At 44.6% G+C, this 57,671-nt stretch carries 54 protein-coding genes, 12 tRNA genes and 1 riboswitch (1 of these 67 running past the window's edge); of the genes, 14 read left to right on the top strand and 52 right to left on the bottom strand.

Annotated elements, in window-relative coordinates:
- Positions 1 to 602, bottom strand: partial view of a YtxH domain-containing protein gene (locus tag BA724_RS11045; RefSeq protein ID WP_069938729.1) — the 5' portion only. 109 nt of this gene lie to the left of the window's left edge; only the first 602 of its 711 coding nucleotides appear in the window; its start codon is at positions 600 to 602; the stop codon falls past the left edge of the window.
- 32 nt (positions 603 to 634) lie between these two features.
- Positions 635 to 1,117 carry a DUF948 domain-containing protein gene (locus BA724_RS11040; protein ID WP_069938728.1) on the bottom strand — a complete coding sequence of 161 codons (483 nt, stop codon included), beginning with the start codon at positions 1,115 to 1,117 and terminating at the stop codon, positions 635 to 637.
- Positions 1,118 to 1,276: 159 nt separating this feature from the next.
- Between BA724_RS11040 and BA724_RS11035 the strand changes: the two genes are divergently transcribed.
- Entirely contained in the window at positions 1,277 to 2,392 is a 1,116-nt protein-coding gene (locus BA724_RS11035) for an aminopeptidase (protein WP_069938727.1), read from the top strand.
- Between the two features lie 61 nt (positions 2,393 to 2,453).
- Here the strand turns inward: BA724_RS11035 and murC are convergent, their stop codons facing one another.
- From murC to BA724_RS11015, 4 genes are all read right to left on the bottom strand, one after another.
- Complete coding sequence (gene murC / locus BA724_RS11030; RefSeq protein WP_069938726.1) at positions 2,454 to 3,749, bottom strand: UDP-N-acetylmuramate--L-alanine ligase; 1,296 nt, start codon at positions 3,747 to 3,749, stop codon at positions 2,454 to 2,456.
- 157 nt (positions 3,750 to 3,906) lie between these two features.
- Positions 3,907 to 6,129, bottom strand: coding sequence for a DNA translocase FtsK (locus tag BA724_RS11025; protein ID WP_069938725.1), 2,223 nt, complete (start codon positions 6,127 to 6,129; stop codon positions 3,907 to 3,909).
- A 120-nt stretch (positions 6,130 to 6,249) separates the two neighbouring features.
- The gene (locus tag BA724_RS11020) at positions 6,250 to 7,050 is read right to left on the bottom strand and encodes a DUF1444 domain-containing protein (protein ID WP_069938724.1); all 801 of its coding nucleotides are present in this window, start codon (positions 7,048 to 7,050) and stop codon (positions 6,250 to 6,252) included.
- Positions 7,051 to 7,068: 18 nt separating this feature from the next.
- Positions 7,069 to 8,139, bottom strand: a complete 1,071-nt coding sequence (locus BA724_RS11015) for a M42 family metallopeptidase (RefSeq protein WP_069938723.1) — start codon at positions 8,137 to 8,139, stop codon at positions 7,069 to 7,071.
- Between the two features lie 144 nt (positions 8,140 to 8,283).
- Between BA724_RS11015 and BA724_RS11010 the strand changes: the two genes are divergently transcribed.
- Positions 8,284 to 8,604: a PepSY domain-containing protein gene (locus BA724_RS11010; RefSeq protein ID WP_069938722.1), complete on the top strand. Its 321-nt coding sequence runs from the start codon at positions 8,284 to 8,286 to the stop codon at positions 8,602 to 8,604.
- Positions 8,605 to 8,646: 42 nt separating this feature from the next.
- Here the strand turns inward: BA724_RS11010 and trmB are convergent, their stop codons facing one another.
- The 5 genes from trmB to thpR all read right to left on the bottom strand — a co-directional run bounded on the left by trmB (position 8,647) and on the right by thpR (position 13,902).
- Complete coding sequence (gene trmB, locus BA724_RS11005) at positions 8,647 to 9,294, bottom strand: tRNA (guanosine(46)-N7)-methyltransferase TrmB (protein ID WP_069938721.1); 648 nt, start codon at positions 9,292 to 9,294, stop codon at positions 8,647 to 8,649.
- Entirely contained in the window at positions 9,278 to 10,105 is an 828-nt protein-coding gene (locus BA724_RS11000) for a phosphotransferase family protein (RefSeq protein ID WP_069938720.1), read from the bottom strand. Before BA724_RS11000 ends, trmB begins: the two co-directional genes overlap by 17 nt.
- Before the next feature lie 145 nt (positions 10,106 to 10,250).
- On the bottom strand, positions 10,251 to 12,386 hold the full coding sequence (pulA, locus tag BA724_RS10995) for a type I pullulanase (RefSeq protein ID WP_069938719.1): 2,136 nt from the start codon (positions 12,384 to 12,386) through the stop codon (positions 10,251 to 10,253).
- Positions 12,387 to 13,349, bottom strand: coding sequence for a nuclease-related domain-containing protein (locus tag BA724_RS10990; RefSeq protein WP_069938718.1), 963 nt, complete (start codon positions 13,347 to 13,349; stop codon positions 12,387 to 12,389).
- Positions 13,333 to 13,902 (bottom strand): RNA 2',3'-cyclic phosphodiesterase, encoded by a 570-nt coding sequence (gene thpR / locus BA724_RS10985; protein ID WP_069939228.1) that lies wholly within the window; start codon positions 13,900 to 13,902, stop codon positions 13,333 to 13,335. Before thpR ends, BA724_RS10990 begins: the two co-directional genes overlap by 17 nt.
- Positions 13,903 to 14,047: 145 nt before the next feature.
- Here thpR and cysK point away from each other — a divergent pair, with 145 nt between their 5' ends.
- Positions 14,048 to 14,980 carry a cysteine synthase A gene (cysK, locus tag BA724_RS10975; RefSeq protein WP_069938716.1) on the top strand — a complete coding sequence of 311 codons (933 nt, stop codon included), beginning with the start codon at positions 14,048 to 14,050 and terminating at the stop codon, positions 14,978 to 14,980.
- Positions 14,981 to 15,055: 75 nt separating this feature from the next.
- Here the strand turns inward: cysK and pepV are convergent, their stop codons facing one another.
- Complete coding sequence (gene pepV / locus BA724_RS10970; protein ID WP_069938715.1) at positions 15,056 to 16,468, bottom strand: dipeptidase PepV; 1,413 nt, start codon at positions 16,466 to 16,468, stop codon at positions 15,056 to 15,058.
- A 327-nt stretch (positions 16,469 to 16,795) separates the two neighbouring features.
- Between pepV and BA724_RS10965 the strand changes: the two genes are divergently transcribed.
- Positions 16,796 to 17,017, top strand: a complete 222-nt coding sequence (locus tag BA724_RS10965; protein WP_045851690.1) for a DeoR family transcriptional regulator — start codon at positions 16,796 to 16,798, stop codon at positions 17,015 to 17,017.
- Positions 17,018 to 17,063: 46 nt separating this feature from the next.
- Here BA724_RS10965 and BA724_RS10960 read toward each other — a convergent pair whose 3' ends face one another.
- Positions 17,064 to 17,774 carry a pseudouridine synthase gene (locus BA724_RS10960; RefSeq protein ID WP_069938714.1) on the bottom strand — a complete coding sequence of 237 codons (711 nt, stop codon included), beginning with the start codon at positions 17,772 to 17,774 and terminating at the stop codon, positions 17,064 to 17,066.
- Positions 17,775 to 17,786: 12 nt separating this feature from the next.
- On the bottom strand, positions 17,787 to 19,409 hold the full coding sequence (locus BA724_RS10955; RefSeq protein WP_069938713.1) for a putative polysaccharide biosynthesis protein: 1,623 nt from the start codon (positions 19,407 to 19,409) through the stop codon (positions 17,787 to 17,789).
- A gap of 119 nt (positions 19,410 to 19,528) precedes the next feature.
- Here BA724_RS10955 and BA724_RS10950 point away from each other — a divergent pair, with 119 nt between their 5' ends.
- Positions 19,529 to 20,782, top strand: a complete 1,254-nt coding sequence (locus BA724_RS10950) for a BaiN/RdsA family NAD(P)/FAD-dependent oxidoreductase (RefSeq protein WP_069938712.1) — start codon at positions 19,529 to 19,531, stop codon at positions 20,780 to 20,782.
- A gap of 50 nt (positions 20,783 to 20,832) precedes the next feature.
- Here BA724_RS10950 and BA724_RS10945 read toward each other — a convergent pair whose 3' ends face one another.
- Both BA724_RS10945 and leuS read right to left on the bottom strand, forming a co-directional pair.
- On the bottom strand, positions 20,833 to 21,141 hold the full coding sequence (locus BA724_RS10945) for a rhodanese-like domain-containing protein (RefSeq protein ID WP_069938711.1): 309 nt from the start codon (positions 21,139 to 21,141) through the stop codon (positions 20,833 to 20,835).
- 20 nt (positions 21,142 to 21,161) lie between these two features.
- On the bottom strand, positions 21,162 to 23,573 hold the full coding sequence (gene leuS / locus BA724_RS10940; RefSeq protein ID WP_069938710.1) for a leucine--tRNA ligase: 2,412 nt from the start codon (positions 23,571 to 23,573) through the stop codon (positions 21,162 to 21,164).
- Between the two features lie 250 nt (positions 23,574 to 23,823).
- On the opposite strand from leuS, the gene mnmL reads away from it, so the two are divergent.
- A complete protein-coding gene (gene mnmL / locus BA724_RS10935) occupies positions 23,824 to 24,780 on the top strand; it encodes a tRNA modification radical SAM protein MnmL/YtqA (RefSeq protein WP_069938709.1) in 957 nt (318 codons plus the stop codon).
- On the top strand, positions 24,777 to 25,349 hold the full coding sequence (mnmM, locus tag BA724_RS10930) for a tRNA 5-(aminomethyl)-2-thiouridylate-methyltransferase MnmM (protein ID WP_069938708.1): 573 nt from the start codon (positions 24,777 to 24,779) through the stop codon (positions 25,347 to 25,349). Before mnmL ends, mnmM begins: the two co-directional genes overlap by 4 nt.
- Positions 25,350 to 25,405: 56 nt before the next feature.
- On the opposite strand, the gene BA724_RS10925 is transcribed toward mnmM, so the two are convergent.
- The 6 genes from BA724_RS10925 to BA724_RS10900 form a co-directional block, all read right to left on the bottom strand.
- Positions 25,406 to 26,410: a FecCD family ABC transporter permease gene (locus BA724_RS10925; protein WP_069938707.1), complete on the bottom strand. Its 1,005-nt coding sequence runs from the start codon at positions 26,408 to 26,410 to the stop codon at positions 25,406 to 25,408.
- Entirely contained in the window at positions 26,407 to 27,435 is a 1,029-nt protein-coding gene (locus tag BA724_RS10920) for a FecCD family ABC transporter permease (protein ID WP_069938706.1), read from the bottom strand. The genes BA724_RS10925 and BA724_RS10920 overlap by 4 nt, the downstream gene beginning before the upstream one ends.
- Before the next feature lie 11 nt (positions 27,436 to 27,446).
- A complete protein-coding gene (locus tag BA724_RS10915) occupies positions 27,447 to 28,400 on the bottom strand; it encodes an iron-hydroxamate ABC transporter substrate-binding protein (RefSeq protein ID WP_069938705.1) in 954 nt (317 codons plus the stop codon).
- 120 nt (positions 28,401 to 28,520) lie between these two features.
- Positions 28,521 to 29,516: an LLM class flavin-dependent oxidoreductase gene (locus BA724_RS10910; protein ID WP_069938704.1), complete on the bottom strand. Its 996-nt coding sequence runs from the start codon at positions 29,514 to 29,516 to the stop codon at positions 28,521 to 28,523.
- An 18-nt stretch (positions 29,517 to 29,534) separates the two neighbouring features.
- Positions 29,535 to 30,614 carry a tetraprenyl-beta-curcumene synthase family protein gene (locus BA724_RS10905; protein WP_069938703.1) on the bottom strand — a complete coding sequence of 360 codons (1,080 nt, stop codon included), beginning with the start codon at positions 30,612 to 30,614 and terminating at the stop codon, positions 29,535 to 29,537.
- Positions 30,615 to 30,623: 9 nt separating this feature from the next.
- Entirely contained in the window at positions 30,624 to 31,433 is an 810-nt protein-coding gene (locus BA724_RS10900) for an alpha/beta hydrolase (RefSeq protein WP_069938702.1), read from the bottom strand.
- 105 nt (positions 31,434 to 31,538) lie between these two features.
- Here BA724_RS10900 and BA724_RS10895 point away from each other — a divergent pair, with 105 nt between their 5' ends.
- Positions 31,539 to 32,051, top strand: a complete 513-nt coding sequence (locus BA724_RS10895; protein ID WP_069938701.1) for a gamma carbonic anhydrase — start codon at positions 31,539 to 31,541, stop codon at positions 32,049 to 32,051.
- A 39-nt stretch (positions 32,052 to 32,090) separates the two neighbouring features.
- On the opposite strand, the gene metK is transcribed toward BA724_RS10895, so the two are convergent.
- A complete protein-coding gene (metK, locus tag BA724_RS10890; RefSeq protein WP_069938700.1) occupies positions 32,091 to 33,290 on the bottom strand; it encodes a methionine adenosyltransferase in 1,200 nt (399 codons plus the stop codon).
- 119 nt (positions 33,291 to 33,409) lie between these two features.
- A riboswitch (SAM riboswitch) is annotated at positions 33,410 to 33,518 on the bottom strand.
- 269 nt (positions 33,519 to 33,787) lie between these two features.
- Here metK and pckA point away from each other — a divergent pair.
- Positions 33,788 to 35,374, top strand: a complete 1,587-nt coding sequence (gene pckA, locus BA724_RS10885) for a phosphoenolpyruvate carboxykinase (ATP) (protein WP_069938699.1) — start codon at positions 33,788 to 33,790, stop codon at positions 35,372 to 35,374.
- A gap of 47 nt (positions 35,375 to 35,421) precedes the next feature.
- Here the strand turns inward: pckA and BA724_RS10880 are convergent, their stop codons facing one another.
- From BA724_RS10880 to BA724_RS10865, 4 genes are read right to left on the bottom strand one after another with little or no spacing between them, the layout of a single operon-like run.
- Complete coding sequence (locus tag BA724_RS10880; RefSeq protein WP_069938698.1) at positions 35,422 to 35,664, bottom strand: DUF2584 domain-containing protein; 243 nt, start codon at positions 35,662 to 35,664, stop codon at positions 35,422 to 35,424.
- 3 nt (positions 35,665 to 35,667) lie between these two features.
- Positions 35,668 to 36,417 (bottom strand): alpha/beta hydrolase family protein, encoded by a 750-nt coding sequence (locus BA724_RS10875; RefSeq protein ID WP_069938697.1) that lies wholly within the window; start codon positions 36,415 to 36,417, stop codon positions 35,668 to 35,670.
- Positions 36,414 to 36,890 carry an RNA deprotection pyrophosphohydrolase gene (gene ytkD, locus BA724_RS10870; RefSeq protein ID WP_083256201.1) on the bottom strand — a complete coding sequence of 159 codons (477 nt, stop codon included), beginning with the start codon at positions 36,888 to 36,890 and terminating at the stop codon, positions 36,414 to 36,416. Before ytkD ends, BA724_RS10875 begins: the two co-directional genes overlap by 4 nt.
- 34 nt (positions 36,891 to 36,924) lie before the next feature.
- Positions 36,925 to 37,233 carry a hydrolase gene (locus tag BA724_RS10865; RefSeq protein WP_069938696.1) on the bottom strand — a complete coding sequence of 103 codons (309 nt, stop codon included), beginning with the start codon at positions 37,231 to 37,233 and terminating at the stop codon, positions 36,925 to 36,927.
- Positions 37,234 to 37,356: 123 nt separating this feature from the next.
- Here BA724_RS10865 and BA724_RS10860 point away from each other — a divergent pair, with 123 nt between their 5' ends.
- Positions 37,357 to 37,599 carry a DUF6154 family protein gene (locus tag BA724_RS10860; RefSeq protein WP_069938695.1) on the top strand — a complete coding sequence of 81 codons (243 nt, stop codon included), beginning with the start codon at positions 37,357 to 37,359 and terminating at the stop codon, positions 37,597 to 37,599.
- 64 nt (positions 37,600 to 37,663) lie between these two features.
- Here BA724_RS10860 and BA724_RS10855 read toward each other — a convergent pair whose 3' ends face one another.
- On the bottom strand, positions 37,664 to 38,104 hold the full coding sequence (locus BA724_RS10855) for a Dps family protein (protein ID WP_069938694.1): 441 nt from the start codon (positions 38,102 to 38,104) through the stop codon (positions 37,664 to 37,666).
- Positions 38,105 to 38,223: 119 nt separating this feature from the next.
- On the opposite strand from BA724_RS10855, the gene ytzI reads away from it, so the two are divergent.
- Together ytzI and yidD are read left to right on the top strand one after the other, a co-directional pair.
- A complete protein-coding gene (gene ytzI / locus BA724_RS18025; protein ID WP_083256239.1) occupies positions 38,224 to 38,370 on the top strand; it encodes a YtzI protein in 147 nt (48 codons plus the stop codon).
- Positions 38,367 to 38,609 (top strand): membrane protein insertion efficiency factor YidD, encoded by a 243-nt coding sequence (yidD, locus tag BA724_RS10850; RefSeq protein ID WP_069938693.1) that lies wholly within the window; start codon positions 38,367 to 38,369, stop codon positions 38,607 to 38,609. Before ytzI ends, yidD begins: the two co-directional genes overlap by 4 nt.
- Here the strand turns inward: yidD and BA724_RS10845 are convergent.
- The 7 genes from BA724_RS10845 to BA724_RS10815 all read right to left on the bottom strand — a co-directional run bounded on the left by BA724_RS10845 (position 38,595) and on the right by BA724_RS10815 (position 46,486).
- Positions 38,595 to 39,134 (bottom strand): LemA family protein, encoded by a 540-nt coding sequence (locus BA724_RS10845; RefSeq protein ID WP_069938692.1) that lies wholly within the window; start codon positions 39,132 to 39,134, stop codon positions 38,595 to 38,597. The two genes, yidD and BA724_RS10845, sit on opposite strands and share 15 nt — an antisense overlap.
- A 74-nt stretch (positions 39,135 to 39,208) precedes the next feature.
- The gene (gene menC / locus BA724_RS10840; protein WP_069938691.1) at positions 39,209 to 40,309 is read right to left on the bottom strand and encodes an o-succinylbenzoate synthase; all 1,101 of its coding nucleotides are present in this window, start codon (positions 40,307 to 40,309) and stop codon (positions 39,209 to 39,211) included.
- Positions 40,299 to 41,744 carry an o-succinylbenzoate--CoA ligase gene (locus tag BA724_RS10835; protein WP_069938690.1) on the bottom strand — a complete coding sequence of 482 codons (1,446 nt, stop codon included), beginning with the start codon at positions 41,742 to 41,744 and terminating at the stop codon, positions 40,299 to 40,301. The genes menC and BA724_RS10835 overlap by 11 nt, the downstream gene beginning before the upstream one ends.
- Positions 41,745 to 41,802: 58 nt before the next feature.
- A complete protein-coding gene (menB, locus tag BA724_RS10830; protein ID WP_069938689.1) occupies positions 41,803 to 42,621 on the bottom strand; it encodes a 1,4-dihydroxy-2-naphthoyl-CoA synthase in 819 nt (272 codons plus the stop codon).
- Positions 42,611 to 43,405, bottom strand: coding sequence for a 2-succinyl-6-hydroxy-2,4-cyclohexadiene-1-carboxylate synthase (gene menH / locus BA724_RS10825; RefSeq protein ID WP_069938688.1), 795 nt, complete (start codon positions 43,403 to 43,405; stop codon positions 42,611 to 42,613). The genes menB and menH overlap by 11 nt, the downstream gene beginning before the upstream one ends.
- Complete coding sequence (menD, locus tag BA724_RS10820) at positions 43,402 to 45,105, bottom strand: 2-succinyl-5-enolpyruvyl-6-hydroxy-3-cyclohexene-1-carboxylic-acid synthase (RefSeq protein WP_069938687.1); 1,704 nt, start codon at positions 45,103 to 45,105, stop codon at positions 43,402 to 43,404. The genes menH and menD overlap by 4 nt, the downstream gene beginning before the upstream one ends.
- Positions 45,098 to 46,486: an isochorismate synthase gene (locus tag BA724_RS10815; protein WP_083256238.1), complete on the bottom strand. Its 1,389-nt coding sequence runs from the start codon at positions 46,484 to 46,486 to the stop codon at positions 45,098 to 45,100. The genes menD and BA724_RS10815 overlap by 8 nt, the downstream gene beginning before the upstream one ends.
- 290 nt (positions 46,487 to 46,776) lie before the next feature.
- On the opposite strand from BA724_RS10815, the gene BA724_RS10810 reads away from it, so the two are divergent.
- A complete protein-coding gene (locus BA724_RS10810; protein WP_083256200.1) occupies positions 46,777 to 47,688 on the top strand; it encodes a 1,4-dihydroxy-2-naphthoate polyprenyltransferase in 912 nt (303 codons plus the stop codon).
- A gap of 75 nt (positions 47,689 to 47,763) precedes the next feature.
- Entirely contained in the window at positions 47,764 to 48,285 is a 522-nt protein-coding gene (locus BA724_RS10805) for a TraR/DksA C4-type zinc finger protein (protein WP_069938685.1), read from the top strand.
- A 17-nt stretch (positions 48,286 to 48,302) separates the two neighbouring features.
- Here BA724_RS10805 and BA724_RS10800 read toward each other — a convergent pair whose 3' ends face one another.
- The 17 genes from BA724_RS10800 to BA724_RS10720 form a co-directional block, all read right to left on the bottom strand.
- Positions 48,303 to 50,684 carry a glycogen/starch/alpha-glucan phosphorylase gene (locus tag BA724_RS10800; RefSeq protein WP_069938684.1) on the bottom strand — a complete coding sequence of 794 codons (2,382 nt, stop codon included), beginning with the start codon at positions 50,682 to 50,684 and terminating at the stop codon, positions 48,303 to 48,305.
- The gene (gene glgA, locus BA724_RS10795; protein ID WP_069938683.1) at positions 50,674 to 52,125 is read right to left on the bottom strand and encodes a glycogen synthase GlgA; all 1,452 of its coding nucleotides are present in this window, start codon (positions 52,123 to 52,125) and stop codon (positions 50,674 to 50,676) included. Before glgA ends, BA724_RS10800 begins: the two co-directional genes overlap by 11 nt.
- The gene (locus BA724_RS10790; RefSeq protein ID WP_069938682.1) at positions 52,122 to 53,132 is read right to left on the bottom strand and encodes a GlgC family sugar phosphate nucleotidyltransferase; all 1,011 of its coding nucleotides are present in this window, start codon (positions 53,130 to 53,132) and stop codon (positions 52,122 to 52,124) included. The genes glgA and BA724_RS10790 overlap by 4 nt, the downstream gene beginning before the upstream one ends.
- Complete coding sequence (locus BA724_RS10785; protein WP_069938681.1) at positions 53,132 to 54,295, bottom strand: glucose-1-phosphate adenylyltransferase; 1,164 nt, start codon at positions 54,293 to 54,295, stop codon at positions 53,132 to 53,134. Before BA724_RS10785 ends, BA724_RS10790 begins: the two co-directional genes overlap by 1 nt.
- Position 54,296: 1 nt before the next feature.
- On the bottom strand, positions 54,297 to 56,171 hold the full coding sequence (glgB, locus tag BA724_RS10780; RefSeq protein WP_069938680.1) for a 1,4-alpha-glucan branching protein GlgB: 1,875 nt from the start codon (positions 56,169 to 56,171) through the stop codon (positions 54,297 to 54,299).
- 247 nt (positions 56,172 to 56,418) lie between these two features.
- A tRNA-Glu gene (locus BA724_RS10775) sits at positions 56,419 to 56,490 on the bottom strand.
- Between the two features lie 3 nt (positions 56,491 to 56,493).
- Positions 56,494 to 56,584, bottom strand: a tRNA-Ser gene (locus BA724_RS10770).
- A 4-nt stretch (positions 56,585 to 56,588) separates the two neighbouring features.
- Positions 56,589 to 56,663 (bottom strand) — tRNA-Asn (locus BA724_RS10765).
- Between the two features lie 13 nt (positions 56,664 to 56,676).
- Positions 56,677 to 56,750, bottom strand: a tRNA-Ile gene (locus BA724_RS10760).
- Between the two features lie 19 nt (positions 56,751 to 56,769).
- Positions 56,770 to 56,843: transfer RNA gene (locus BA724_RS10755), tRNA-Gly, on the bottom strand.
- Positions 56,844 to 56,861: 18 nt separating this feature from the next.
- Positions 56,862 to 56,937: transfer RNA gene (locus tag BA724_RS10750), tRNA-His, on the bottom strand.
- Positions 56,938 to 56,948: 11 nt separating this feature from the next.
- Positions 56,949 to 57,024 (bottom strand) — tRNA-Phe (locus tag BA724_RS10745).
- Between the two features lie 139 nt (positions 57,025 to 57,163).
- Positions 57,164 to 57,240 (bottom strand) — tRNA-Asp (locus BA724_RS10740).
- A gap of 6 nt (positions 57,241 to 57,246) precedes the next feature.
- Positions 57,247 to 57,320 (bottom strand) — tRNA-Met (locus BA724_RS10735).
- A 17-nt stretch (positions 57,321 to 57,337) separates the two neighbouring features.
- Positions 57,338 to 57,430: transfer RNA gene (locus BA724_RS10730), tRNA-Ser, on the bottom strand.
- An 18-nt stretch (positions 57,431 to 57,448) separates the two neighbouring features.
- Positions 57,449 to 57,525, bottom strand: a tRNA-Ile gene (locus BA724_RS10725).
- A 68-nt stretch (positions 57,526 to 57,593) separates the two neighbouring features.
- Positions 57,594 to 57,670 (bottom strand) — tRNA-Met (locus BA724_RS10720).
- Position 57,671 lies beyond the last annotated feature (1 nt).

Genomic DNA, 57,671 nt, shown 5'->3' with positions numbered 1-57,671 from the left:
GTTTCATTAATTCCTTTGTCAGCGGGATCAGACCATCCTTCTGATTTTGATGAAGAACCGCCTTTTGCTTTTTCCGCTTCATCAAATGCCTTTTTCGTTTCATCAAGCTTTGTTTTTGCTGTGTCAGCCGTTGTATCTACTTTATCCTTTACAGCTTCCGCTACGTTATCTACTACAGACTTTGCTTCTTCTTTTTTGTCTTCTGCTTTTTCTGAAACACTTGAACTAGAGCCATCAGATGATTTTATCGATTTTACTTTATCCACAATAGCCGTCGATTTTTCCTGTACGGCACTTGTCAGCGTGGACGTTTTGTCTTTTGCTGTATCTGTCAATCCGCTCGCACGCTCTTTTAACGAGCTGGCTTGTGAATTTAAGTCGCTGCGAAACTCAGTTCCTGATTTAGGCGCCATCATAAGCGCAGCTGCTGCCCCGACGAACGCTCCGAATAATGCCCCGATGATGAAATCTTTTGTGTTGATTGTATCTTCATACGGATAACGATCCGCATTTAAATCAAAACTGTCGTATTGTGGCTGCTGCGGTGAATTAACTTCGTTTTTCTTGATGTTAAATTGGTCATATGTGTTTTTGTTTCTCATAAGTAAAACGCTCCTCTTTTATTTATTCTTTTTTATTGATTGTTTTTATAAGCTGGTACAGGAAGAGCTTCCGCACGAACAGCCGGTGGCTGCGCATCGGTTTTTTGTTTATCTTCCTTGAACTTTTCAACCATTTGTTTCACTACATTCCCCCACTGAACAGCCTGGGAAATCTTATATTGATTTTTTTCCATTTGTGAAGCAACAGTCGTTGTCACTTTTTTCAATGAATGATTCAAGTTATGAACAGACGAACCGACATCTTTCACAGCATAGACGACTGTATTCAGCTGTTCGGTTTTGTGCTGTACATCTTCCGCTAATGCATTTGTTTTATGTAGCAGCTCTGCGGTTTCCGCCGTCACATCTTTTAATTGCCCTTCCAGGCGGTCTACTGTACGAGACAGCGTGTCGAGCGTATTGTCGACTGATTTTAATGTTTTAGACAAGTTAATGACTAAAATTAAAAACGCGATCGCCGCAATAGCCGCGCTTAAATAAAGAATAATTTCCACTCCGGGACACCTCCAACGTTTGTTTATGTAATAAAATTACCCAGTGCTTATAATTATAAACACTAATTTATGTATTTCTTTTTTTGCTATAGAATTTCCTTCTTTTTGCACAAATTTTTAGGAAACCTTACAATGGGGAAGACTAGGAGGAGGATTTTGATGAAAGATTCACGTATTCAAACACTTGCAGCCAATTTAATTAACTATTCATGCCAAATTCAGCCGGGTGAAAAAGTGCTGATTGAAAACTTCGGTCTGCAGCGCGAACTTGTAACCGCGCTCGTGGATGAAGCTTACAAAGCGGGCGGCTGGCCATATGTGCTGTTAAAAGACCACCGGGTAGACCGATCCCTTTTAATGGGTGCCCAAGAAGGCCAGTACGATTTAATGGCTGATTTTGAAGCGAATGTTATGCAAGAAATGGACGCTTATATCGGTCTTCGTGCTGGAGACAATATAAATGAGCAGGCAGATGTACCGTCAGAGAAAGTGAAAATTCATGGTAATACGATCGGCAAAAAGGTGCATCGTGACATTCGGGTGCCAAAAACGAAATGGGTTGTGCTCCGCTATCCGACTTCATCAATGGCCCAGCTTGCCAAAATGAGCACTGATGCATTTGAAGATTTTTATTTTGATGTATGCAACCTTGATTACAGCAAAATGGACGCAGCGATGGAGCCGCTTGTCTCCTTAATGAACCGGACGGATAAAGTACAGTTGAAAGGGCCGGGAACCGATTTAACGTTTTCCATTAAGGACATTCCCGCCATCAAATGCGCCGGCCGCTTGAATATTCCAGACGGGGAAGTTTATACAGCTCCTGTACGTGATTCCGTCAATGGAGTAATTTCATATAACACGCCTTCTCCCTATAACGGTTTTACGTTTGAAAATGTTAAGCTGCGGTTTGAGAACGGAAAAATCATTGATGCGCATGCAAACGATGTGACGCGAATTAATGAGATTTTCGATACAGATGAAGGCGCACGCTTTGTGGGAGAATTTGCAATTGGTGTTAACCCTCACATTCTACATCCGATGCAGGATATACTTTTTGATGAAAAAATCGACGGCAGCTTTCACTTTACACCAGGTGAATGCTATGAAGAAGCGTATAACGGCAACCATTCTAATATTCATTGGGATATAGTCAACATTCAGCGTCCGGAATACGGCGGCGGTGAAATTTGGTTTGATGACGTGCTGGTTCGTAAAGATGGACGATTTATACTGCCAGAATTAGAAGGTTTGAATCCGGAAAACTTAAAATAAGTAGATTTTTGCCCGCAAAAAAACGCCCTTTGCCGGAGATTGGCAAAAGGCGTTTTTTCCGTTAAGCAAGCTCTTCGTAAGCTGCCTGAAACTTTTGAATGTCACCGGCGCCCATAAAAATAAGGACGCTGTCTTTATGTTCTTTCAATATGGATGTGCCCTCTTCTTTGATCAAACGCGCTCCAGGAATTTTGCTCTGAAGGTCCTCAATTGTCAGCTTGCCGTGATTTTCGCGGGCTGACCCGAAAATGTCGCATAAATAAACCGCATCCGCTTTATTTAAGCTGTCCGCGAATTCATCGAGAAACGTTTGCGTACGCGAAAATGTATGGGGCTGAAACACAGCTATGATTTCACGATTCGGGTATTTTTGACGAGCCGCATTGACAGTCGCGCGAATCTCTGTCGGATGATGAGCGTAGTCATCAATCAGCACCTGGCTGCCTGCTTGTTTCTCGGAAAAACGGCGTTTTACACCTGAAAATGTCAGCAAGCGTTCTTTTACAATGTCTGTATCGATTTCTTCGTAATGGCAAAGCCCAATGACAGAAAGCGCGTTTAAGACATTATGGTCTCCATAGCCAGGAATGCGGAACGTTGCGTAAAATTCATTCCGGACAAATACATCAAATGTCGTTCCATCTTCATCGAATGAAGTGTTGCGTGCCTGAAAATCATTTTCTTCTCCAAATCCGTAAAAAACAACCGGCACATTGGCTTGAATACCCTGTAAATATTCATCATCACCACATGCAAAAATACCTTTTTTTACCTGCATCGCCATTTTCTGGAATGCGGATACTACGTCCTGCACATCGGCAAAATAATCGGGATGATCAAAATCGATATTTGTCATAACCGCATAATCCGGCGAATAGGATAAAAAGTGTCGGCGGTATTCACATGCTTCAAACACAAAATATTCCGCTTCTTTCGCTCCACGCCCCGTTCCGTCCCCAATTAAGTAAGACGTCGGTGCTGCCCCACTTACAACGTGTGCCATTAAGCCGGTTGTCGACGTTTTTCCGTGTGATCCCGTAATCGCCACACTTGTAAAGTTTTGAATAAAATCGCCTAAAAATGTATGGTAACGAATAACCGGTACATCCATTTCTACGGCGCGTTTAATTTCTTCGTGATCATCTCCAAATGCATTTCCCGCAATGACGGTCATGCCCTTTTGAATATTGCTTTCGTTAAATGGCAAAATTAAAATGCCCGCTTCTTCAAGCGCTTTTTGTGTAAAAAATGTTTTTTCTACATCTGATCCCTGTACTGCATATCCTTTATCATGAAGAATATGAGCAAGGGCACTCATTCCAGAGCCTTTTATTCCAACAAAATGATAGGTTGTCATCATTAAACCTCCAGCATTCTCTAGCCTTTTACATGTAGTATATGTAGTGCCGTTCCATTTGAAACGGCTGGCAGTCAATCATTGCATTTGTTCATTATAGCACTTTTTTTAAAACGTGACTATTCCCCGAAAAAACCGGTGCAAAGGCACCGGTTTATCAATTGGATTCCTCTAAATAGGCAAAGAATTCTTCTTCTGAAACAAGAACTTCCCGAGGCCGTCCAGCCCTCTGTCCAGACACAAGCCCTTTCTCTTCCATCATTTCAATAAGACGTGCCGCCCTGTTATAGCCTACCTTTAAATTCCGCTGCAGCATAGAAGTGGAGGCGCCTCCCTGGCGGACAACGAGCTCACACGCTTCTTGGAACAGCTCGTCTTCCTCCTCGTGAATAGCTGCTTTTTGCAGCAGTTCCTCCTGTTTAAATAAATATTCCGGCTTTTGTTGTTCACTAACGAAGCGGACAGCTTCGTCAATTTCTTCATTTGTGACAAATGTTCCCTGCAGGCGGATCGATTCACTCGCGCCGTTATCTAAAAACAGCATATCGCCTTTTCCAAGCAGTTTTTCCGCACCTACTTTGTCCAGAATCGTACGCGAATCAATTTGTGAAGAAACAGAAAAAGCGATTCGTGTCGGGATATTTGCTTTAATTAAGCCGGTAATGACATCAACAGACGGACGCTGCGTAGCGACAATTAAATGAATGCCGCATGCACGTGCTTTTTGTGCAATCCGACAAATCGACTCCTCCACTTCTCCCGGCGCCATCATCATCAAATCCGCTAATTCATCAATGACAATAACGAGGTATGGCAAATGCGGCTCATTAAATTCAGATTGGCTTACTTTTTTGTTGTATGATGCCATGTCACGCACTCCGGCATGAACAAAGAGCTGATACCGTCGTTCCATCTCCTCTACGGCCCATTTAAGTGCAGCGGTAGCGGCTTTTACGTCGGTAATAACCGGGCTCGCTAAATGAGGAATGCCGTTATAAGGTGTAAGCTCGACCATTTTCGGATCAATCAGCAGCAGCTTCAACTCATGCGGAGCTGCCTTATATAAAAGACTGACTAAAATCGAATTAATGCAGACGCTTTTTCCAGATCCAGTTGCACCGGCGATTAATCCATGCGGCATTTTTTGCAAATCAAGCACGACTGGTGTCCCCGCAATATCAAGGCCAAGTGCTGAAGCAAGTGGAGACTTTGCCATTTGAAAACTGCTGTGCCCAATAATTTCACTAATAAAGACTGGCCGGCTCTCTTCATTTGGCAGTTCGATTCCAACGACTTGCGTACCTGGAATTGGAGCTTCAATTCGGATGGTCCGCGCGGCAAGGCTGCGTTTAATATCGTCTGTTAAACTGACAATCTTACTCACTTTTACACCGATTGCCGGTGTTACTTCAAAGCGTGTAATGGATGGTCCCGTTGTTACACCGGTAACATGGGCATTAATATTAAAACTCTTTAATGTTTCATTTAACAGTGCTGATTTTTCCTGTACCCACTTATCATCCGTTGTTTTTTTAGCAGGTGGTGTCAAAAACGACAGTGGCGGACGATCTATTCCGTCTGTTGGAACAGACGGAACGGGCGGAAGCGGTTTTTCTTCTTTCTGAGCGGGTGCCGGCTGCGGTTTTAAGGCCGGCTTGCTCATTTTTTCACGGTCTTTTTTCAGCATCACAACATTAAACGGCGAATGGCGCCGTTCACGCGGTTTTTCATTGCGTACAGCAGGCGGCGGAAGCTTACCGCTCTCATTATGGGCAGGTGCCGGCTTTTCCATCTGTGGGAGCGGCTGTTCAGACGGCATTTGCGCTTGTTCTTTTGGTACCGTTTTCGGCCGTTCAAGCGGTCGCTTTGCCTGCTCCTTCGTAAACAGAAGAAGCGGTTCATTTGTTTTTTCCCGCTCTTCGCTGCGGACGCTGCGCGCATCTTCTTTCACCGGACGAGCCCGGAATCCGTAAATCGGCGATGGAATCTCTGTCGGTTTAAACGGACGCGGCGCGACACGCGACGCGGGTGTATAGACCGGCTGGCGCGGCGGATGCTCACTGACTGACAGATCAGCTGTGGCTTCCTGTTTAGGTTCGGTCCGGTGCGAACGATTCCTGCGGCCTGGTACTTCTTCGTGATCGTTCCGCTTAACCGTCGGATACCGATACGCAACACGTGTTGAAATTTGTTGAACAGATGGAGTTAATGGGACAAACTGCTTTTGTGCCACCGGTTCAGAGAGTGTTAGGTGCTGTTCTTCCAGTTTCTCCGGCTGCGCTTCTTCTTGTTTTCTATCATTCGGTTTCGTTTCTTCATCATCTTCAATGATTTCGATTTCTTCTCTGAAATAGGAGAGAATTTTTTTAAACATGCTCATTCATAACCACTCTTTCTCCTTGAAGTCTTTTTCATTGTACCAACTATACACGATTTGTTAACAGAAAAACGACATTTTGGGAAAATAGATGGGGAAGAAAAAAGACCGCCCGCCAAAGAGTCAGTCTTTGTGCGGACGGTTTTTCGCTAAAATAAAGATCGGTTCAAGATGCCCGTCTTCATAAACAAATGAAAGGGCGGTAATCGGCACACGCCCGGCTGCAAAAAAGCTCATCGCCATTTGTGCTAAGATGTCATAACCTGTTTCGTTGCGAATATCGCCAATAATGAGTACATCGCCATGTGGAACGGATACGGTCATATCACCTTCCATTTTTTCACTCATTTCTTTTAAAAACCGATCATTCAAAATACGCGTGGCATCGTACCCATCATTCGAATTCAAGAAATAGAACACATTTCCAGCCACAGTGTCTTGTTTCATTTCAAGCGGCAGCGAACGAAGATTAAAGCGGGCAATTTCACGAATTTGCTCCGCTGTCCATTTTTCTTTCGCCATGAGTTTTTCATCAATTAATCGATACGTTGAGCCTAGATCAACGGCATAATAAATACGGGTTTCAGCTGTATGCTCATCGAAAAAAAGCGGTACGCCTTCCTCCGCTTCTGCCGGAAACGAAGCCGAGCGAATAACGGGGAAAATCCGCTTTTCTTTTTCTTCTTTTTTACCGGATTCATCAAATGCATTGAGCGCTTCATTCACATAATATATCGTTTCTTCCGCCGCTTTTTGAACATTCCCTTCAAATTTAGCCAAAATGCCGCCAAGTGCAACCGTGACACCTTTTTTTGTATCACTGTTTTCAATGCGCATTTCTTCCTTTTCACGATCAAACGCAATGGACCGGTTCGGTTTTTGAAGCGCTTCTTCAAGCGTTCTTTTTAATTTTATCGTCGACATATAAGTCTCCTCTCTCCTTTAATATTCCTTAATCGTCTCAGCTGTCGTTTTATCCATCTTAGAAACAAGCTTTACAAGCAGTTCTTTTGCCGCATCATAATCGTCTGTGTGAATAATGGATGAATGCGTATGAATGTAGCGTGAACAAATGCCAATTACAGCGCTTGGTACACCGCTTCCTGTCGTATGAACCCGCCCAGCATCTGTGCCGCCCGGTGAAACAAAGTACTGATATGGAATTTTGTTTGATTCAGCCGTGTCAAGCACAAAGTCCCGCATACCGCCATGTGTCACCATTGACCGGTCAAAAATACGGAGCAGCAAGCCTTTGCCCAGCTGCCCAAATTCATTTTTGTCTCCTGATGCATCGTTGGCAGGGCTCGCATCGAGGGCAAAAAAGATATCAGGGTTTATTAAGTGGGCAGCCGTCTGTGCACCGCGAAGGCCGACTTCTTCCTGAACCGTTGCACCTGAGTAGAGCATATTCGGCAGTGACTTCCCGTCCAGCTCTTTTAACAGCTCCACGGCCAGTCCGCAGCCGTATCGGTTATCCCATGCTTTCGCCATGATTTTCTTTGGATTAGCGAGCGGCGTAAAAGGTGACACCGGCAAAATAGACTGACCCGGCTTTATTCCGATTGATGCCGCATCGGCTTTATCGTCCGCGCCAATATCAATTTGCATGTTTTTAATTTGCATTGGCTTATTACGCTGGTCTTCTGTTAATAAATGCGGAGGTGTAGACGAAATAACTCCTTCGACCGGACCGTTTTTCGTATAAATACGGACACGCTGAGCGAGCATTGTCTGGTTCCACCAGCCGCCAAGCGTTTGAAAGCGGATCATGCCGTTTTCGGTAATCGCTGTTACCATAAACGCCACTTCATCCATATGACCGGCCACCATAACACGCGGACCGTTTTCATCTCCATTTTTCACGCCAAACAAGCTGCCCAAATGATCTTGAATAATTGAATCAGCATACGGTTCCATTTCTTTTTTCATAAATGCACGCACCGCATGCTCGTTTCCTGGCGCGCCCGGTAGTTCTGTCAGCGTTTTAAACATATCTTTTGTTTCTTGATTCATTGGTCTAATTCCTCCCGCTCCTGTCTTTTGTTCATTATACCGGAAATAAACACGAAGGTGGAATGAAGCGCATTTTAGTTTTCTTCACTCTGAACTTCTTGTATACTATAAGAGCAGTCTACTAGATAAACAGGGGGGTTCAACATGGTGAAATGGGATCGAACCGCTTTTTTGATCGGCGCAGCCGCAGGAGCAGCCGCAGCCTTTTTGATTCAAAAACAAACGTCCGAATCAATGAATGTTCCGCCTGAAAAAGTATTAAAAAAAGTGAAAGATACATTTAAACAAAACGGTCCAGTCGATGGCTCATGGATTCAAATGAAGCCCGAACAAATTGACAGAAACGGCTTTCCCGCACTTGTTTATAAAGGCGGCATTTCACGTCCTGGCGAAACCGGAAATGAACAATTTGAGTTCTCTGCAGATGCTAAAACCGGCACGCTGCTGCACGTTCAGCCTGTGTAATTAGAAAAATCCCAAACAGATTGAATTCTGTTTGGGATTTTTTTATGTGCGAGGCTGGAATTTTGCTTCTGATCGATAAATACGCTGGCCTTTTGCTGAAAATTTCTCTTCATATTCAGTCATCACATTGCCCTCATACCCGCTATTATGCAAATCCAGGCTGACAAAGTTTAAGAGCATGCCGTATTCTGAAAAACTTTTCAGTGAAAATTCAAATAAGCCTTGGTTATCCGTTTTGAAATGGATTTCACCCTCATCCGGCATAATCGATTCATACAAGCTTAAAAACGTTTTATATGTTAACCGGCGTTTTGCATGGCGCGTTTTCGGCCATGGATCGGAAAAGTTTAAATAAACGCGGCTGACTTCCCCTTTTTCAAAGTAATTGATCAGCTCCGCTCCGTCCACGTCCAAAAGCTTCAAGTTTGGCAAATCCGCTTCAATAAGCCGGTCCAGCGCCGTAATAATAACACTTTCATACATCTCAATGCCAATATAATTAATGTGTGGGTTCTGTTTTGCCATGCCTGTTACAAACTGGCCTTTTCCCGTACCCACTTCAATATGGATTGGATTATCATTGCCAAAAATTTCATTCCAGCGCCCTTTTGCTCCCTCAGGCTGCGGGGTAATATATTGCGGGTACGCATTGATTTTCTCACGCGCCCACGGTTTATTTCTTAAACGCATCTTTCTTGTTCTCTCCATTTCCAAATAAATTGTACTCCGCCTTCATTAATCGATGCAAAGAGGCCAGGCTTCGGTTCATATCATGAAAGCGGGTTTTTTCCCGGTTCCACTCGATCGACAAAAGCAGCTGCGCAGCCGCATACCATTTCATACGATGGAAAAAATCCGGAGTCAACACCAGACCATATTGTGACAGCCAGCCTGTCCAATTTTCTTGTTTCACGTAGCCAAACAACAGCGTTCCAAGATCGATCGCCGGGTCCGCAATCATCGCCCCGTCCCAGTCAATTAAAAACAGCTCATCCTGATCGGACAGCAGCCAGTTATGATGATTCACGTCCGTATGACAAACGACAAATTGATAATCTGGCACATTTGGCAACTGTTCTTCCAAAAAGTGTACTGCATCAGCCACAACAGGATGGGCTGAAATCACATTGGTGCGAGAGTAGATATCGGATAATGTCGCTGCCGGCAAAACTGGCTGTTTTCCAAGCCGTTTCAGCATATTTAAAAGCGGTTTGGATGAATGAATCTTCCCCATCAGCCGGGCAACACGATCGGACTCCATTTCTTCTGGCACAAGTTCACGTCCATTCATCCAATGCTGTGCAGAAATAACATCTCCATTTTCAAGCCGCTTCGTCCAGACGAGCTTCGGGACAATCCCTTCGGCTGAGAGCATGGCAAGGAAAGGAGAAGAATTCCGTTTTAAAAACAGTTCTTTTCCAGCGTGCCGTGCAAAAAATGCTTTTCCTGTTACGCCTCCAGCAGGCGTTATTTCCCAGTCTCCGCCAAGAAAATGTTCCACAAAAACTCACCTTTTTCATAAAAAAAAGACAGCAGCCGCTTCGAAAAACAATCGCTGTCTTTTTTATTACTCGTATCGTTCTTAATATCGTATGAAGTATTGTATCATGAATTTACGCTTTCGACCAGTTCCTTTCTAAAACATTCTATCGGACGAAAACAGCGCAGCTAAATGGTTCTACAACTGCGTCGACCCGGGCCGCACCAATAGAATCTATTCCAGACTGCGTGCCGGAGACAATTTGATTCCATTGTGCTCCATCTGGCAGTCCGAAGCTTGAAACAGTTCCTCCGGCATTGAAACTGATGACTATATCATTCCATTTTCCGTAAGAACCGACATCTTTCAGCCAAACGGTTAAGGTGTCAGAATTGGAGGGCCATTTGATCATATGATGGCAAATGGCTTCTTCTGTTCTCATTCGAAAAGCACCGGATGACTTTCGCAGCTCAATCAGCCCTTTTACATAGTGAACATGATCAATATACTCACTGCGTCGGCGCCAGTCCATCTGATTGATCATATCCGAACTCGTATAACTATTCTCAACCCCATATTTTGTGCGGCAAAATTCCTGTCCTGCATGCAGAAATGGAATGCCCTGTGAAAGAAGGACAAAGGATGTAGCGAGCAAATGCTTCTTCCTGTTCAATTCTGCGTCTCCTGGGAAACAAGCCTCAAGCTTATCCCATAATGTGTAGTTGTCATGGCATTCTACATAATTAACAGACTGTGCCGGTGAATGAAATAACCGGTCGATACCAGCGCAGCCGACGTTTGCTGTCAGCGCCGCAAAAGCGTTATCTAAAAATTGGCTGTTTCCAAACGCAAAGCCCGGTTCAAATAATTGAAACGTGTTTCCTTTTACTGAATCTCGAAACCGGTCATTAAAAAAAGCGATGTCCCTTAGTTCCTGTTCATTTTGAATGGACGCTTTTTTTTCCGATGGCAAAGCGGTATTTAAATCCCATCCTTCTCCTAAAATAACTGCACCCGGCTTATTGCGGCGGATGAGAGCAGCGGCCTGCTGAATCGTTCCTACGTCGATCAATCCCATTAAGTCAAAGCGAAAGCCATCGATATGATAAGCATCTATCCAGTACTGAAGCGAATCAAGAATGAATTTACGCCCCATTTTTCTCTCCGAGGCAAAATCATTTCCACAGCCGGAGCCATTTGATGGCATTCCATCCAGCCCCTGCCGGAAAAAATAGCCTGGGACAAGCCGTTCGAACGACGATGTTTCACGGACGAATACATGATTGTACACGACGTCCATAATGACACGAAGTCCTTTTTTATGAAACGCTTCAATCATTTGTTTCAGTTCAACTGCCCTCGCGTACAAATCAACAGGATCTGTGCTGAAGCTGCCTTCCGGAACATTAAAGAACAGCGGGTTGTATCCCCAATTATAGTTAGCGGAAAAATCAATGTCCGACACGCCAAAATAATCGAAAAACGGCAGCAGTTCTACATGTGTCACACCGAGAGATGCGACATAATCAAGCCCCGTCGGCTGACCGTCCGGACTTTGTGTTCCTTCTTCGGTCAAACCAAGATACAATCCTCTCCGCTTAATCCCGCTTTCCCGCTGGCTTGATAAATCCCGAATAGAGGCTTCATAAATAATCGCATCAAGCGGCGATGAAAATGGCGGAAGCTCGTATTTTGGCACCTTCATTTTTTCATCATCCACAACCCGGGCCCACTCGCTGTGCACGGATACCATTTTCGCGTAGGGATCAACTGCTTCATGCCAAACGTTATTGATTCTTACTTGGTAATGATAAAAATAACCTTCTGCATCTTCAGCCAGTTCCGCTTGAAATGTACCAGACGGGCCTCTTTTCATCGGCACATAGCGGAGTGGGCTGTCGGCTGTTTCTTTAAACTTCACAAATGCCTCGGTTGCCGTCGGGGCCCATACTCGAAAAGAGGTCTGTTCCGGCGAATATATACTTCCAAGCTCTCCTTTATAATAAAACAGATTATCAAATTCTTCCGTTCGGATGACCCCGCCAATTTGCAGGTCTGTGCGCATAAGCCGTTCATCTAAAATCACATGCTGCCGGCCGAATTCCGGTATTTCTTTTACCCGGCATGTGTACTTAACCATCGTGTCAAACTCATTTACATCTAAAATATCCATTTTCGTCACACTGCCGCCATTTTCAATATAAAAAGCAGAAGACTTTCCTGAATAGTAATGATTCGGCAATAAAACAGCCACTTCAGTTAACGTGTCCAAATATGCATCAAACGGACGGGTCGAAATCATTTAAATATCCTCCTCCCATTCCGGCCGGCGCAAACTCACTGTATCTCCATGAGCAAGCAGTGCTTTCGCTGCCTTTAATTGAATCGTTTTCAGCGGTGATGACAACTGCCTCATCTCATCAAACCAATGATGAAATTCGCGCTTGTCAATATAATGTATGTCTGCTGGCGCAGCCGGGTCATCAATGTAGCCATTTCGGGACAACACTGCTTTTCGAACGGGTATATCCACTTGATCATGCTGAAGAAGCTTTTTCACGATTGTTTCCGTTCTTGACAGTGAGACAGCCGGGCTTAATATTTTTGATTCTGTTTCCCCAAAACGCTTCACCCAAAACCGATCCGGCGACCCTGTAAAAACAGCACCGTCCTGTTCTTCTAAAAAAGTTAGACACCAAACATGCAGCGGGGTAATGATAACCACATCAAGTTCAACAACGGCTTTTTGAAAACGAAAAACCGGTTCATATAACACGAGAAATGTATCTGGCAGCCGTTTTAATAAAAATTTCAGCCGCTCATCCACGTAATACTTATGGTCGAGCGGCGACTGATGTAAAAGTGTGGAACTCGCCCATTTAATTTGAAAATTAAACATCTTATCGATAAACGCTTTTTTCGCATCTTCTTTTGTTTTTAAATAGATCGATTCTGTTTCATTGATGGAAAATAAATTTTCTTCCTGCTGCGGCTCGGAATCGACCTCTGCTTCCACCAGTTTTTCTTTTCGTGAAAAAAGCCCTCGAAATAACGAATGTTTTCCTTTCGATTCTTCGAGCAGCCAATCATCCTGCTTATCCTGATCCGGCTCTAAACCCGATGAACCTTCACCTTGCTGCCGCTCCCACAAGGCATGAAATTTCTCCCACTCTTGTTTTTTAAGTCTGACATATCGTGCAGGATAATGAAATACATCATTTTCATATCTGGATATATAATTTTGCAATTTAATTAATTGACCCATGGCTCGTGTCCCCTCTCGGCTTTCCCAATATGCATGACCATTTTTTCATATATTTCGGTACGGTGGATGTGTTCGTTTCGTATAAAGCCACTTCGGTTACAGAAAATGGGGGCCAATCCGGCAGTTCTGCCAGAGAATACGGCTGCTGGCCAATCCATTTCCGTGCCGTCGTAATATGCGGGCGAAATGGTTTTTCGTCTATATTGATTCCTGACTTTCTGCATGCTGATGCTACTTCTTTTTGCACATGAAAAAGAGGGGCTGGTTCGTCCGTTCCAATCCAGAAAATACGGGGAGATTTCTTTTGACCGAATGTGCCGAACGAAGAAAGCTTTATCGAAAAGACCGGAGCGCTGCCAATTTTTTCATTAATCATGTCACAGGCTTCCTTGATGACGGATAATTTTGCCGCCCCGACAAAAGCTAATGTCAGGTGGTAGTCTTCTTCATGCACCATCCGTTTAAACGGATCATTTCTTTTCTTCATTTCATCCGCAATCATTTTTTTCACATGATCAGGGAGAACAATGGCAAAAAAATAATGTGGCTGCATCACACACACTCCTCTTCTCGGTCATCTGCTGTTTTTAGTTTACCAAAAACAGCGAAGAAAAGCCGTCCATTTTCATTCATTGTATTTCGATTGGAATTATTCTAATAATATGGTTTAATAAAACAGAACAGAAAGGGTGACATTTATGAAAGTAGTCAACAATATAGCGGATTTAATTGGTGATACACCGCTTGTCAAGTTGCAGCGTTTGTCACCTGAACACGGAGCAGACGTATATGTAAAATTAGAATTTTATAATCCAAGTAAAAGTGTAAAGGATCGTGCCGCCTATAACATGATAATTGAGGCTGAGAAGTCGGGCCTGCTTAAACCGGGTGCCACGATTATAGAACCAACCAGCGGGAATACAGGCATTGGCATCGCGATGAATGCCGCTGCACGCGGCTATAAAGCAATATTAGTGATGCCTGACACGATGACGAAGGAACGCATCAATATTTTAAAAGCATATGGAGCAGAAGTTGTTCTGACGCCAGGAAGTGAAAAAATGCCCGGCTCAATCAAAAAAGCAATTGAACTGGCGGAATCGACGCCAAACAGCTTCATTCCGATGCAGTTTGACAATCCAGCCAACCCCGACGCCCACCGTGGCACGACTTCTGCAGAAATCGCTGAAGCGGCTGCCGAAATTTGCAAAAACTTTTCTGCATTTATCGCCAGTTCTGGTACAGGCGGCACGATTACCGGTACAGGTGAAGAATTAAAAAAACAATTTCCCGATTTGAAGGTCCATGTTGTGGAACCCGCGGGCTCGCCTGTTTTATCCGGCGGAAAGCCAGGAAAGCATAAGTTAGTCGGCACAAGCCCCGGCTTTATTCCCGATATTTTAAACACAAATGTGTATGATTCCATCTTTAAGATAGAGGATGACGATGCTTATACAATTACCCGCCGCCTTGCTGCAGAAGAAGGCATCCTCATTGGTCCGTCAGGGGGCGCAACATGTTATGCGGCGATTGAAGTCGCTAAAACATTAACTAACAATGATATTGTTATTTGTATAGCACCGGATACGGGTGAACGGTATTTATCCAGCGACGTTTTTCAATATGAATAACTCCCCTTCCTGCTGACTTGAAGCCAGGGGGACATGATAAACAAAATCCCGCCATTATGAATGGCGGGATTTTGTTTATTCTTTTTTTCCAGCAAGCTCGACGATGGTCCGCGCGTATATAGCGGCTGCCCGGAACAGATCATCCAGTATGGCGTATTCATCTTTTTGATGTGCCACATCCTCGCGCCCCGGAAACAACGCGCCAAACGCAACACCCGTTTTTAAAGCGCGGGCGTACGTGCCTCCGCCGATCGAAAGTAATTCGGCTGCTTTTCCCGTTTCTTCTTCATATACACGCTGCAACGTTTCGACAAACGGATCATCCGGCTTTATATAATGCGGTTTGCTATTGTCCAAAATGAGCAATGAAACGTTTTCCAATCTTTTTTTAAGAGCATCCATTTCTTGATCAAATAAAAATGACACCGGATACCGAACATTTAAGCCAATTTGTGCTGCTTTCTCTTTTTCATAATGAAATAGAGCCGCGTTTACCGTCACGTCACCCATTTCAGGATCTGTCGAAGCAATGCCAAGATGCTTTCCGCGTGTATCGCCTTCAAATTGATCCAGAACAAATTGCAAATAGGCCGCCGCCGCCGGATCAATGGCTTCTGTTACTAAAAATGCCGCCAGCAGCAAGGCTGCATTTTGTCCATGATCTGGTTCCATCGCATGAGCAGAAACACCTTTCATTTCAAGAAAAATAACACCGCTGTCAATATAATAAGAACCGTCTAACTCATTATCTTTTATATATTCTGTATAATTTTGTAGAAATAAGGTATGCTGCTTTTCAATCCAAATAGAGGCCACAGCGTGATCTGGCACCATATTGTATCGTCTGCCAGCCTGAAACGATTCTACCACGATGGCAGCTTCTTTTGTGGATGGTGGAACCGTAAGATTTAACTGGAGATCCGCAATTCCTTTTTCTGCGAAAATAATCGGAAAGTCCGCATCCGGAGCAAAGCCGGCTTCTGGCATTTCTTCCGTTTTAAAATAACGATCCACACATTCCCAGTCACTTTCTTCATCTGTCCCAATAATCATCCGGACACGCTTTTGGAGAGGAATGCCTAATTCTTTAATGACTTTCATTGCATAGTAGGCAGCCAGTGTCGGACCTTTATCGTCCATTGCGCCGCGGCCAAAAAGCTTGCCGTTCTCTACTTCTCCGCCGAACGGTTCGTATGACCAGCCGTCCCCTGCCGGTACAACATCAACATGACATAGGATGCCGATTAAGCCGCTCCCTTCACCCATTTCAAGATGACCGGCGACATTCCCAACATTTTTTGAAGTAAAACCATCTTTTTCTCCTAATTGGAGCATAAAGTCAAGTGCCTGCCGAACTTCTTTGCCAAATGGTGCTTCATCTGTATTTTCATTACTTTTAACACTTGGAATTTGAATAAGCTCTTGAAGGTCTTTTATAAATTCCCCTTCAAATTTCTTTATTTCGTCCCGCCAATCAATGCTGCGCATGAACATCCCTCCCTCTTTCATTTTACATGGGAACTGTCATTTTAACCAATTCCTTTACAAAAGATTTAATTTCTAGAAAACATATGAAAAATACGTACATTTTTTCGAGTTTAAAAGCATAATATTATTAAAAAAGGGTAAACCTCTTGTAAATTCAGCGTTTTTTCTAGCAAAATCGATACAAATACAGTACACTATAATTGTCAGACAGTTTAACACCTGTATAAAAATAGGCTGTAAAGGAGATGTCTGAATCAGCTTAATCATATTATCATTTTCTGTCGTCTGTTGTTATGCCTCGGGGAAAAAAGATGAGGGAGTGGTTCTTTGAAGCCTACTACAAATCGAATGCTGACTCGCATAAAATCCATCTATATGTTTATTAAAGAAAATGGGACTGTGACAACGCAAGATATTGTAGATGAATTTGGCATCACCCCGCGAACGATTCAACGCGACTTGAATGTACTCGCTTATAACGAGCTTGTCTTTAGTCCAACACGCGGAAAATGGACAACTACGGAAAAAAAGGTTCGAATGACCTCATGATATTTATTTATATAAAAATGGCTGCCCGCTATGGACAGCCGTTTTTTCAGTTCTCTTTTAATAAATCAAGTTCTTCTTCTGTCAGCTCCCGATATTCGCCCAATTCCAGTTCTTCATCAAGACCGAGCGCGCCCATGGAAAGCCGTTTAAGATACACTACTTCTTTATCCACCGATTGAAACATCCGTTTCACTTGATGGAACTTCCCTTCCGTAATCGTCAATTCAATTTCTGACTCGCTTCCGCTTGATAAAATAACGAGATCGCCGGGCTTTGTTTGATAGCCGTCGTCGAGCGTCACGCCCTCTTTAAATGCGGCAATGTCCGCTTCGGTAACATAGCCCTCGATACGGGCAAAATACGTTTTCGGCACGTGGTGTTTTGGTGACAGCAATTGATGTGACAAATGCCCATCATTCGTTAGCAGCAGCATGCCTTCTGTATCTTTATCAAGCCGGCCGACCGGATGCGGCTCGAAATGCTTATGCGCATCATCAAGCAAATCGATAACCGTTTCATCCCGCTTATCTTCTGTAGCGGAAATAACACCTGCCGGCTTGTTCATCATCAAATAGATAAACTCCCGATATTTAACCGGCTCATCAAAAAGCATCACTTCATCTGTTTCAGGACTAACGTGAACTTTTGCATCCTTTATCATTTTGCCATTAACGGTGACAGCACCGGTTTTTAACAATTTTTTTACTTCTTTCCTCGATCCAATCCCGGAATTGGCCAGCCATTTATCTAAACGCATATCGTGCTCCTTTTATGCTTTTTTCAAGCGTAGTTTTCGTTTGATGCCATCTAATTTTGAGCCGAATACCTCATCCAGCAAGCCCGATTTCTGACTAAGCGCAAAATAAACCACCGCTCCGGCACCCGCGCAAATGAAAATGATCAATAATGCAGGACCATCTGTTTCTGTGGAAAGTACCAGCGATAAAATGCCATAAAGCGCCATTACCACAATCGCCATCACGACATTAAATGCCGTAATCAGCCCAATTTTTTTCGCCAATGGGCGAAGTGAATACGAGGCGTACGTGCGAATAACCACAATATTGATGACAATGGAAGTCAAATAGCCTAAAGCGGTCGCATACACAGCGCCTTCTGTTTCAAACAGTTTAATCAGTGGGATGTTCAGCGACAGCTTTACTAAAATGCCTGTGAGCAGGCTCAATACGGTAAAGCGCTGCTCATTGATGCCTTGCAAAATAGCGGCAGTTACGGAAAACAGCGCAAATAAAATTGCCACTGGCGCATATACCCGGAGCACATCTGTGCCAAGCTCGCTATATTTATAAAAAACAGTGTAAAGCGGCTCTGCCAGCAACGCCATGCCGACAGCCGCCGGAACAGTTAAAAACAGCAGCACCTCAAATGTTTTATTAAGCTGCTGCTTCACTAACGCCATGTCTTTTTTCACAAACGAGCTTGTTACCATCGGCACGAGTGTCATTGCAAAAGCAGTAGCGAGAGAAACCGGTATAATAACCAATTTTTGAGTACTGAAATTTAACACACCGAATGCTGACACAGCTTGGTTCGCGAGTCCAATTTGAGACATAGCTCTTGAAAAAGTAACTTGGTCAATAAGCTGGTATAACGGAATAGCGATTCCGACAAAAATAAATGGGACTGCATAGACGACAATTTCCGAATACATACTAAACAGGGACACATCTGTCTGCCCTTTGTCCTGCTCTAACAGCTTATCCAAATGCTTTTTCCGCTTAAAAAAGTACCAGTAAAGCACAAGCAGGCCGAAAACCGCGCCGATAAATGCAGCAAAGGTGGCGACACTGACTGCCGTAACAACCGACCCATTCATCACGTGAATGACAATGTACGCTCCAGCCAACAGAAAGATAATGCGAGCAATTTGCTCGACAACTTGCGAAACAGCAGATGGCCCCATGGATTGGTGCCCCTGAAAAAAGCCGCGTGTTACACTCATAAATGGGACAAGAATGAGTGCAAAACTGACCGCACGAATGACTGTCGCCACTTCATCAATCGTATAGGTGGTCTGTTCGCCGTTCAATGACAGCTTCGCAAAAAATGGCGCACATGTATACATAACAACGAATGCCGCAAAACCGGTCAACAGCATAATAACAAGACCGGATTTAAACAGCTTCCGGCCGACCGCGTATTCTTCAATCGCATTGTATTTCGCAATATACTTTGATACGGCCAGCGGAATCCCCGCTGTGGCAATACTGATAAAAATCGTATACGGAACGTAGCCGTAGCTATACAGCGCCGCTGCGTCATCTCCCCCGATGATACTGTAAAAAGGGATCACGTAAAACAAGCCAAGAAACTTTGAAATAAACGTGCCCAGCGTGAGGATAAACGTCCCTCGTATTAAATTGGATGACATGAATGAATCCCTCTTTTTCTCATTAAACATCACTTGATAGTGTACCTCTTTCTCACGTGTCTGACAATTTTTTTCACCATCTGCTATAATGAACAAAGTTTAAAGAACGAGGTGACAGTATGTATGATGTTATTGTAGTGGGCGGCGGACCAGCCGGGCTGATGGCAGCCATTGCTTCAGGCCGTGCAGGTGCGCGCACACTGTTAATTGATAAAGGGCGAAAGCCCGGCAACAAGCTGCAAATCTCCGGCGGCGGACGGTGCAACGTGACGAATCGGCTTCCTGTAGAAGAAATTATTCGTCACATTCCGGGAAATGGCCGTTTTTTATACAGCGCTTTTTCCGTTTTCAGCAACGAAGATATTATCCGTTTTTTTGAGAACCTCGGTGTGAAGCTAAAAGAAGAAGATCATGGACGAATGTTTCCTGTCTCTAACCGGGCACAGGATGTCGTTGAGGCATTGCTTAGTGAATTAAAACGGCTTCGGGTTGACATGCGGCTTGAGTCCCCTGTTGAAAAATTGTTAATGGACGACGAATATATGCGCGGCGTGCGGCTGACTTCCGGTGAAGAAATCCGTTCGAATGCGATTGTGCTTGCGACCGGCGGCAAAGCAGTGCCGCAAACCGGATCGACCGGCGACGGCTATCCGTGGGCGCGTCAGGCAGGCCACACGATCACAGAACTTTTCCCAACAGAAGTACCGATTACATCAAAAGAGCCGTTTATTTTAAATCGCTCCATGCAGGGGCTTGCACTTCGTGACGTCGGCTTATCTGTTTTAAATAAAAAAGGAAAGCCGCTTGTTACACACCGGATGGATATGCTGTTTACCCATTTCGGCTTATCAGGTCCCGCCGCACTTCGCTGCAGCCAATATGTGGTAAAGGAATTAAAGAAAAACGGCTCTCCTGTTTACATGTCCATTGACGCGTTTCCGAATGGGAATGAACATGAAGTAGGTGTTTCCATTCGGCAAATTATCAAGGAAGAACCGAAAAAAGCGGTAAAAAACAGCTTAAAAAAATTGCTGCCGGAACGGTATTTGCACTTTTTGCTTGAGCGAACCGGCATCGATTTAGAAACACCCGGCAATCAATTGTCAGATGCCCTTATTCGCGAACTTGCTTCTTCGGTAAAATCATTTAAAATCGCTGTTAATGGGACACTGCCCATTGAAAAAGCATTTGTAACAGGCGGCGGCGTGTCTGTAAAAGAAATTGAACCGAAAACAATGGCATCTAAAAAGAAAGACGGGCTTTTTTTCTGCGGCGAAATTTTAGATATTCACGGCTACACAGGCGGCTACAACATTACCGCCGCACTCATTACCGGCCATATCGCCGGAACAAATGCAGCAGCCGTGAGATAAGGAATTTTCCGAAAAAAAAACCTGTGCGGATTTGCTCCGCACAGTTTTTTTTAGTTTTTCGGCGCTGTTTCGCCTGTATAGTTCAGCATGCCGCCTGTCATATTTGTTGCTTTATAACCGTTTTCGATTAAGAAACGGGACACATTTTCCGAACGGACGCCGGAGCGGCAAATAATAATGTACTCTGTTTCTTTATCGAGACGATCCAACTGTTCAGGAATCGTCCCCATGACGATATGCTCCGCCTGAGGGATCATTCCTTCTGCCACTTCATCGTTTTCCCGAACATCAATTAATGCCAGCTGTTCGCCATTTTCGAGCTTTTCACGTACTTCTTCACCGGTGATTGTTGGAATCATATGTTTTTATTCCTCCTCGATTAGTTTGCGACGATATTGACAAGTTTGCCTGGCACCGCGACTACTTTCCGGATTGTTTTGCCAGCAAGCTCTTCTTGAAGCTTGTCATTTTGCATCGCGATCTCTTCCATTTGTTCCCGTGTTGCATCTTTTGAAACCATTACTTTTGCTTTTACTTTGCCGTTCAGCTGGATGACAATTTCCACTTCTTCATCAATAAGCTTTGACTCGTCAAATGCCGGCCACGCTTCATACGTGACGGTCCCGCTATGACCAAGCTTTTCCCAAAGCTCTTCCGCTAAATGGGGCGCAAGCGGTGACACTAACTTCACAAATCCTTCCGCATATTCAGCAGGGATCGTTTCTGCTTTATTTGCTTCATTGACAAACACCATCATTTGCGAAATGGCTGTATTAAAACGAAGTCCTTCATAGTCTTCTGTCACTTTTTTCACCGTCTGATGGTATACTTTTTCAAGTGATTTATCTTCACCTGTTACTTTAGGTGTTAATGAGCCATTTTCTGTGATAAGCAAGCGCCAAATGCGGTCAAGAAAGCGGCGTGCTCCATCCACACCATTTGTGCTCCATGCAATGGATGCTTCAAGCGGTCCCATAAACATTTCATAAAGACGAAGTGTATCCGCACCGTGGCTCTCCACGATTTCATCCGGATTGACCACATTGCCTTTTGACTTACTCATTTTTTCGTTATTTTCACCGAGAATCATGCCCTGGTTAAACAATTTTTGGAATGGCTCTTTCGTATGAACGACACCAATGTCGTACAATACTTTATGCCAGAAACGCGCATACAACAAATGAAGCACGGCATGCTCAGCGCCGCCAATGTAAATGTCAACCGGCAGCCAGCGCTTCAGTAAGTCTTTATCCGCTAACGATTCTTGATTATCAGGATCGATAAAGCGCAGATAATACCAGCAGCTTCCCGCCCATTGCGGCATCGTATTTGTTTCACGGCGGCCCTTTTTCCCTGTTTCTGGATCAACAACATTTACCCAGTCTTGAATAACGGCAAGCGGGGATTCACCCGTTCCAGATGGACGGATTTCTGTTGTTTTTGGCAATACAAGCGGCAATTCTGATTCCGGAACCGCGGTCGTCGTGCCATCCTCCCAATGAATGATTGGAATCGGCTCACCCCAATAGCGCTGACGGCTGAACAGCCAGTCACGCAGACGGTATGTTACTTTTCTCATGCCGACACTTTCTTTTTCAAGCCATTCAATCATTTTTATAATACCGTCTTCTTTGTTTAAGCCGTCTAGGAATCCGGAATTCACGTGGGCTCCGTCACCCGTGTACGCTTCTTCTTCTACATTTCCGCCAGCGACGACTTCTTGAATCGGCAGGTCAAACTTTTTCGCAAATTCAAAATCGCGCTCATCATGTGCCGGAACTGCCATAATCGCACCCGTTCCGTATGTGATTAGGACATAGTCCGCAATCCAGATCGGCATTTTTTCGCCATTGACAGGATTTACCGCATATGCGCCAGTGAAGACGCCTGTTTTATCTTTGGCAAGGTCTGTCCGCTCCAAGTCGCTTTTTGATTTTACTTGGTCAATGTACGCATTCACAGCTTCCTTCTGCGCATCTGTTGTGATTTTTGCTACAAATGGATGTTCAGGAGCTAAAACCGTATACGTGGCGCCAAATAGCGTATCCGGACGTGTTGTAAAAACAGTAAATGTTTCATCATATCCATCGATGCTAAATGTCACTTCTGCCCCTTCAGACCGTCCGATCCAGTTGCGCTGCATGTCTTTAATGCTTTCCGGCCAGTCAAGCTCATCCAAATCTTCAATTAACCGATCCGCATAAGCGGTAATTTTCAGCATCCATTGGCGCATTGGACGGCGTTCAACCGGATGTCCGCCGCGCTCTGACTTGCCGTCGATGACTTCTTCGTTCGCCAAGACAGTGCCAAGCGCCGGGCACCAGTTCACCGGCACTTCATCTACGTATGCAAGACCTTTTTTATATAATTGAAGAAAAATCCATTGGGTCCATTTGTAATAATCCGGGTTTGTTGTATTAATTTCACGATCCCAGTCATAAGAAAAGCCTAAAGCTTTAATCTGACGGCGAAAATTGTTAATGTTTTGCTCCGTGAACTCAGCCGGATCGTTTCCAGTATCAAGCGCATACTGCTCCGCTGGAAGACCGAATGCATCCCACCCCATCGGATGAAGCACATTGTAGCCCTGCATGCGTTTAAAGCGGCTTAATATGTCCGTCGCCGTATAGCCTTCCGGGTGTCCGACGTGAAGACCGGCGCCGGATGGATACGGAAACATATCGAGCGCGTAAAACTTCGGCTTATCAGAGTCATTGTTCATTTTAAAGGTTTTATTTTGTTCCCAATATTGCTGCCATTTTTGTTCAATCTGCTTATGGTCAAAATTCATTATTGAACCTGCCTTCCATTTATGTAAGCCGTCTTTTTCACTTTTCGGGAGCTCTAATGAAAAAAACCCCTTCCCAGATAATGGGACAGGAGAAATGTGTCTCTACCCAATGTTGAATAAAAACTCAACGGCTTTCTTCCTTAATCTTTACCTTTCATTTTAGAAAAACTTCACTGATTATGCAAGCGCATTTTACCAGTGCTGCTGTTCATGCTACAATTTAAAACGAGTTTTAAAGGAGGAATGAATCATGACAAACCCGTTTCCGTACGCCAGTGACGACAGACGGTATCATACATGGAACTATCATTTACGAGAGCACTTTGGCCACAAAGTGTTTAAAGTTGCACTTGATGGCGGATTTGACTGCCCGAACCGTGACGGCACAGTGGCATTTGGCGGCTGTACATTTTGCAGCGCAGCAGGTTCTGGCGACTTTGCCGGCGACCGGGTCGACCCGCTTGAAAAACAATTCCACGACATTAAAAATAAAATGCATGAAAAGTGGAAACACGGCAAATACATGGCGTATTTTCAAGCATATACCAATACACACGCACCCGTTGACGTGCTCCGTGAAAAATATGAAACTGTGTTAAAGCAGGACGATGTTGTCGGGATTTCCATTGCGACACGTCCGGACTGTCTGCCCGATGATGTTGTCGAGTATTTGGCTGAATTGAATGAGCGTACGTATTTATGGGTGGAGCTTGGACTCCAGACTGTTCACGAAAAAACCGCACGTATTATTAATCGTGCCCATGATTTCCAAACGTATGTAGAAGGTGTGGAAAAACTGCGCAAGCACAACATTCGCATTTGCTCGCATTTAATTAACGGCCTGCCGCTTGAAACACCAGAGATGATGATGGAAACAGCCCAGGCAATCGCGAATTTGGACGTGCAGGGCATAAAAATCCATTTGCTTCACTTGTTAAAAGGCACACCGCTTGTGAAGCAGTACGAAAAAGGGATGCTCGACTTTTTATCAATGGACGAATATGCAAAACTTGTTGTCGACCAGCTTGAAATTTTGCCGCCTGAAATGATTGTGCACCGCATTACCGGTGACGGGCCCATTGAATTGATGGTCGGGCCGATGTGGAGCGTCAACAAGTGGGAAGTGTTAAACGCAATCCATGCGGAAATGCTGCAGCGTGATACATGGCAGGGCAAATTTTATAAAGGAGCCGTTATGCAGTCATGACCCTCGATGGAATATTGCCGTTTGCACGTCTATTAATCCAAAAAACGGCATCAGATAAAAATTATTTCGTCGACGCAACAGCGGGCAACGGACATGATACTTTGTTTTTAGCAAATTTAGCTGGCGGTGATGGACACGTTTTTGCTTTTGACGTTCAGCATCAGGCAATTGAAAATACAACGGCGCGGCTTCAAAATGCCGGAATTGCCGACCGCGCATCTTTATTTCATGCCGGTCATGAGCAGGCCGAGACGCTCATTCCAGAAAGTTATCATGGAAAGCTGAACGCAGCGATTTTCAATCTAGGCTATTTGCCAAAAGGCGACAAGTCCGTTATTACAAAACCGGATACAACGATTGATGCGATTCATCAATTATTTCAAATGATGAAACCGGGCGGCTTGATTGTGCTTGTTATTTATCACGGGCACGATGGCGGTGCCGACGAACGAGACGCGGTTGTTCAATATGCTGCTTCTCTCGATCAGCAAACAGCACATGTCATTCAGTATGGTTTTATTAATCAAATGAACACGCCGCCGTTTATTGTGGCTATTGAAAAACGGTAAGTGATAAAAAAAAGCCTGGCTCCCGCTGCGCTAATGCGATAAGGAGTCAGGCTTTTTTATTTTTTCACCATTAAATACATAAAATACGGTGCGCCAATTAATGTGACAATGATACCGGCGGGGACGCTTGTTGTAAAAGGCATAAGCCGGCCTGCAGTATCTGCCGCTAACAGCAGTACCGCGCCAATAACAGCCGCGACCGGAACAAAGTGCTGATGCCGGGGGCCTGTTAAACTTCGCGCAATATGTGGTGCCATCAGTCCAATAAATACTATACCGCCGCTGACGGAAACGGCTGCGGATGCAAGAGCTACCGCAACGAACAGAAGCAACATCCGCTCTTTTCCCACTTTTACGCCAAGCCCCGCTGAAGTGCCTTCATTTAAATTCAGCAAATTTAAAACGTTTGATTTCCAAAGAACAAATGGAATAAGAATGCCAACCCATGGGATTAGTGCCATGACAAAATTCCAGTCGTTCCCCCAAATGGATCCTGCAAGCCATCCGGCAATAAATTCATATTCGCGCGAATCAAACTGGGAGGCCAAAATAAGCATACTTCCTGACATAGCCATCGCCATACCCACACCAGCGAGCACAAGGCGCATTGGATCAAGTCCTTCTGTTTTATGATACGAGATGGCCGAAATGATGCCAGCTGTTGTCATGCCGCCAATAAACGCAAAAAGCGGCACCATGTACAGAAACGTAGAAGATTGTGGTGTGAAAACCATCGCATAAACCGCCACCATCAACCCTGCACCGGCATTAATCCCCAAAATACCTGAATCTGCAAGCGGGTTGCGTGAAATGCTTTGCAATATAGCACCGGAAACAGCCAATGCCGCACCGGCAAGCATCGTAATGAGCATACGCGGGAGACGGAAGCTATATAAAATAAGCTCCTCTCTCGGTGTCCCATTGCCAAGCAATGTTTCTAACAGCCTTGCGGGAGGAAGAGACGCTTTTCCTAATGCTGCACTTAAGATAAATAAGAAACAAAGCAGAATAAAGGAAACGGCTAATATAAATCCCGCTTTTCTTTTTAAATGACCGTTCATTGAGTCAGCCGCCCCCTTTTCCGAATTAAATAAAGGAAAAACGGCACACCGATAATAGAGATGACGGCGCCGACTGGTGTTTCAAATGGCGGATTAATCATGCGGGCCGTGGTGTCAGCCAAAACGAGCAGGATGCCGCCGGCAAGCGCCGAGCCGGGAATAATCCATCGGTAATCAGTTCCAACGAGCGCCCGTACAATATGGGGCGTCATTAAGCCGACAAACATGATGGGTCCAGCGACAGACACTGCCGCACCAGCAAGCACGAGTACCACAAGAATAAGGATCACTTTAATAAGCGTTGTCCGCTGCCCAAGACCCTTAGCCATCTCATCGCCAAAACTTAAAATGGTCAGCGATCGTGAAAAGAAAATGGCTGTTAGAAGACCGATGCCGACAATCGGCGCCATTACTTGCAGCTGTGACCAGCTTGTTCCGGAAACACCGCCAGCCATCCAGAAAGCAAGATCCTGGGACAGCTTGAACATAATCGCGACTCCTTCACTAAGCGCGATTAGAAGCGCTGAGATCGAAGCGCCGGCTAAAACAATTCGAAGCGGCGAAAATCCACCTTTTTTTAAAGAAGCAAGCCCAAACAATAAAATGGCTCCTAAAGAAGCACCAAGAAATGAAAACAAGATGGCCATGATATATGTAGTATTTGTAAAAAAAGCGAGCAGACAGGCAAGTCCAAAACTTGCGCCTGCATTTAACCCAAGCAGTCCTGGTTCCGCCAGCGGATTGCGCGTAATTCCCTGCATGATCGCCCCTGCCGTTGCAAAAGCCGCACCGGTAAGGGCCGCGCCGACTTCACGAGGCAGGCGGATACCCATAATAATTTGATCCGCTTCACGGCTCGGGTTATAAGAAAAAATGGCTTCCCAAACCGTTTTTAATGTTAAATCTGCTGCACCGACTGAGACAGAAAGAGCCAGACTGAATAACAATCCCACAAATCCCGCTAAAATGACGAACACTCCCGTCTTAGGACGGGAGGTAATCGCTGATTCTTTTATATTATTCATAAAAAAGCCCTTTATTGTGCCGCTTTTTCGGTTAAAGCGTCCACGATGAATTCCAATTCTTTTTCAATCGAGATCGGATCATTAAAATAAAAAGAGTCAGAATCAAATTTAATGACATTTCCCTCTTGTACAGCCGGGATGTTTTTCCAGAGGTCCGTTTCCATAAAAGTAGAAGATGACACGTTTGCACCCTCTCCTACAAAAATGTAGTCGCCTGCATACTCCGGAATCGCTTCAGCCGAAATCGCTTTGTATCCTGGTCCAAATGCTTCAGCTTCAACTTTTTCAGGCGCTTTAATGCCTAGTGCCTGATAAATAACCTCTGTGCCCCGACCCCAGTTTTGACCATAAACATACGTGTCTTTCCCAAATGTTTCAACAACAGTAGCCGTTACATCCGTTCCGATCGCTTCCTGCACCTTTTTCTTCGCTTCTTCCGCTTTAGCATTCCATTCATCTACCCAGCCTTGAGCCTCTTCTTCTTTGCCGAGGATTTTACCGATTTCAAGATGCTGCTCGATATAGTCGTATTTTTCATATGTCAGGCCGATTGTTGGCGCAATTTCTTTATATTTCGCCATGTTTTCATCACCTGTATATGTAATGATCAAATCCGGTGCTACTTCAAGGAGTGTTTCGTAATCATCCGGCGCAATCACTTCTGCACCTTTCAGCTGATCACCCAAAAATTTACTTTTTGCTGACCAGTCTGTAATGGCGACCGGTGTAACACCAAGCTCAAGGAAGTTACCAGGATATGTTGCCGCCATAACCGCTACACGTTCCGGATTAGCCGGGATTTCAATGTCTCCTTCTTCAGATGCATATGTACGTGTTTCTGAAGCTGCACTGTCTTTGCTTTCATTTTCTGTTTCTTCCTCTGCGCCTTGTGAACATGCAGCTAAAAACAACGCGCTCATGATCACAAGCAATGATAAAATTGAAAATAATTTATTCTTCTTCATGTAATTCGTTCCTTCCTAATGAAAATGATTATCAATGACTAGTAAAATATTAACGAAAATGATTCTCATTGTCAACTTTATTTTGTAAAAAAAGTTCCCTTTCTTAAAGGGAACTTTTTCCTACTGCTTCATTAATCGCGCAAGAAGTTCAAATGACCGCTTTTTTTTCTCAAAATCATACAGGATGGTCACTGCCATGATTTCATCTGCCTCATATTCAGCCGCAAGACGTTCCACCTTTTCCCGGACGGTTTCTGGTCCACCGATGATCATCCGCTTTCGGTTTTCTTCAACGTGCATCATTTCAAACTTTCCGTATGAATACGCCGCCGCTTTTTCCGGGGATGGTGTCCCTTTTGATGGAACCCCCTGTCCCGTCATCATTAATGATAATTCCAAACTGCCGGCCAAGTACTGCGCCTCTTCATCTGTTTCGGCACATATAAGAAAAACAGCAATCGTTGTTTTTGGAGCAGTCATGTAAGCAGACGGCTGAAACAAGCGCCGATATTCAGCCAGCTCTTTTTGTCCGCCATCCCCGTTTATAAATTTTGCAAATGTATAAGGAAGGCCTTTTTCCGCGGCTAACACAGCACTCGAAGGACTTGAGCCAAGCAGCCATACATCAGGCGGTACATCTACAATCGGCGTCGCTTTCACTCCTGTATACGCATGCGGCACCGGCTGATCATGCAAATATGCAAGGACATCATCGATTTGTTCTGGATACCGATCAACCTCCCGTTTCCGCCCGTCTGACAGCGCAAATGAAGCCCGGGGCATGCCGCCCGGCGCCCGGCCTAAACCAAGGTCGATCCGCCCTGGCGCGAGTGCAGCCAGCAACTTGAAATTTTCAGCCACTTTATAAGCGCTGTAATGCGGCAGCATGACACCACCTGAACCGAGCCGGATCGTTGTTGTTTTTGCTGCCAGATGGGCCAGCAGCACTTCCGGCGAGGAACCGGCGAGTGTGGCGGCATCATGATGTTCTGATACCCAAAATCGCTCATAGCCAAGCTGTTCGGCAAGCTGCACAAGCTCAATTGTTTCCTGCAGCGCCTGGGCTGCTGTCTGCCCTTCTGAAATCGGGGATTGATCCAGTATACTAATTTTCATTTGGCAGTGACACCTCTTTTATTTATAAGCTTGCCGCATTTTCCGATACGTTTTGTATGTCCTGCCATTCCAGTAAAAGAAAATACTAGCGGGCCCAGCTGTGTGTACGAGCTTGCGGCAATGGCCGCGCACACTTTTTTTGCCGGCTGCTTTTTCTTCTGACAAATAAACGGCCACAATGCCTTCGATTAGGAATGAATGAAACTTCGCATGCGGCAGCTGCTCTGTTCCCTTTTTCGCCTGCTGTAAAAAGTAAAGAAAACGTTCCATCATTTCTTTCTCATTTTTGTAATACGTGCAGAAGTTCAACTCTCCGTCTTCTAAGTCCTCTTCTTGATCAATAAAATAATCGAGCAAAATGTGAATGCCCTGTCCATACGGAAAATAGCAGTCACGCACCATTCGCGCATAGACAGGTGTAAAAGCCGGCTGCATTGCACACGACATGAGACAATAAACACCCACTGTTGACCCGGTACAGGCCGCAAACTCGTACCACGCCATTTCCTCCGGCAGTTCTGACTTTCGGCTTTCATACCAGCGGATTAAGCGTTCCTCCCGCTCTTCTTCCCGCACATGCTTATGAATCTGCAGCTCGCTGTAGTAACGGCTTAAATCCAGCACATGTGGTTTTGCAGCGGCAAATGACGGGGTTTTTTCCACAACCCGGCGGCATCCCTCAACAAGCGCATTTAAATAGCCGCCGTCATTTTTTGTTTCACGATGGCGATAGTAATCGCTTTTCGGCTGTCCTGGAAAAAAGCAGTCATGAAGTGCTTCGTGTAGCGCTGCAAAGTCATCAGGATTAAATGAGGTCGTCTGGTCACATAAATTATCCAGATAATCACAAATTAACTGATACGGTACAATAAATGAAATCGCCTCGTGAGAATAACTGCCCGCAAGCATCGAAATGACACCGCCTGCTTCACAATGAAAATATTTTTTTTCATACACATCAAGTGCCTGCTGCCGCAGTTCGGGATCAGGTATTCGTTCTGCTGTTTCTTTCCATTTGCTCCATTCCGCTTTAACAGACGGAAAAATGTTTGTGTATATTTTTCGCATTAATAGGAGCGAATTTGTAGGAACTGTCATTCTTTTACCTCACTTTTCAATGATAAACCCAAGTGACCGCAGGCGATTATGAACAAAATCAAGCGCATATTGAAACACATCATCGCGCTCCGGTTCGTTAAAAATTTCGTGATAAAGCCCTGGCCATTCTTTGTACTGCAACTCGGACAGATCAAGTTTTTTAGCAAATATGCGAACCACGCTTCCATCCGTGATCCGGTCATCCCCTGCCTGCATAATCAGATGCGGGATATCAGGAATCTCACCCGGACCTGCTGTCGCGATCTTGATTGCCTGAACGACTTCACGATACCAGCGGACTGATACTTTTCGGACGAATAAAGCATCCTCTGCATCAAATGCCCAAATTTCTTCATTTCGCGTCGCCATATCAGAGGTTAAGCCAGAATCAAATTTCAATGAAGGCGTAACAGTATTTAAGCCATGCGTCATCACATTTAAATGTTTTGGCGGCACATGCTTCATTTTAAAAAGCGGGGAAGATAAAATGACACCCGCGATTTCCGGATTTTGCTCCTGCAAAAAACGGGTGACGACGAGCGCTCCCATGCTGTGACCAAGCAAAAACACAGGCACGTCAAATTGATAAGCCGCCTGAACCCAATCTGATAGTTCATTTGTATATTCTGTAAAAGATGAAATGTGGCCCCGGCGTGCACGTGATGTCATCCCCTGCCCCGGCAGATCGCCCATGACGACGTGAAATCCATTTTGCCGCCACATTTCAATAAGCCAGCCGTATCTTCCATGGTGTTCGAGTGCACCATGCACCATAACAATAACACCTTTTGGCTTTTCTTCGCATTCCCATTTCCACATAGCGTTCTCTCCTTCAAAAACGAAAACCGTTTTTTCTATTATACAAATCTTTTGCCGTTCGATAAAATAAAACGGTAAACCAAATAAAAGAAAGGGGTTTCAATAATGATTTATCCATATAAAGACAAACATCCTGTTATTGCACAATCCGCCTTTGTTGCCGACTATGCAACGATCACAGGTGATGTTGTGATCGGTGAAGAATCCACTATCTGGTATAACACGGTCATCCGGGGTGACGTTGCCCCAACCATTATCGGCCGCCGGGTAAATGTGCAGGATAATTCGGTTCTTCACCAAAGCCCAAACAACCCACTCGTAATTGAAGATGAAGTGACGATTGGGCATCAAGTGATTTTACATAGCTGCACCATTCGCAAAGGTGCTCTTGTCGGCATGGGATCGACCATTTTAGATAATGCAGAAGTTGGCGAAGGCGCGTTTATCGGGGCAGGCAGCCTCGTTCCGCCAGGGAAAGTGATCCCGCCAAACACCATGGCATTCGGTCGACCGGTAAAAGTTGTACGGGAAGTGCACGATGAGGACCGGAAAGATATGGAGCGGATTGTCCGGGAATATGCTGAGAAAGGGCAGTACTATAAGTCCATTCAAAAATAAAAACCATGCCTGGAAAATACTCCAGGCATGGTTTTTCGATTATTTGTTCGCAGCTGATTTTAAGGCTTCCGCTTTGTCCGTACGCTCCCATGGAAGATCCACGTCTGTACGGCCGAAGTGTCCGTAAGCCGCTGTCTGGCGGTAAATTGGCCGGCGCAAATCAAGCATTTTAATGATGCCTGCAGGACGAAGATCGAAGTTTTGACGAATTAAGTTAACAAGCGTCTCTTCCGTAACCGTACCTGTCTCAAAAGTATCAACAGCAATCGATACTGGATGCGCAACCCCAATCGCATAGGCAAATTGCACTTCACATTTATCTGCAAGACCTGCCGCTACGATGTTTTTCGCTACGTAACGTGCAGCATATGCAGCCGAACGGTCTACTTTTGTTGGATCTTTACCAGAGAATGCACCGCCGCCATGGCGCGCATATCCACCGTACGTATCCACGATAATTTTACGGCCTGTCAAGCCTGCGTCACCCTGTGGTCCGCCAATAACAAAACGGCCTGTCGGATTGATGAAAAATTTCGTTTCTGCATCGATCAATTGGGCCGGAACGACTTCATTAATGACTTGCTCACGAACTTCTTTTTGGATTTGTTCAAGCGTTACTTCCGGATGATGCTGTGTTGAAATAACAATTGTATCTACACGAACCGGCGTGCCGTTTTCATCGTATTCAACTGTTACTTGCGTTTTTCCATCCGGACGGAGGTAATCAAGCGTCTCATTTTTACGCACTTCCGTTAAGCGGCGTGCCAATTTATGCGCAAGTGAAATCGGAAGCGGCATAAGCTCTTCTGTTTCATTGCAGGCAAAGCCGAACATTAAGCCCTGGTCTCCTGCTCCGATTTCATCAAGCTCTTTGTCCGTCATTTGGCCTTCACGTGCTTCAAGAGCAACGTTAACCCCAGCTGCAATGTCAGGAGACTGTTCATCGATCGATGTTAAGACCCCTGCAGTTTCTGAGTCAAATCCGTATTTTGCACGGACATACCCGATTTCCTTTACCGTTTCACGAACGATTTTTGGAATGTCCACATAAGATGAAGTGGTAATTTCGCCTGCAACGAGAACAAGTCCAGTCGTTACAGATGTTTCCGCTGCTACGCGGGCATTTGGATCTTTGTCAAGAATCGCATCAAGAATTGCATCGGAAATCTGATCGCAAATTTTATCCGGATGTCCTTCCGTTACAGACTCTGATGTAAACAGGCGACGCTGTTTTGTCATGAAAAAATTCCTCCTTAAAATCAGTGTGTACGGTACTCATTTTCCCTCAGGTGATCCAGAAAATAAAAAAACTCTCCCGGCATTGAGAGAGGAAAGGTTGTTTTTACTCGGGCCTTTCACTCTTATCGTCCAAGGCTGATCCTTGCTCAGGTTTAGCACCTTCTCCGCGCGTTGCGGCAGGTTGCTGGGTTTCACAGGGCCTGTCCCTCCACCAGCTCAGGATAAGAGTATCCGTTCAAGTGTCAATGTTACGAAATATCGCCCTTTGTGTCAACCCGTTTACTCCTGAAAAAACAATTTCCCCGCTCATCTTTTTTGATTATTTCCTATTTTCTTCATATTTAATACTCCAAACAAATTGATCGTTGTTTTGCTCTTTCTTTAAAAAATAAACAAAAATTTTCATCCATTAGTATAGACTATTCAACCAAATGTGTTATACTAATTTCATGTTAACCAAACACATATAAAATTTAAATAAAGGATGGTCGTACATTATGAACTCTTTAACTGTTTCCAGCGAAATCGTCGAGCTGCTGAAAGGCTCAAATATTCTTGTTCAGCCTTCCGTACCTGTTCTTGTTGAAAAGGTACTTAAACGCGGCGAAGGCATTTTAACCGCATCTGGAGCGGTTCGCGCCGAAACAGGCAAATACACGGGCCGCTCCCCGAAGGATAAGTTTATTGTCGAGGAAGCATCCGTTAAGAACAAAATTGACTGGGGTTCCGTCAACCAGCCAATTTCGGAAGAGAAGTTCAACCGTTTGTACGAAAAAGTCGTCCATCATTTAAAAGAAAAAGACGAACTGTTCGTTTTTAAAGGGTTTGCCGGTGCTGATGAAAAACACCGCCTGCCGATTCAAGTCGTCAATGAATACGCTTGGCATAATTTATTTGCCCACCAGCTGTTCATTCGCCCAACTAAAGAAGAACTTCACGTGCATGAAGCGGGCTTCACAATTTTGTCAGCGCCTTCTTTTCAGGCAGATCCGCTTGAAGATGGTACAAATTCTGAGACATTCATTATCGTTTCATTTGAACAGCGCGTTATTTTAATTGGCGGAACAGAATATGCGGGCGAAATGAAAAAATCCATTTTCTCTATTATGAACTACCTTCTTCCAGAGAACAATGTGTTACCGATGCACTGTTCGGCAAACGTTGGCTACGAAGGCGATGTCGCTTTGTTCTTCGGTCTTTCCGGCACAGGAAAAACAACACTTTCCGCTGATCCGCACCGCCGCCTTATAGGGGATGATGAGCATGGCTGGTCCGCAAATGGCGTTTTCAACATTGAAGGCGGCTGCTACGCAAAAACCATCGGACTGACGCGGGAAAAAGAGCCGCAAATTTTTGATGCCATCCGTTTTGGATCCGTTCTTGAAAATGTTGTTCTTGACCAGGATACACGCGAGCCGGACTATGACGATAACACATTGACGGAAAATACACGGGCCGCATACCCACTTCAAGCGATTGACAACATTGTTGATCCAAGTGTAGCCGGCCATCCGAATACGATCATTTTCCTGACCGCAGATGCATTTGGCGTGCTGCCTCCAATTAGTAAACTATCGAAAGAACAGGCTATGTACCACTTCTTGAGCGGCTACACATCAAAGCTTGCCGGAACGGAGCGCGGCATCACAAGCCCGCAGGCAACGTTCTCCACTTGCTTCGGTTCGCCGTTCCTGCCGCTTGAGGCAACCGTATACGCTGAAATGCTCGGCAAAAAAATCGACGAGCATAATGCACAAGTATTTTTAGTCAATACTGGCTGGACTGGTGGCGAGTACGGCACAGGCGAGCGTATGAAGCTTTCTTACACACGCGCTATGATTCAAGCCGCACTAGAAGGTGAGCTGAATCATACTGAAACATACAAAACAAAAGTATTTGGCCTTGAAATCCCACTTCATGTACCGGGTGTGCCGGATGATGTATTAATTCCGCGCAAAGCTTGGGCGGACGAAGACGCATTCATGGAAAAAGCAAAAGAATTGTCTGCGAAGTTCCGTGAGAATTTCACAAAATTCAACGGTGTCGCAGCCCAAATCGAGGAAAAAGGCGGTCCACAGCTTTAATGCAAATAAGGTCCACAGGATGACTTCCTGTGGACCTTATTTTCTGTTTAATTCGTTGATTTTAATGAAACGAGTGTATACGTGATGGTTGTAGAGTCTTGCTGCCATTCTACTTTTTTAATAAGAGCTGTGCCGCTTTGTTCACTATCGATTGTTTTATGAACAGCGATCGGGATATCAATCGGATACAGCCGGTAGCCACTTTTTTTCAATAAAAACCGGTTTTCTTCCTCCCGCACTTCATTTCCTTTAGTAACAATCATCGTATTTAATTCCATTGACATTCCCATCAGTTAGTCCCCCTTCATCCATTTCGCAATATGACCGACAATTTGCCGGTTGACTGCAGGTGATATGTAATGATCATATTCGTCAAAATACATCGTTTCCGCATGGTGCACAGCTTGTTCCAGCCGATAAGCGTGTTCCACTGATACATTTTTATCCAGCCGCCCATGAATGATCAATACGGGCGCTTTTATGCGGCCTGCATCACGTAATGGTGTCCGCCACTCGTACTGCTCAGGCACTTTTTGTGGTGTCCCGCCAATGACACGTTTCATCATTCGGCGCATGTCTTTTCGCTCCTCATATGTGAGCGTCATATCCGATACGCCGCCCCATGTAACCATAGAAGCGGCCGGTCGGTGAATCGCTGTTAAAATGGCCATGACGCCGCCTCTGGAAAAGCCAAAAACATGAATACGGCTGCTTTTCACACGCGCATGCTGTTCCAACCAATCGAATGCGCAAAAAGCGTCTTCCCGATCATCTCCGGCGAAGTCTTCATTTCCTTCACCACCGCGGTTGCCTCTATAAAACGGTGCAAACACAATAAATCCCTCTGCTGCAAATTCGGCAATTCTGGCTGGCCTCACCATGCCAACGCCTTTGATGCCGCCACGCAAATATAAAAATCCATCATGCAGCTCATCATCAGCCGGTTCTGCCAAAAATCCTTTCACTAAAAGACCAGCAGATTCATATTGGACCATATAAAGACGCACATGTGGATTTGGCGATGGATACGGTATGCAGGTCATCCTACCAATCCCTTCCTTTTCACTTCAGACAGCGCAAGCGCAATCATGTCATCTTTCATTAAAAACGAATAGTTGTCTCTAAAACGCACATGCAGTAAATCTTCTATTTCGATGTAAGGACCATCCGTTTCTAAATAATCGTCTTTCTTCTCTATATCCGTTACTTGTGCGAAAAAAACCGCTTTTAAAAAGGGCATTTCAGGAACATGCACATAGTATTCACCAATGAAATGCAGGCCGGATACAACAGCACCGGTTTCTTCCGCCACTTCCCGGCGGGCGGCTGCTTCAAGTGCTTCACCCGGCTCTATTTTTCCGCCAGGACATTCCAGCCCGCGCACCTTATGCTTCGTTAAAAGCCATGCTTGTTCTTTCCGGCATAAGACGAGGACGTGAGACGGCTTTTGGCCGAATGCACCCTTTTCAAAAGTCATTGTAACGGTATAACCATTTTCGTCCGTAAAAAAATGCAACCGGCATCCCTCACCCTTGCTTGCTTTCTCCCTATTATACGTTATTTCTCCATTTTTTTATATGCTCCCGCGCCTCTTCATCCCCGAGTTCATATATTTTTTCATATACTGCCGTCATGTACCGGTCATACTGATCGTTGTCAGCATCTTCATGATACGGAATGGCTGGAAGGTGCGCCCTCCAAAATGTACCGAAATCTGCATCATTCACCCCATTTAGAAGCTCGCGCAACGATCGAATTTCTTTATCATTGGCGAAAACACGAAAATTCCAGGGCGACACATCAGGCTTCGACTGAATTTCCCCGCTGGCAATTTGAACATAATAGGGCTGCTTTTCCATATGAATCCCCTCCTTTTTACAGGATGCTCTCTTTTCTTTTCATTCATTCAATAAAAAAAGTTGGAATATGATAGCGTTTTCATGTATAACTATATATATATTCTTGAAAAAGGAGGCACAGCAATGAAATTCGTGGATGAGTTATTTGAACTATATCGTGGCCGGCTGCAGGGAACGGAAGACGACCTCGATATGATCACGCTGACCGTTCTTGGTGAAATGTCTGAAGCGGATATATTGTCGGTCATTGGAGAAATGCCGAAAGACGAGCTTGCCTGGCTGTTCCGAGTGTATTTGTACGAAGGGCTAAAGGAAAAATTTAATCAAGATCAGATTCCAATTCGTCACAATCGCCAGTTTCATTAATACATAAAAAAAAAGCGGAGAATTTGCTTCTCCGCTTTTTTGTCGCCATTCATCGATTCGTCAATTATTTTTCAAGAAACGATTTCAGCATCCATAAGTGTTGCTCGAGACTTTGGTGAATCGCAAGAAGCATATCTCCAGTTGTTTCATCTCCTACTTCAGCCGCAAGATCCATCGCTTCTTTTAACTCGCCTGTCAGCGTAGTGAAATCATCTACAAGAGATTGAACCATTTCTTCCGCCAACTCTTTCCCTTCCGCTTCTTTTACACTTGAATTTTCCAGTGATTCTTTAAGCGTTGCAATCGGTTTTCCATCCAGCGCTAATAGACGCTCGGCCAATTCATCAATATGAACGCTTGCTTCCGTGTAAAGCTCTTCGAATTTCGTATGAAGAGTGAAAAACTGGGGTCCTTTTACATACCAATGGTAGTTATGAAGCTTCGTGTACAGAACCGTCCAGTTTGCAACTTGTTTGTTTACACTGTTAATTAGTTTTTTTGACATAAAAAAATTCCCTCCAGCTTATATGTAATTTATACCGATACCTACATTATACCCGCCTTGTGCAAAAGTAAACAAAAACGTGTTACACTATGAAAAAAGGGGGATTTTTTATGTCGACCATGATGATTGTTATTATTATATCTATTATCGTTGTTCTTGTAGTGCTCGCTTTATCCGTTTTAACAATTAATAAAGGGTACAGCTACAAGCACACAATCGACCCGCCGAAACATAATTTATCTGATGAAACACGTGAAGACAAATGAAAAAGTTGTTCTTGCTTTTGATCCGTTTTTATCAAAAAGTGCTGTCACCAATGAAACCGCCGATATGCCGCTTTTATCCAACCTGCTCTCATTATGGATATGAAGCTGTTCAAAGACATGGGGCGTTAAAAGGCGGGCTGCTTGCTATGATCCGTATTTTAAAATGCCATCCCTTTCATCCGGGCGGCTTCGATGAAGTTCCTGAAAAATGGCCAAAAAAAAAATCAGACCGCGGCTGATTTTTTTTCGGGGTGGCTGAACAGCTCCTTTGGCTCAAAGCCAGCCAATCCTGCTGTAATGTTTGCCGGGAAACGACGGAGTGCTTCATTTAATTGCTTGGCTTGTGTATTGTAAGCACAGCAGGCGTTTGGCATTTCCGCTACTAAACTCTCAGCTTGAGCATGAAGACGAATATAGGACGCAGATGTTCGGAGACGCGGACAATGCTCAGCAGATGCAATCATTTGATCCGACAGCTTATCCAGCTTTTTACACAGCAGCACCTTTTCCTCGATTGGCATGTGATCAAAGCGGTCACGCAAAACCATCATTTCTGCCAAAATCCCTTGTGCATCAAGGTCATAAGCAGCGACCTTTTCCGCCCACTTCGCATGCACCTCTACCCGCTTTTTCATAAAAAGATCCACCTCATGAAACGACTCATTCAGTTTTACGTGAAGCTCTTCCAACCATCTCTTTTTGCGGCTAAACAGAAAAAAAGTAAGAGCCGCTGCGGTACATGCCATCCAAATTACAACTGCCATGGGCTGACCTCTTTTCTGTTTTTCTTACTCCTTTCTACTTCTTTTCCCAAAAAAAGTTTCAATAAAACGACAATTCAGACAAAATAAACAGCTTCTTTTTTATTTTCGAGCCATTTTCGGTTGACTTTATAACCAATTCCCGCTTTTTTAGACAGCTGAATCCGGCCTTTTTCGACAAAAATACCTGGTTCAATGACGTCTGCTTCCCAATAGTAATCCGTAGACACGATATCTCCCGGCATTGTAAATCCCGGAAGTGAAGCGAGAGCAATATTATGAGCGCGTGAAATGCCAAATTCAATCATCCCTCCGGCCCACATGTCCACATTTTGCCGAAGACAGCAGTCATGGATGCGCTTCGCTTCTGATAAACCGCCAACGCGGCTGAATTTAAGATTGATAACCTGACAGGCCCCCATTTCAAGTGCACAAACTGTATCATGAAGCGACCGAATGCTTTCATCTAAACAGATAGGCGTGTGGATTACTTTCTGCAGCTTCGCATGATCCCACATATCATCTACTGAAAAAGGCTGTTCGATCATCATAAGCTCAAAATTATCCAGCTTTTTTAAATGATCCTTATCTTGCATGGAGTACGCAGAATTAGCGTCCGCCATTAATGATAGGTGAGGATATGATTGACGAATGGTGGTTAACAAAGAAATATCCTCTTCCCGGCTGATTTTCACTTTAATTCGTTCGTAACCCGCCTCAATGAATGTTTGAATTCGCTCTAACATTTCATTTGTTGTCTTTCCGGCTGCTACTGCTCCGACCGGAATCGACGTGCGTGTTCCGCCTAACACCTCAAAAAGCGGTTTGTTTAACTGTTTCGCATATAAATCCCAAATCGCCGACTCTACCCCCGCTTTAGCCATTCGATTGCCCCGAATCACAGAAAATACATGAGCGATTTTTTCCGGATGATCGATTTGCCGATCTTTAAGCAGCGGAAATAAAAAATTTTTAATGACGTGCCATTCCGTTTTGACCGTTTCTTCGGTATACCATGGCGTGGAAAAAGCAGATGCTTCTCCCCAGCCGACTATTCCTTGTTCATCTTCTGCTTCAATGATAATCGCTTCACGATTCGTTACCGTTTCCAAATGTGTATGAAATGGCTTTTTCAGCGGCATTGAAACGACATACATTTTCAGCTTTTTAATCTTCATCCTGTTCACTCCATTGCTTTGCCAGCTCACGCCGAAGCAGCTTGTTTGCGGCATTTCTTGGCAGCGCATCCACTTTTACAAAATAAGCCGGAACTTTATAACGGGCCAGCTTTTCCCGGCAAAAATCGATTAGTTCTTCTTCAGAAACCGGTTGTTTGTTTACATAAAAAGCGGCCGGCACGCTGCCCCATTGGTCATTGGGCACACCTGTGACGCCCGCTTCAAGAATCGCTGGATGTCCAGTCAGCACAGACTCAATCTCAGCCGGATAAATATTTTCCCCGCCGGAAATGATTAAGTCGGAGCGGCGGTCCAGCACATATAAAAAACCATCTTCATCGAGACGGCCAATATCGCCCGTTCGAAACCAGCCATCTTGAAAAGCTTGTTTATTGACATCTGGGCGATTTAAATAGCCCGGTGTCACGTTTGGGCCGCTTACCAAAATCTCGCCTTCATCCGCTCCGTCAATTTTGACCGCACATGGAAATAACGGTTTCCCTGCTGAACCGAGTTTTCCAAGTGAATCCTCCGGTGCAAGTGTGACGATTTGAGAAGCTGTTTCGGTCATACCGTACGTTTGGAAAACGGGAATTCTTTTTGCTTTACATGCTTCAAGAATGGAAACAGGCGCCGGTCCCCCGCCAAGAAGCATACAGCGCAGACGAGAACTGTAATCACCCTCCAGCTCATTCAGCATCCCTGAAAGCATCGCTGTAACGACAGACACCATCGTTGCATCACCTGACTTTAACAGTTGATTCACACGCTTCGAATTAAATTTTTCCATTAAATGCACTTCCATGCCATACAATACACTTTTCATCAAAATTGAATAGCCTGAAATATGAAAAAGGGGCACAGCGCAAAGCCAGGTGTCATCTGAATGAAGACCAAGGTTCAGCGCGGAAGCCACAGCACTCGTATAATGATTTCCATACGTTTGAATGACTCCTTTTGGGCGGCCGGTCGTACCTGATGTATACATAATGGAACATGTTTCTTCCAGGGAAAATGTGTGACGAACTTCAGCAGCGGTTGAAACTGTTTCAATTCCGGTGATGAAAAGAGACTGTATGCTGGGAATAAGCTGGGCTTTTTCAGTGTGTTCCTGATCGTATAGCAAATAAACCGCCTTCGCATCATGAAGCTGCCAGGCAATTTCATCCGTTGTCAGCCGGCTGTTCAACATAACAGCCGTCGCACCAATCTGTTGCAGTGCATATATCGTAAATACGGTTTCAGGCTGGTTCGCTGCCAGTACACCGCAATAGTCACCCTTTTGAATACCTGCTGAATATAATCGGTCTGCTGTCCGGCACGTTTCATCAAACAGCTGGGAGAACGTCCATTTTCGTTCATTAAAAACAAGCGCGCTCCGATCTGGTGTTAAAAAAGCGCGCTGCTTCAGCCAGTTCGGCATATTCATTACCATCATCCTTTCTATCGAAAAAAGAGTGTCCATAAAAAATGGACACTCTTTTTCTTATTGTTTACGGAAATCTCGGGAACTGGCCAAAGTCCGGATCGCGTTTTTCTTTAAATGAATCGCGTCCTTCTTTTGCTTCATCCGTTGTGTAATAAAGAAGTGTCGCGTCACCGGCAAACTGCTGCAAACCAGCAAGACCGTCTGTATCCGCGTTCATCGCTGCTTTAATAAAGCGAAGTGCGGTCGGGCTCTTCTCAAGCATTTCTTCCGCCCATTGTACCGTTTCTTCTTCAAGCTTTTCAAGCGGCACCACAGTGTTGACAAGGCCCATATCGAGCGCTTCTTGTGCATTGTACTGACGGCACAGGAACCAAATTTCACGCGCTTTTTTGTGTCCAACGATGCGGGCAAGATAACCTGAGCCATAACCTGCGTCAAAGGAGCCGACTTTTGGACCTGTTTGGCCGAATACCGCATTGTCCGCTGCAATCGTTAAATCACATACAACGTGAAGCACGTGGCCGCCGCCGATCGCATAACCCGCTACCATCGCGATAACCGGCTTTGGAATCACACGGATCAAGCGCTGCAAGTCAAGCACATTTAAGCGGGGGATTTGATCGTCGCCCACGTACCCGCCATGGCCGCGTACTTTCTGGTCGCCGCCAGAACAAAATGCTTTCCCGCCTTCTCCTGCTAAAATAATCACGCCGACCTTTGAATCGTCTCGCGCACGAGCGAATGCATCAATCATTTCCGTGACGGTTTTCGGACGAAATGCGTTATGTACTTCCGGACGATTGATCGTCACTTTGGCAATGCCATTATACGTTTCATACTTAATATCTTCATATTCACGTTCTTTTACCCAATTAACTGCCACTTTGTTGCCCTCCTTTTATGTTTAACAAAAACTTCTTTACTATTGTACCAAATTTTTCGCGTTGCTCCACATGAATTGCATGACCAGCTCCTTCAAATTCAATCCACTCGCAAAAAGGGATCAAGCTGCTCATTTGACAAGCGATCTGAGTAAACTTTTCGTCCCGCGTGCCTGTCAGCAGCAAGACAGGCATCTGCAGGTTAGAAAGCCGTTGCCAATAAGAGGACTGACTGCCTGTTCCCATCTGGCGGAGTGACGATGCAAGCCCTTCTGATGACTGATTTAGACGCTCTGAACGAATCATTTCCCGGATTGAAACCGACAGCGATTTTTGCGAGCTGAACATTGGGATATTCTCCCAAAAATCAACAAATGGAGCAATGCCATCCTTTTCAATCCTTTGTGCCAGCTTTTCATCCGACGCTTTTCTTTCAGCGCGTTCCTGCTTGCTTTCGAGTCCGGGTGAAGCGCTCTCTAAAATGAGAGAGCGGACCGCTTCCGGATAAAGAAGCGCCAGCGCCAGTGCCAGCCGCCCGCCCATTGAATAGCCGACAAGATGAAAAGACGCAAATCCTTGCTGGGTCATCATTTTTTTTAACGCTGACGCTTCTGCTTCAAGACTGGATGAAAGACGTGTTGTCCGGCCGTGCCCGGCGAGATCCGGCATAACTAGCTGAAAGGGGAGAGGGTTTTCAAACCCTGCCCACGTACGAGAGCTTCCAGTGAACCCATGCAAAAAAAGTACTGGTTCTCCCTTTCCTTCTATTTGAAAAAAAAACGTCATCGGATCACCTTTTTCACCGCTTCTATTGCATTTTGCCATAGCTTGCGATGAATCGCCGTGTTTTCTGCCCGGTTTGTAAATGCTTCTAAAATGGTTATGCCTTCACGTTTTTCCGTCAATTCTTTCTCGAGCTGGGCAGCACTTGTTATCCGAGCATAATGGCAGCCATATAATGCCGCTGCATGATCGAACTTTAAACCGGACGGTGTGCCGAATAACCGTTCAAAATGTTTTTGTTCACCCGCTTGCGGCAAATAAGAAAAAATACCGCCACCGTCGTTGTTCATGACAAGAACCGTCATCGACAATCCGTTCATTTTCGCTGCAAGCAGCCCATTTACATCGTGAAAAAAAGATAAATCGCCCATGACAGCAAAAACATTCTCACCACTCGCGGCAATACCAAGTGCAGTCGAAACGAGCCCGTCTATGCCATTCGCACCCCGATTTCCGTGCAGACGGACGTTTTGTTCGCCTGCAAACAAGAACGAATCGAGGTCACGGATCGGCATACTGTTTCCTGCAAAAACAGAAGCACCATCCGGTACTGCCTGCAAAAAGCGTTGGAACAGGGCACCTTCATCCATCCCTTCTGCTTTTTTCATTTCGGATCGGGCTGCCGCGTTTACATCCTGCCACATTTTCGGCCAATCGGCTCGTTTCTGATCCAGTCGTTTAACCATTTCACTGCAGAAAGCCACCTCATCAACGTTGATCATATGCGTTGCAATATGTGACGGATCACGCCAGCCTCCATCCGCATCGACAATCATGTGTGGAATCTTGTGGTGGCGTTTCATAAAGAGCATTAGCGCTTTGGACACTGGAAGCGCGCCGAACCGGATAATCGCTTCCGGTTTTAAAGCTTCCTTTACTTCATCATCCCGTAAAAAAGCGTCATAGCTGTCGATCGCTTTATGATTTGCCCGAAGCTGCGAAAGCGGATCAGCCACAATTGGCCAGCCCGTTTTTTCGGAAAGCGAAACAATGGCATCAGCTATTCCCGGTTTTATGATTTCACCCGCGACAATCAGCCCTTTTTCAACTTGAAGCGCTTTGGCAATGTCATCCATCATAATTGAATCCGGCACTTTTTTACCAGAAATCAGTCGCACAGGTGCCGGTATCAACATTCGTTCATAAACGCCGTCATAATCCGGCAACAGCGGCTCCCGGTACGGAAAGTTCAAATGAACAGGGCCAGCGGGGGCAGTGAGTGATTCAAACACCGCACGCGCGCCTTGTGTTCGCACGTATTGTAAAGTCGTTTCCGCCGCTTCCGGCAGCGCCATTTCCGCAAACCATTTTGCTGTGTGTCCATACAAATGAAGCTGGTCAATCGTTTGCGGTGCGCCAACGTCACGAAGTTCCGGCGGGCGGTCCGCTGTTAATACAATAAGTGGAACCCTTGAAATTTTCGCTTCAGCGACAGCCGGCATGTAATTTGCGGCTGCCGTGCCGGATGTACATAAAAGCGCCACCGGATGCTGCGAGGCTTTCGCCAAACCGAGGGCAAAAAATCCCGCTGATCGCTCATCTACTTGAATAAACGTGCGCAGCCGCGGATGCTCTTCCATCAGCAAAGCCATCGGTGTTGAACGGGAGCCCGGACTGATTACTGCGTGCTTGACGCCGGAGCGGACAAGGCTGTCGATAAAATGCGCGTTATACTGTGTCATATTGTCTTGATGGTTATTCATTGCCGCCTCCAATCGCCCGCAGCATCGGCCGCAGTTTCATATTCGTTTCATCGAGCTCAGTTTCCGGATTGGAATCCGGTACAACTCCGCAGCCGGCATATAAAAAGGCTTCATTTTGCACAATCAGCCCTGAACGGATGGCAACGGCAAACTCTCCATTTTTCCGATAGTCCATCCAACCGACCGGCGCCGCATAAAAGCCCCGATCCATTTCTTCCAGGTCGCGAATGACTCCGAGCGCCTTTTCCCCTGGAAGCCCCCCTAATGCAGGTGTTGGGTGAAGTGTTTCCACAAATCGTAAAATTGAATCTTCTTCATTTGCCTCGCCAACGACCGGTGTATACAAATGCTGGATGTCTCTTACTTTCATGACGACCGGCGCATCCGGCACTGTCACACTTCGGCACATTGACTGCATCTCCTGGCGAATCATTTGCACAACATAGTCATGTTCAATCCGATTTTTATCATCATGTAATAACTCTTCAGCTAGTTCCGCGTCCTCCTGCTCTGTTGCACCACGGGCCGTTGAACCGGCCAGGCAGGTCGTCAATACGGTTTGAGACCGCTTTTTTACAAGTCTTTCCGGAGAAGCGCCTAAAAAACAGCTGTCCATCGCTTCCATTGAGAAAACGAAGCTGTCCGGCTGCCCTTCATCCAAGCGCCGCAGAACACGGTCGGATGATACCGTTCCGTCAAAAACCGCTGTTACTTTCCGGGCAAGTACAACTTTTTTCAATTCAGCATCCGCTTTAATTTTATCGACAGCAGCCTGAACCGACTTCTTCCAGGCTGCTGTATTACCGGCACGAAGCTCCATCAGCACGGCTTCTTTTTCAGATGGATGTTTCATATCGGATAGGATCGCATGCTTTCGTTCTTCAATTCGGTCAAATAAAGGACTTGAATCTACGTCTTCGCAAACCATATTGACCGTCACATACATTTCACCGCCATACATTGTCATCATCAGTTCCGGCACATAAAAAAAAGAAGGCGCAAACCGGGACCATTCTTCTCCCTGCGACCGCATCGGATCAAAAGAAAAACCGCCAAATGCGACAGGACCTGTCCCATAAATATCATACGGGTTGTGTATCGATGAACGGTCCATAAATGCATCCCACTGCGATTCCACATCCGCGAAACGGCCGGAACTTGCGCTTTGGATGGTCCGGACACTTCCCAATCCGGCAATGACCCGATCGCCGTCGCGGTCTTTAAAATAAAACCGCTCTCCTTTATACCATTCTTTTCCGTTTTCATAAAAACGGATCGGATCGCCTTTTTCTACTTTTTCTACATAGCTGAACAAAGTCGAACCGTTTATATCATTTATAAAATCAACAAAGGCCCCTTTAAGCGGATGCCCCTTTATCATAGCCAATGAAACCCCTCCATTGTGCCGACCACATACGGCCAAACTTCTTTAGCCCCTTATTTTACAGGACATTAAGACGTTGCGGCAAATGCCGCGCTCTTTATCTTTACTCTTTATTATATACCACTTACATCACATTTTCATTTCTGAATGACAATGTTTGATTTTTCCGAAAATATTCTGTGCCGCTGTAATATTGAAAAAGGATTGACACTTTTGGTTCCGTTTTCTACACTTGATAAAGGACATTTGTTTAATTGTTCACAATGATGGATTGGGAGAGAAGAATAATGAACCAAACCCCTTCGGCGGATACCGGTTTTCAAATATGGTGGCAGCTTATGCGGCCTCATACGTTAACCGCCGCGTTCGTGCCGGTTTTTCTCGGGACAGCGCTCGCCATTGCGTATACAGACTTGCACGTTCCATTGTTTTTAGCCATGATGATCGCCTCCTTGCTTATTCAGGCAGCGACGAATATGTTTAATGAATACTTTGATTTTAAGCGCGGCCTCGACACGGAGAAATCGATTGGCATTGGCGGTGCTATTGTCCGGAATGGTGTAAAGCCAAAAACCGTGCTGCATATGGCGTTTGCTTTTTTTGGCATTGCACTTTTACTTGGCATTTACATTTGCGCGATTTCTTCCTGGTGGATCGGCTTAATCGGTGTAATCTGCATGGCTGTTGGCTACTTATATACAGGCGGCCCGCTGCCGATTGCCTATACACCGTTTGGTGAAGCCGCGTCCGGTTTTTTTATGGGCGGCGTCATTATTTACATTTCATTTTTCATTCAAACTGGCTTTCTTTCGATGACAGCTGTATTATTTTCGTTTCCGATTATTTTACTCGTGGGCAGTATTAATTTAGCAAACAATATTCGGGACCGTATTGGTGATAAAGAAGCCGGACGGAAAACGATCGCTATTTTAATTGGCCATGATCGTGCCGTTATGCTCTTAGCTGCTTCGTTCGTGATTGCATTTCTATGGGTGATCGTTTTATTGTTTACGGATTTAAGATCTTTTTGGCTGTTTCTTTCGTATTTGAGCATTCCGAAAGCTTTTAAGGCTGTTAATGGATTTAAAGGCAAATCACTCCCGGTGCAAATGATGCCCGCCATGAAAGCAACCGCACAGACAAACACATTTTACGGATTTTTGTTGGCGATTGGCCTATGTATCAGCTACCTTTTTTAACCCGATCTGACAATCGGGTTTTTTTCTATGACAAAACGGTTATAGAGAGATATAAATGAAAGGATGAGAAGACTTATGCTGACGAAAGATCAATTGAGTGAATTAAAGCAGGAACTGCTCCAACAAAAACAACAGCTGACCAATCAGATTGAACAGGATGAAGAAAACCAGGATGAAGGCGAACTGTCTTCATATGCCAATCATCCGGCTGATACAGGCACCCAGTTGTATGAGCGCGAGCGGGATATGGCGCTTGATGAACATAGTCACGCAGAGCTTGAAAAAATTGATGCTGCTCTTGCGGCAATGAAAGAAGGCACATATGGCATTTGCCAAAAAAGCGGCGAAGAAATTCCATTTGAGCGTCTGCAAGCTGTTCCAACCACTCTTTATTCAGTAGAGAACTCGCCTAACCAGACTCTAGAGACTGACCGCGTGCCGGAAGACCGTATTCCTCACCCGGATGACGGCATTGACAGCTTTAGTGACGCAGCGAACGATGGGACATCTGAAACGCCATCAGACTTCAGTGAAGACAATGAAAATTATAATGAATTGTATAAAAAAGAGGAAGACAATGAAAATCCAGCGACGTAACGCCGCTGGATTTTTTCTTAAATATTCCAAATTTCTTTCGCATACTCTTTAATCGTCCGGTCACTGGAAAATATGCCCGAGCCACTAATATTGTTCACCATCATTTTGCGCCAGCGTGCCTGATCCTCTGCATAAATACGCCCGGCCTCTTCCTGTGTTTTTCGGTATGATTCAAAATCTTTCAAGACAAAATATTGATCATTTTCCCCTAAAAGAGAGTCGTAAATAACCCCGAACAATCCTTTATCATCAAGTGTGCCATCTACGAGCTGATCAAGCGTGCGGCGAATGAGCGGATCGTGATGATAATAATCCATAGAACGATAGCCGCCTTCTTTATCATACGACATCACTTCTTCCGCTTTCAGGCCAAAAATGAAAATATTATCAGGGCCGGTCTGTTCTAAAATTTCCACGTTTGCTCCATCCAGCGTTCCCATGGTAATCGCACCATTCATCATAAATTTCATATTGCCGGTACCTGATGCTTCCTTACTCGCTGTGGAGATTTGTTCACTTATATCGGCCGCTGGAATAATATCTTCCGCAAGTGAAACACGGTAATTTTCCATAAAGACAACCGTAATCAGCCCTTTTGTCGCCGGATCGTTGTTTACAAGATCGGCTACAGAATGAATCAGTTTAATAATCCGCTTGGCATAAAAGTAGCCAGGCGATGCTTTAGCACCAAAGATAAACGTGCGTGGCGCCATTTGATAAGAAGAATCGGCTTTTACTTTATTATAAAGAGCCAAAATATGAAGAACATTTAACAGCTGCCGCTTGTACGCATGAAGCCGTTTCACCTGTACATCAAAAATAGATGATGGATCAACTTTAACGCCGTTTTGTTCAAAAATACGCTTGGCCAAAATTTCTTTCCGCTTCGTTTTTACATCCCACAGCTTTTGAAGAAACGCAGAATCATCCGCATACGGCGCAAGCTTAGAGAGCTCAGCTGCATCTTTTTGGAATCCATCTCCAATTGTTTCAGTTAAAAGAGACGTCAATTCTGGATTTGCTTTCAGCAGCCAGCGGCGATGGGTAATCCCATTCGTTTTATTATTGAATTTTTCCGGCTGGAACTGATAGAAGTCATTCATTTCACGGTTCTTTAAAATTTCAGTATGAAGCCAAGCTACACCATTGATGCTGTGACTGCCGGCAATCGCCAGGTGAGCCATACGAACCTCACCATTAGCAACGATCGCCATCTTCTCGATCCGTCCCCATTCTCCCGGATACTCTTCCCATAAACGTTTACAAAATCGTTCATTGATTTCTTCTACAATCATAAAAATGCGCGGCAGAAGCGGCTTGAAAATGCGAATCGGCCAGCGTTCAAGTGCTTCCGAAAGCGTCGTATGGTTTGTATAAGCAAAGGTTCTTTCCGTAATGTGCCATGCTTCGTCCCATGAAAGCTGATATTCATCCAGCAAAAGACGCATTAATTCCGGAATAGCCAAGACCGGATGTGTATCGTTAATATGAATCGCTACATGTTTATGGAGCTCTTTCAGCTCGCCGCCATTGCTTAAAAATCGGCGCAAAATCGAGCGGATACTAGCAGAAACGAGAAAATATTGCTGTTTTAAGCGCAAAATTTTCCCTTCGTCATTTGAATCATCCGGGTACAAAAATTCAGAAATAGCTTCCGTTTCCCGTTTATATTTAAGCACGTCATGCATCGGTGTCATCGTTGACATTTCCGCACTCCATAGACGTAATGTGTTGATTGTTTCACCGCCGTAACCCACCACCGGCATATCGTGTGGAACAGCCCGCACGTATTCTGCATCTACGTGGCGAAATTTCGTTCCTTCTTTACGCTCAATAACATCCACGCTGCCCCAAAACGGAACATCTACTGACAAATCGGATTTTCGCACTTCCCACACATATCCATAACGAAGCCAATTTTCCGGAAGTTCCATTTGGAAGCCATCAACCATTTTTTGCTCAAATAAACCATGCTTATAACGAATGCCGCAACCATGTCCAGGCAAATTTAACGAAGCAAGTGAATCCAGAAAACAAGCAGCAAGGCGGCCGAGACCGCCATTTCCCAGCGCGGCATCCGGCTCAATTTCCTCCAGTTCGTCAAGTGGAATGTTTAAGTCAGCCAGCCATGTTTCAAGTGTTTCATACAAACCAAGGTTGATTAAATTTTGTCCGAGCAGGCGGCCAAGCAAAAATTCAATCGATAAATAATATACTTGCTTATTCCCTTTTCGATAACGCTCGTTTGTCTCAATCCATTCGCTGCTAATATGTTCTCGAACCATGTTGCTGAGCGTGACAAACTGCTGAGCGCGTGTCGAGTCTTGAAAGCTGATACTATATGATTGCTCCAGCCGCTTTTTAAACGACTCCTGAAACGCTTTTTTATCAGAAAACATGACTTTCCCTCCTGTTGGATACATCCTCATATAGTTTCATATACGCTTTGGCAGATTGCGACCAGCTGTAGTCTGCTTTCATTGCACTCTCGACAATTTTCGCCCAGGTGGCAGGCTCGTTCTGATAAAAATTCAAAGCGCGCTGATATGTATTCAGCATGTCATGCGCATTGAAATTGCTAAATGAAAAACCATTGCCCACTCCTGTTTCTTCATTGTACGAATGGACCGTATCATTTAAGCCGCCTGTTTCCCGAACAAGTGGAAGTGAACCATATTTCATCGCAATTAATTGCCCAAGACCGCACGGCTCAAATTGTGAAGGCATTAAAAACAAATCAGAGCCTGCATAAATTTGATGCGCCAGATGTTCGTTAAACCCAATATATGAGCGAACTTTATCCGGATACACCCACTCCATCTCGCGGAAGAAATGCTCAAACTCGGGTTCCCCGCTGCCAAGCAGGATAAATTGAACATCTTCATGGATCATTTCATGGAACACATGGCGAACGAGATCAAGCCCTTTTTGCTTTGTCAAACGAGAAATCAAGCCGATAACCGGAACATCTTTACGTACTGGCAAATGAAAAAATTCCTGAAGAAGAAGCTTGTTTTCCGCTTTTCCAGCCATATTATTCACGCTATACGGTTTAACGGCTTCATTCGTTTCCGGGCTATAAATTGAATAATCGATTCCGTTTAATATACCAGTTAAATCGCCCTGGCGTTCTTGAAGTACCCCTTCAAGCTGCTCACCGAAATAGGGATTTAAAATTTCATTCCGGTATGTAGGACTGACCGTTGTAATTTCATCAGCAGCCACAAGTGCTCCTTTCATGAAATTTGTATTCCCATTAAATTCAAGGTGTCCTGTCTGATAGTGCTGGCTATGCAAGTTTAATAAATCTGTCACAGCCTGAGGCGGGAAGATGCCCTGGAACATTAAATTATGAATAGTAAAAACCGAGCGGATTTTTTCATATCCCGGACGATGCTGATGCTCAACTTTGAGCATAAACGGCATCATCGCGGTATGCCAATCGTGGCAGTGCAGAATATCCGGGAAAAAGTCGAGATGAGACAATGAATCGAGAACCGCTCTTGTAAAATAAGAAAAACGTTCTCCATCATCATAATGACCATATAAACTATCTCTTCTAAAATAGTAAAGGTTGTCGACAAAATAATAAGTAATGCCATCCTGCTTAAACTCAAAAACAGCACAATACTGATTGCGCCATCCTACAGGTACTGTAAAAACCGCCACTTGCTTCATTTCTTTTTCATATTTTTCAGAAATAAGACTGTATTTCGGCATAATGACCCGCACATCTACGCCCATTTTAGCTAATTCTTTTGGAAGGGCGCCTGCCACATCGGCAAGCCCCCCTGATTTAACAAACGGAACACACTCTGACACCGCAAATAGAACCTTCACGAACTTGCCACCGCACTTTCAACCGATCCTTTTTTAATGACGAGCGGTTCGTCAGGTGTCCCGCGCAGAACCGCACCATCTTCTACAGAAACATCTTTATCGATAATCACATGTTCTAAAATACAATTTTGGCCAATTTTACTTTTTTGCATAATAATGCTATTTTTTACTGTGGATTTTTTCCCAATCTTTACCCCGCGGAATATGATGCTATGGTTGACTTCACCTTCAATAACGCACCCATTCGCAATCATTGCATTTGTTACATAAGAACCCGCTAGGTAATTTGTTGGCGGTTCATCTTTCACTTTTGTATAAATTGGCTGAAACTCATTAAACAATTCGCTCCATTTTTCTTTTTCAAGCAATTGCATGCTCGTTTGATAATAGTCGTCAATCGATTTAATCCGTTTTAAAAAGCCTTCAAATTCATACTCGCTTATTGTTAAGGAAGAACCGGCATCTTCGACAACATCCTGCATGGATTTGTAGCCCGTTTCATGGCGGTTTTTGATTAACTCAAGTAAAAGCGGAAGTGATAAAAGATAAATATGGGCAGATTCACCTTTGTGTATAACTTCTAAAATATCACTTTTGTGCTGAATAAACCGATCCAGCACAGGCGCAAAATCCATGTTTGCCACTGTTGTACTGTTAGACAAAATAACATATTTTTGATCACTGCGGTTAAAATAATCAAGATGTTCTGCCATTCGGCTGAACTGGCCTTCTTTTGCAGGAGCTGGGAAGAAAAAAAGCCCATCACGCTTGCGGTTTAAATCCCAGTCTTTCCCGGAACCTAAATGATCCATTAATGAGCGGTATGGAGATCTTGGGAAAATCGCTACACTTTGGATGCCCGAATTGACCATATTGGATAAAACAAAATCAACAAGCCGATACCTTCCCGCAAAAGGGATCGCTGCAGGAGAACGATGAGCTGCAAGCTCACCCATCTCTTCCGGCAGCAGTATTGCATCAATGACACCAAGCATTGATTTTTTCATTAGGCTTCCTCCACTCTCGTCTGTTGTTCCGCATGCTCTGCTAAAAAAGCTTCTGTGATGAGCAAAATATCGTCAGCGTCGTTTCGAATAATGGTGTTTTCCGGTATTTCCAAGCCATTCATGACGATCGCCCGTTCAATAAATGAACCGCGGCCAATACGGGCATTCGGCATAACTACACATTCTTTAATAACAGCATCTTCTTCTACTTCTACACCCTGGAACATAACGGACTGCTCGATTGCCCCATCAATTATACATCCTTCATTGACAAGCGAATGCTTTACTTTTGCTTTTGTGCCAATAATTTGAGGCGGCTGGTTCGGATTAACTGAATAAATGCGCCACGAATGTTCAAATAGATTTAAATCCTGCTCGTCATCGAGCAAATCCATGTTTGCTTCCCATAAGCTTTTTACTGTTCCAACGTCTTTCCAGTACCCTTTAAATGGATAAGCAATTAATTTTAATTCATCAGCAAGCATTGCCGGAATGACATCTTTTCCGAAATCGTTTGATGAATCTGGATTGCTTTCATCCATTTCTAAATATTTGCGAAGAACAGGCCATTTAAAAATATATATCCCCATAGAAGCCAAGTTGCTTTCCGGTTTTTTAGGCTTCTCGTCAAAGCGTGTTACATTGTATTCGTCATCTGTATTCATGATCCCGAAGCGGCTCGCTTCATCCCAAGGCACTTCAATCACAGAAATTGTGACATCCGCTTGTTTTTCAATATGATAATCAAGCATTGTGTCGTAATTCATTTTATAAATATGGTCACCGGATAAGATAAGAACATATTCTGGATCAAATTGTTTAATATAATTTAAGTTTTGATAAATAGCGCTCGCTGTCCCAGAATACCATTTCACTTCGGACGATTCGCTGTAAGGAGGCAAAACAGTTACTCCGCCATTTTTACGATCAAGGTCCCATGCACTTCCAATTCCGATATATGAATTTAATACAAGTGGCTGATACTGTGTTAAAACACCGACTGTATGGATTCCTGAATTTACACAATTGGAAAGTGGGAAATCAATAATACGGTATTTTCCACCGAATGGCACTGCTGGTTTTGCAAGGCTCTCAGTCAATTCTTTTAAACGGCTACCTTTTCCTCCAGCTAGAAGCATTGCTACACATTTTTGTTTTACCATGTTAGTTCCTCCCCTTTTCGTCTACGTAGCGCAAATATACTGCGCCAAATGGCGGTACATTTATTTCAACAAAAGCAGGCTGCCCATGAAATGAATCTGCAACCGTTTTGATCAGGCCATTGTTTATCTGATTAGAACCACCATACAAGGATCTGTCACTGTTTAAAACTTCTTCATATTGTCCTTCTTTTGGGACACCTATTTTATAATCACTGTACCCATAATCACCAAAATTACAAACAATTACGAGTGGATTTCCCCCCTTGTCTTTACGTATAAAAGACAAAATACTTTGTTCCTGATTATGCACATCTATCCATTCAAAGCCTTCCGGACTGTGATCAAGTTCATATAAGGCCGGTTCTGTTTGATAGGAAGTCATAAGCTCCTTGAAGTAATGATTAAAACTGCGATGCATATCATAATCTATTAAATGCCAATCAATTTCTTCAAGGTCTTTCCACTCAGAAAAAGGAGCAAGCTCTGTTCCCATAAACAGCAGTTTTTTTCCAGGATGTGCTGTCATAAACATAAGCAGCAAACGCAGTTGAGCAAATTTTTGCCAATAGTCTCCTGGCATTTTATCAAGAAGCGATTTTTTCCCATGAACGACTTCATCATGTGAGAATGGTAAAATGTAGTTTTCCGAATAGGCATACATAAGTGAAAATGTCATGAGATGATGTTTATGCGGGCGTTCGTTCCAATGAGTTTCCATGTATTCAAGCACATCGTTCATCCAGCCCATGTTCCATTTGTAATTAAAACCAATTCCGCCTTGATGTACAGGAGCGGTTACCTGCGGCCAATCGCTGGAATCTTCCGCGATCATAAGCGCTTCCGGCTTAAATGCAAAAACAGCTTTGTTCAATTTTTGTAAAAATGATACACCATGTGGATTAGCTTCAAGCCCTTCCCTATTCGGCCAGTAAAAAATGTTCGAGACTGCATCTACTCGAAAACCGTCAATATGATAATAGTCCATCCAAAAAAGAGCGTTCGAAATTAAAAAGCTATGTACTTCTGTTTTACTTAAATCAAAATTCGCCGTTCCCCATACATAATTTTCACGATCCCAGCTGTTTTCGTATTCATAGCTGAAATTGCCGTCAAAATTATGAAGCCCATGCGCATCTTTGCAAAAATGACCAGGCACCCAGTCCATAATGACCCCTAATCCTGCGCGATGGCATTCATCGACAAAATACATAAAATCTTTTGGTTCGCCATACCGTCTAGTAGCTGCAAAATAACCCGTGCTTTGGTAACCCCAGGAACGATCGAATGGGTGCTCTGTTACAGGCATCACTTCAATGTGGGTAAATCCTTGGCTTTTTACGTGCGGAATCAGCATATCCGCTAATTCACGGTACGTATAAAGATCATTTTCATCTTTTCCTTTTCTCTTCCATGTGCCTAAATGCATTTCATAAATAGCTAATGGTTCCTCATATATATGAGAAGGCTGACTATTATTAAACCATTCTTCATCCCCCCATTCATATTCATCAAGCGTTTTAACTACACCAGCTGTTTTGGGACGGAGCTCTGTCATAACGGCAAAAGGATCCGTTTTATGAATAACTCTCCCGCTTTGAGCGACAATCTCATATTTGTACAATGAATCTTCTAAATTAAGAGGAACTTCCAAAAACCATACACCTTCTGCTGATATTCGATTCATTTCGAATTCAAGGCCATTCCAATTGTTAAAATCACCAATCACTCGTACCTTTTTTGCATTTGGAGCCCATAAAACAAAATACGTTTTTTCATTTTGAATATGTGACCCAAATAATTTATACGCCTTAAAAAGATTTCCTTCATGGAATAAATGAAGATCAAACTCGGTTGGATAAAAAGTTTTCGATGACATGATTCACACCCTTTTATTTATGTATTCTTGGTGAAGTGGAGAAGAGGAAAATGCAGATAATGCCTTATTTACTTTAATATTGTTAGTATTCTTTAAAAATACACATTCTCCTTCTTTATTTCGAACATTTATTTATTAATTTCCCTTATTTTTTTAAAAATAACTATAAAGCGCATGTTAAAATTTTGTAAATATAAAAAAAACACCAGGAAGTTAAAAATAACTTCCTGGTGTTTCATGTTTCGTATGACCCCTACGGGATTCGAACCCGTGTTACCGCCGTGAAAGGGCGGTGTCTTAACCGCTTGACCAAGGGGCCATCTGGCGGAGAAGGAGGGATTTGAACCCTCGCGCCGGTTACCCGACCTACACCCTTAGCAGGGGCGCCTCTTCAGCCTCTTGAGTACTTCCCCAGATTGGCTCCGCAGGCAAGACTCGAACTTGCGACCGATCGGTTAACAGCCGATTGCTCTACCACTGAGCTACTGCGGAATATTCATAATGATGGGCCTGAATGGACTCGAACCATCGACCTCACGCTTATCAGGCGTGCGCTCTAACCAGCTGAGCTACAGGCCCCTAGTACCCTTTATATGTATGGAGCGGGTGATGGGAATCGAACCCACGACATCAGCTTGGAAGGCTGAGGTTTTACCATTAAACTACACCCGCATGCGGATTAAAATCAGATGGGGCGACTAATGGGAATCGAACCCACGAGTGTCGGAGCCACAATCCGATGCGTTAACCACTTCGCCATAGCCGCCATGATGCAAATGGTGGCTCAGGACGGAATCGAACCGCCGACACAAGGATTTTCAGTCCTTTGCTCTACCAACTGAGCTACTGAGCCAAGATCAAACATATTCATAAACTTAAAGCCTTTTGTCCTTCGTCCCGCTCATGCTGCGTCCGAAACGGTACGCTGAAGCAAAATCGAGGAAGAATATTCGCTTGCTTTACCAACTGAGCTGCTGAGCCAAATAAAAAAATGGCGGTCCGGACGGGACTCGAACCCGCGACCTCCTGCGTGACAGGCAGGCATTCTAACCAGCTGAACTACCGGACCAAATGATTGCGGGGGCAGGATTTGAACCTGCGACCTTCGGGTTATGAGCCCGACGAGCTACCGGGCTGCTCCACCCCGCGATAATAAAATATGAAAATGGAGGAGGAAAGGGGATTCGAACCCCTGCGCGGTTTGACCCGCCTGTCGGTTTTCAAGACCGATCCCTTCAGCCGGACTTGGGTATTCCTCCAAATTAAAATGATTCAAGTGGTGGACCTTGCAGGACTCGAACCTGCGACCGGACGGTTATGAGCCGTCTGCTCTAACCAACTGAGCTAAAGGTCCTTGGGCTCACAGGATGTGAGTTATAAATGTGTTGCCTCGCAATGCGGTGTTCTTAGTATTGGAAAATATGGTAGCGGCGGAGGGGATCGAACCCCCGACCTCACGGGTATGAACCGTACGCTCTAGCCAGCTGAGCTACACCGCCA

It is taken from the genome of Domibacillus iocasae, assembly GCF_001750285.1.
In the GTDB taxonomy this organism is placed as follows: Bacteria; Bacillota; Bacilli; order Bacillales; family Domibacillaceae; genus Domibacillus; species Domibacillus iocasae.
The sequence above is the reverse complement of the archived record's forward strand: the minus strand, read 5'-3'. Positions and strand labels throughout refer to the sequence as shown.

Coding starts and splice junctions, on each gene's coding strand:
- BA724_RS11035 (WP_069938727.1), top strand. CDS start 1,277: ATGAAAGATTCACGTATTCAAACACTTGCAGCCAATTTAATTAACTAT.
- murC (WP_069938726.1), bottom strand. CDS start 3,749: ATGACAACCTATCATTTTGTTGGAATAAAAGGCTCTGGAATGAGTGCC.
- BA724_RS11025 (WP_069938725.1), bottom strand. CDS start 6,129: ATGAGCATGTTTAAAAAAATTCTCTCCTATTTCAGAGAAGAAATCGAA.
- BA724_RS11020 (WP_069938724.1), bottom strand. CDS start 7,050: ATGTCGACGATAAAATTAAAAAGAACGCTTGAAGAAGCGCTTCAAAAA.
- BA724_RS11015 (WP_069938723.1), bottom strand. CDS start 8,139: ATGAATCAAGAAACAAAAGATATGTTTAAAACGCTGACAGAACTACCG.
- BA724_RS11010 (WP_069938722.1), top strand. CDS start 8,284: ATGGTGAAATGGGATCGAACCGCTTTTTTGATCGGCGCAGCCGCAGGA.
- trmB (WP_069938721.1), bottom strand. CDS start 9,294: ATGCGTTTAAGAAATAAACCGTGGGCGCGTGAGAAAATCAATGCGTAC.
- pulA (WP_069938719.1), bottom strand. CDS start 12,386: ATGATTTCGACCCGTCCGTTTGATGCATATTTGGACACGTTAACTGAA.
- BA724_RS10990 (WP_069938718.1), bottom strand. CDS start 13,349: ATGGGTCAATTAATTAAATTGCAAAATTATATATCCAGATATGAAAAT.
- thpR (WP_069939228.1), bottom strand. CDS start 13,902: ATGCAGCCACATTATTTTTTTGCCATTGTTCTCCCTGATCATGTGAAA.
- cysK (WP_069938716.1), top strand. CDS start 14,048: ATGAAAGTAGTCAACAATATAGCGGATTTAATTGGTGATACACCGCTT.
- pepV (WP_069938715.1), bottom strand. CDS start 16,468: ATGCGCAGCATTGATTGGCGGGACGAAATAAAGAAATTTGAAGGGGAA.
- BA724_RS10960 (WP_069938714.1), bottom strand. CDS start 17,774: ATGCGTTTAGATAAATGGCTGGCCAATTCCGGGATTGGATCGAGGAAA.
- BA724_RS10955 (WP_069938713.1), bottom strand. CDS start 19,409: ATGTCATCCAATTTAATACGAGGGACGTTTATCCTCACGCTGGGCACG.
- BA724_RS10950 (WP_069938712.1), top strand. CDS start 19,529: ATGTATGATGTTATTGTAGTGGGCGGCGGACCAGCCGGGCTGATGGCA.
- BA724_RS10945 (WP_069938711.1), bottom strand. CDS start 21,141: ATGATTCCAACAATCACCGGTGAAGAAGTACGTGAAAAGCTCGAAAAT.
- leuS (WP_069938710.1), bottom strand. CDS start 23,573: ATGAATTTTGACCATAAGCAGATTGAACAAAAATGGCAGCAATATTGG.
- mnmL (WP_069938709.1), top strand. CDS start 23,824: ATGACAAACCCGTTTCCGTACGCCAGTGACGACAGACGGTATCATACA.
- mnmM (WP_069938708.1), top strand. CDS start 24,777: ATGACCCTCGATGGAATATTGCCGTTTGCACGTCTATTAATCCAAAAA.
- BA724_RS10925 (WP_069938707.1), bottom strand. CDS start 26,410: ATGAACGGTCATTTAAAAAGAAAAGCGGGATTTATATTAGCCGTTTCC.
- BA724_RS10920 (WP_069938706.1), bottom strand. CDS start 27,435: ATGAATAATATAAAAGAATCAGCGATTACCTCCCGTCCTAAGACGGGA.
- BA724_RS10915 (WP_069938705.1), bottom strand. CDS start 28,400: ATGAAGAAGAATAAATTATTTTCAATTTTATCATTGCTTGTGATCATG.
- BA724_RS10910 (WP_069938704.1), bottom strand. CDS start 29,516: ATGAAAATTAGTATACTGGATCAATCCCCGATTTCAGAAGGGCAGACA.
- BA724_RS10905 (WP_069938703.1), bottom strand. CDS start 30,614: ATGACAGTTCCTACAAATTCGCTCCTATTAATGCGAAAAATATACACA.
- BA724_RS10900 (WP_069938702.1), bottom strand. CDS start 31,433: ATGTGGAAATGGGAATGCGAAGAAAAGCCAAAAGGTGTTATTGTTATG.
- BA724_RS10895 (WP_069938701.1), top strand. CDS start 31,539: ATGATTTATCCATATAAAGACAAACATCCTGTTATTGCACAATCCGCC.
- metK (WP_069938700.1), bottom strand. CDS start 33,290: ATGACAAAACAGCGTCGCCTGTTTACATCAGAGTCTGTAACGGAAGGA.
- pckA (WP_069938699.1), top strand. CDS start 33,788: ATGAACTCTTTAACTGTTTCCAGCGAAATCGTCGAGCTGCTGAAAGGC.
- BA724_RS10880 (WP_069938698.1), bottom strand. CDS start 35,664: ATGGGAATGTCAATGGAATTAAATACGATGATTGTTACTAAAGGAAAT.
- BA724_RS10875 (WP_069938697.1), bottom strand. CDS start 36,417: ATGACCTGCATACCGTATCCATCGCCAAATCCACATGTGCGTCTTTAT.
- BA724_RS10865 (WP_069938696.1), bottom strand. CDS start 37,233: ATGGAAAAGCAGCCCTATTATGTTCAAATTGCCAGCGGGGAAATTCAG.
- BA724_RS10860 (WP_069938695.1), top strand. CDS start 37,357: ATGAAATTCGTGGATGAGTTATTTGAACTATATCGTGGCCGGCTGCAG.
- BA724_RS10855 (WP_069938694.1), bottom strand. CDS start 38,104: ATGTCAAAAAAACTAATTAACAGTGTAAACAAACAAGTTGCAAACTGG.
- ytzI (WP_083256239.1), top strand. CDS start 38,224: ATGATGATTGTTATTATTATATCTATTATCGTTGTTCTTGTAGTGCTC.
- yidD (WP_069938693.1), top strand. CDS start 38,367: ATGAAAAAGTTGTTCTTGCTTTTGATCCGTTTTTATCAAAAAGTGCTG.
- BA724_RS10845 (WP_069938692.1), bottom strand. CDS start 39,134: ATGGCAGTTGTAATTTGGATGGCATGTACCGCAGCGGCTCTTACTTTT.
- menC (WP_069938691.1), bottom strand. CDS start 40,309: ATGAAGATTAAAAAGCTGAAAATGTATGTCGTTTCAATGCCGCTGAAA.
- BA724_RS10835 (WP_069938690.1), bottom strand. CDS start 41,744: ATGGTAATGAATATGCCGAACTGGCTGAAGCAGCGCGCTTTTTTAACA.
- menH (WP_069938688.1), bottom strand. CDS start 43,405: ATGACGTTTTTTTTTCAAATAGAAGGAAAGGGAGAACCAGTACTTTTT.
- menD (WP_069938687.1), bottom strand. CDS start 45,105: ATGAATAACCATCAAGACAATATGACACAGTATAACGCGCATTTTATC.
- BA724_RS10815 (WP_083256238.1), bottom strand. CDS start 46,486: ATGATAAAGGGGCATCCGCTTAAAGGGGCCTTTGTTGATTTTATAAAT.
- BA724_RS10810 (WP_083256200.1), top strand. CDS start 46,777: ATGAACCAAACCCCTTCGGCGGATACCGGTTTTCAAATATGGTGGCAG.
- BA724_RS10805 (WP_069938685.1), top strand. CDS start 47,764: ATGCTGACGAAAGATCAATTGAGTGAATTAAAGCAGGAACTGCTCCAA.
- BA724_RS10800 (WP_069938684.1), bottom strand. CDS start 50,684: ATGTTTTCTGATAAAAAAGCGTTTCAGGAGTCGTTTAAAAAGCGGCTG.
- BA724_RS10790 (WP_069938682.1), bottom strand. CDS start 53,132: ATGAAAAAATCAATGCTTGGTGTCATTGATGCAATACTGCTGCCGGAA.
- BA724_RS10785 (WP_069938681.1), bottom strand. CDS start 54,295: ATGGTAAAACAAAAATGTGTAGCAATGCTTCTAGCTGGAGGAAAAGGT.
- glgB (WP_069938680.1), bottom strand. CDS start 56,171: ATGTCATCGAAAACTTTTTATCCAACCGAGTTTGATCTTCATTTATTC.